Origin of the sequence: Paraburkholderia sp. MM5477-R1 (assembly GCF_050436385.1) — a bacterium.
Taxonomy (GTDB): Bacteria; Pseudomonadota; Gammaproteobacteria; order Burkholderiales; family Burkholderiaceae; genus Paraburkholderia; species Paraburkholderia tuberum.
Genome location: NZ_JBNDMC010000004.1, coordinates 346,030 through 403,700 on the forward strand (window position 1 = coordinate 346,030; position 57,671 = coordinate 403,700).

The following is a 57,671-nucleotide window of genomic DNA, read 5'->3' on the forward strand; positions in this document are numbered from 1 at the left end:
CCACCACCGAGGTCTTCCCGACCCCTCAGGCCCCAGCGGCTTCCGTTGAGCACGCCACTGGAAAGGTTGTAGAGGCGCTCGCCACCTGCGTTGCTGTTATAGTTGACACCCTCATCGATGATTCCGTAGAGCGTTACGTTGCTCTGGGAAAAAGCGGCACAACTAAACATGCTACCGGCCGCAAGTGCGAACAACTGCTTCTTCATCGTCTGTCTCCAATCTTGTATTAAATATTAAAGGGATGGCATCCCGGGACTGAGCATGTGCGTCCTGTGTCCGGACAGGGGCGAAGCGGGTCATCTATGGTCACTTTCCCGGCCGGACACCACGCGTTTCAGAATCTATCGGCCTTTAAAAAGGTCGTCAAATTTACAGAATCGATTCCGATCAGTGAAACTATGAACGTATGGGAGTTCTTGAATTTCTGACGGAAGACCGTGCAACAAGGTCCTGAGTTAGCCCCCTGTTAGTCCCTGCGATGACAGGGTCTGGGCTACGGTAGTGGTGATGGGTGCGCGCAATCGCACGTGCCTGGATTGCAAACCTGATGTCGCAGGTTATTCGCCGGATCGGCAGGCGTTGGCATAAATGGCTGAAGCGGTGTTCGCGAGAACGTTGCTGACCCTGGCCGCTTCCGGTCGGAGCATGGCTGTTTTTGAACTTCCAGTTCCTCGGATCAGATAGCCCTGTGCTGCGTTGTGAGCGAATCTGTGCGATGACAAACCGGATGCGCGAATCGCGCCCGTCCGGTTCTACAAGGAGCGTGGGGGTATTCCTCGTTTACTCGGAGGTAAACGACTGGGGCTTTTAACCGGGGACTACGGCGCTACACCGGCGGCTGTAGCTTCGTCCAGCCACGAGAGGGCGCGAGCGACGTCGCAGGCAACGAGAGTTATTCCGAGTCCCACCATGATGATCGCCCGCAGTGCGTCTTTGGTCACGCCTTGCTCCATCGCGCGACGCGCGTGGATCTTGAATGGAAATTCGTGTCCCAGGACGGCGAACTGGGTTGTCAGCACGATTTCGCGAAGGCTCCCTTCGACAAAGGTTGACGCCGAGACCGCGACGCGCATTCTTTCATAGTGCTGCATGGCTTCCGGATTCGCGTCTGCCAATCGCTGGGATGATGGGATTCGAGGTTTCGTGTTCATAAAAGAAGCCGTAGGCAATGGTTCCTCGGGATAAAAAAGCTTCCGATTCGAGCAGGCGAGTATTGTCATGCACTGGTCAGCTGGGGGTACAGCGAAAGCGGCGTGTCCTCCGCCGACATTTTTGGTGGATCGCCAAGGCGAACCGAAGACATCATGGCAGAGACAAATTATTCCTGCTCCGCATCGGAGGCAAGCAGGTGAGCGGCGTTTCGGTGACCGAAACCAGGAATTCTGTGAACGAGTGAATCGACGGTAGGATGCGATGGTTTGAGGTTTGCCTACTTTTGATCAGACGCAGCGTTTGCGTTTGCAACCGGCTTGGCCATGCTCGTATATATCGCCCGGACTTTGCACGGGCCGACGAGAAATTCTCTGTCACAGGTCCGTCCCCGACCATGCTGAGACCGGTTTCGTTACCGTGCAGGAGGGAGAGCCGGGCTCATGCATTTTCCTGAGCTCAGTGATCCATTATTGGTCGAGGGGGAGTTGCCTTTTCCGGCTGACAGGTTGAAAACCGGCTCAATTCGACACGACTGGCGAGCGTATTAATTGGCTTCGTAAGCGCCGTCGGGACCCGTAATCGGCACAGGAAAACTAAACGGTTCGGTTCATGCGGGGCGGATGTCAGTCGCGACACGCTATTGATTCGTTTCGCCGAGAAACGTTTCCCGGTTAAAAGGAGCGGGGCTGTCGGAGGCAATGAACCCGCTGGAATCGTGAGAATACGGCAGGTGCCAGGTGCCATCTGGGTCGGAGTGAGCGATACCCATTTGGCGTGCGCGGTGGGGGCGGACGCGCCAGGCCCCAGCGGGTAGCGCAATCATCGTGACTATACGGGCGAGCCGGTCGCGCACCACGCTTGACCAACAGCGGACAGCGAGTGTCGGATAGCCCCGCATGTCGCGCCAGAAACTCGAACTGGCGCAGAAGAGGATGCAGTCATGGGAGGCGGCCAGCTGGCGATGATGAGCGTCGCTGCGCTGTTGATAGCGAGGCTGGGCTGGTGGTTTTCAGAGGCGTCGAAGAGCGCAGGGCGCAGGTGTTAGCGGCGGTGTAAAAGCGCCACCAGATGGCGGCGCAAGGTTGAATAAATGCGCCAACAACAGGGGGCGGTTACGGCCCGCTGTTGTTGGGTGATGGTCGTCAGAATGGATCATCGATGTCGCGAGGATGAGGATTGTCGGGAGGCGCGCGCTGTTCGTGCAGCAGTTCATTGAGCGGAATCTGGTAGTGCGCGGCGATACGCTCGCGCAGATCGTCGATGAGTTCGACGACGGCCAGCGCCTGATCGGCGGACCAGTTGTCCGGGATCAGGAAGTCGAGCCCGTGAGTGATGCCCGAAGGCAGGTGAAGGCGCTTCATGACTTCTTCTTCTCCATGCGTGCCGCGCTGCGTTTCTTTGTGCGCTGCTCGGCCCGTTCACGTGCCTCCTTCACCCGGTAGGACTCGCCTTCGATTGCGACGACTTCGGCGCGATGCACCAGCCGGTCAACCAGCGAGACGACGCAGGCAGCGTTCGGAAACACCTCCGACCATTCTGCGAACGGCCGGTTTGTGGTGACCACGGTGCTCGCTGCGCCATACCTGCGGCTGATCAGTTCGAACAGCAGGTCGGCGTGGCGGTTCGAGTAGGACAGGTATCCGACCTCGTCAATTACAAGCACGTCGGGCGTGGCGTACCGGTGCAGCCGCCGGCGTAACGCCGAGTCACTGTCAAGCGCGGCGAGCTCGCCGAGCATCTGGCCAGCGGTTGTGAACAGCGCGGTGTGCCCGTTGACGAGCGCCTGGTAGGCGAGGTTCAGCGCCAGGGTCGACTTGCCCACGCCGTTCGGGCCGATCAGTACGACGTTGGCGGTGTCCCTGACGAACTCGAGCGACATCAGTTCTTCAACGGTGGCCCGGTCGCAGCGCGTGGGCCAGGCCCAGTCGAAGTCGCACAGCGGTTTGAAGCTACCCAGATGGGCATCCCGGATGCGTCGCTCGAGCGAACGGCGGGCACGCTCGTCTTCTTCCCACTGCAGCAGCGGCGCAACCCAGCCGGCGTCCGTGAGATCCGGCCAGTGTGCCAGCAGCCCGTACAGGCGCAGGGCGTTCGCGCGCTCCTGCAGGTTCTCAGGCGAGCTCATCAGCACCTCCCGTTATCTGGTCGTAGATGTCGAGCCGGTGAGGGGTCACCAGCGTGTCCTTGCTACGCACGTGCTCGGGCAGGTTCACCGTCACCGGCGGCGGTATCTGCCGCGACTCGCGCCGACGCTCCAGCGCCAGACGCACCGGATTCTGGTGAGGCGCGGCATCGCTGGCGAGCGTTTCCTCGATCGCTGCCTGCAGTTCGGCTGCACCATAACGGTCGAGCAGCCGCAGCAGGTGGGCGGTGATATTGCCCAGATTGGCGCCGCGTTCCGCCGCGCGCAGCATGAGCGTGTGACTGGCCGGCGCCGCGCGGGCGAGATGGTCGAGGCCGCGATGGTGACGGGCTTCGCGTTTGCGTGCAACGAGGGCGTCGATGTGCGCGACAATCTCGATCTGCGCGCCGCGATCGTAACTGCGCACATGAGTTGCAAGCAGATCGGCGCCGTCGAGAATGCGCACCTGCCGGGGATCGGCCCGGACCGTGAGTACGCGCCGCACGTGGGTATGCGGGATCGTGTAATCGTTCAGATCGAAGCGCACATACGGCTGCTTGCCGACCTTCACGGCCAGTTGCAGCTCGCACGGGTACGGATTCGCCGGCAACGCAAGCAGGCTGGGCTGTTCGCGGGCGAAGGCTTCGCGCACCGTGATCGTGGGCTCTTCCCGGCAGGGACGATCGGCGGCGGGACCGGCGCACCAGAGCGCGGCCTGGGCATTCAGGTCGTCGAGGTCAACGAACTTGCGCGCGGCAAAGAAATTCTCACGTACATACCTGATAGCTCTTTCGACGCGTCCCTTCTCGTTGCCTCTGGCCACTGCCACTGGACGGGGCTCGAAGCGATGATGAGCGGCGAACGCAAGAAGCGTCGGGTTGAAGCGGATCGCATCACCCTGACGCTCGAGCACAGCGCTCCTGAGATTGTCGTAGAGGAGGATCCTTGGCAATCCGGACCACGCCGCGAACGCGCCGGCGTGGCCCGCCAGGAAGCTGTCCATGCGGGCATCGAGGAAGAAGCGCAGATAGATCTGCCGCGACCACGACAGCACCATGACGAAGGCCATGAGCGGCCGGCGCGCGCGCCCGATCTGCAGATGATCGAAATGGGCCCAGTCAACCTGGCCCTGCTCTCCAGGCAAGGTGCGCAGCCGCAGATAAGCCTCTGGTGTAGGACGCGGACGGTGTACCGCGATCAGGTGCCGGAAATGATGAGGGTTGCCACGGTAGCCGCGCTCGGTGACCATCGCATACAGCCGGCTGGCCGTGAGCGACGGAAACCTCTTGAGCGTGTCATGGATAAACGGCAGGTAGGCATCGATCTGCGAAGGTCTGAGCATCCCGCCGACGCGGGGCAGACCGGCCTGCGCCAGCACGCGCTGGACCGTGCCACGGTGCACGTGCAACTGCCGTGCGATGGTGCCGCAGCGCCACTTCTCGACGTGGTAGTAGCGCAGGATCTGCGCCTCGAGTTCAACTCCAATGGTCATGGGTCACTTCCTGTGTAGTAGGTAGTAGTACGAACATCACGGAAGACCCGACGGCGTAGTGGCCCGAGGCGCACGGAGTCCGGACAGACGCAGTGGCAGAAATGGCAACGCTCAGGCACAGCTGGGGCGGTGGCGGACACCGCTGCTGTTGCCGCCGACGTCGTCGAAGTCGGTGCCAGTAGAGCATCGGCGGCAGGTACAGCGGAACCCTGATGCGTCACTTTATTCTGGCGGTTGCGATAGCGGCGCATCCGTTCGGCATGCGCGAAGCGGCCGTGACGACTGCGCTGATAGCGCTGGCCGGCCACGCGCATGCTGGCCTGGCGTGCGACCTCAGAACAGTCACCGTCGCAGTAGATCTGGCCGCGGTCGCAACGGCGGCAAACGACGACCTGCGCCCGGCAACGGGCGCACACGAACAGACGGCCTGTGTCCGGCATCGGCAATCCCCGTCAATGCCGAAACGGTATCGACGGGAATAATGGGTCGTGCCATACTGGCCCGGCACCCGTGCCCCGTGCGCGTGTGGGGCTCGACATCGGAGTGAACTTGGCGGTTTGAGCCGGTGTCGAGCCTGTTTCTTCGGCGGTAAGCCTTCTTCTACCGCATCCCGACTTCAGCGTCACCTCTTCCTGAAGCAAGCCGAACCGGCTGCGTCTGCACGCGCCCTACGGGCTCCTTCCGACGCAGCCGGTGCCGCCTCCTGCACTTCACACAAACCATTACCAAACCGCTCAGCAGACCTGGACCATTCGGTATCTCTGATCGATGCCGCCGTCTAGTGTCGGTTTCTCACAGCCGTTCACAGCAGGGCTGAAGCGAAGCTTGCGATAGCGTGTCGCTTGTCGCAAGCATGGAATGAGCGTTGCCCGCAGCTCGTTTTTGAGCCTGACTCAATGCCCCATGCAACGCGCGACCATTGGCGGGTGACTGCCCGGCGTTTAAGCTCCATAGAGCTTGATGCGACGGCCGGCCATTTGCAGGCCAACTGGACAGCCTCCTGAATCCGGACCGCTCGTTATCTTGAGATCGATTATCGGGAGATTTAAATGCAATATGTCAACCTGGGTCGGACCGGCCTGAAGGTTTCACGCCTCTGTCTCGGCTGCATGAGTTATGGGGAGCCGGGCCGTTTGCCACAGCCATGGTCGCTGGATGAGGAAGCGTCTCGCCCGTTTTTCCGCGCCGCGCTGGAGTCCGGGATCAACTTCTTCGACACCGCGAACATCTATTCCGGGGGAAGTTCTGAGGAGATTACTGGTCGGGCGCTCAGTGATATGGCACGACGTGACGAAATTGTCGTCGCTACAAAGGCGTTTTTTCCGTGGAAGAATTCGCCGAACTTGGGCTTTCTCTCCCGCAAGGCACTGCTTCAGTCAATCGACGATAGCCTGCGCCGGCTCGGCATGGAGTATGTCGACCTATACCAGATCCATCGCTTCGATCACGATACGCCGGTCGAGGAAACGATGGAGGCACTGCATGATATCGTTAAAGCAGGGAAAGCACGCTACATTGGCGCTTCCTCGATGGAAGCCTGGCGTTTCGCCAAGATGCAGCATGTCGCCGAACGTAACGGCTGGACACGGTTCATTTCCATGCAACCGCAATACAATCTTCTCTATCGCGAGGAAGAGCGTGAGATGTTGCCTTTATGCATGGATCAGGGGGTAGGCGTGATTCCCTGGAGCCCAATGGCACGAGGCAGACTAACACGTGATTGGAGCGAAAGCAGCAATCGCACGCAGAACGATGCGTTTGCCCGTCAGATGTACCTCAACGCTGAAGAGCAGGATCGAAAAGTGGTCGAAGTGGTCGCGCGGATAGCGGAAAACCATGGTGTTCCTCGCGCGCACGTCGCGCTGGCCTGGTTGCTTGCCAAGCCCGCAGTGACGGCTCCAATCATTGGGGCGACGAAGCTCGCGCATCTCGCTACGGCAATCGACGCGCTTGACTTTTCTTTGTCGGTCGAGGAGATCGCGGTTCTCGAGGCGCCATACGTGCCTCATCCCGTTGACGGAGTTGTTCCACCGCTTTCCGCTGAGCCGTTGACCATTACCCCTCCTCGGAACTGAGCAGCGGCGGCCTTCCGCGATATCGCCCCGGCCGCTCGCACCTCGAGCGTCCCGGCCAGTTTGTTGCAGAGTTCGAGCCGACCTTGTCCGGCATTCGTTCTCCGGGTGTCGTCAGGTCCGGCCCGTTTCGTCGGGATATAATCGTCCGCATTGGGAAAGGCTCAGGACATGCAGATCAATCGGGCTGACGTCGCAGATCTAATCTATTTTCTGGCTATTGCGCGCCACAGAAGTTTCAGTCGCGCGGCGATTGAACTCGGCGTGAGTACCTCTGCGCTCAGTCACGCCCTGAAGGGCCTCGAAAATCGTCTGGGAGTTCGTCTCCTGAACCGCACGACGAAGAGCGTTACGTTGACCGGCGCAGGCGACGCGTTGGCGGCCTCTGTGGGTCAGCCTTTCGAGGCGATCGATAACGCATTGGAGACGTTGAACCGTTTTCGGGATGCGCCCGCAGGTCGCATCCGGCTCAATGTTGCAGTCGAAGCCGCGACGTTGCTCGTGGCTCCTGTGATACCGGCATTCGTCGAACGCTACCCGGACGTAGAACTCGACATAGTTGCCAGCAACCGCATGGTGAACGTGACGGAGGGAGGCTTCGACGCGGGCATTCGCTATGGTGGCACCGTCCCCGAAGATATGATCGCGCAGCGTCTTTCCGCGAACATTCGATGGGTCGTCGCTGCAGCACCCACCTATCTCGACAGGTTTGGGATCCCGGCTCATCCTGACGATCTTCTTCAGCATCGCTGTGTCAGCAACCGTCTGGGAGATGACCGCATATATCGGTGGGAATTTGAGCGCGGAGGTGAGAAGCTGTCCGTGACAGTGCCGTCCTCCATTACGGTGGATCACGCCGATACCGGACTCGTTTCCGTGCTCGGTGGTGCGGGCCTTATGTACTTTCCCGAGCCGCTGGTCGCGCCACACGTCGAAACCGGGCTGCTGCGGCTCGTGCTAACCGACTGGGCGCCATCCGGACCGGGTTTTCACATTTACTATTCGAGCCGGCGTCAAATGCCCACCGGTTTGCGTCTGCTGATCGATCTGGTGCGAGAGATTCAGCCGCTTGGTTTTTAAAGGCGCGAAGCCGACAGTCGCTCTAGCGACTTGGGGTCAAAACTACATGCGAGCACACGGTTAGCCGCGATCAGAGCGGGTCGGCGAGCATCAGACACGCGTAGCGATCAGCGCGATGTCCGGCAGGAGTGAAGCCGGATCGCGATCGGGACGGCACAAAGTGCGAGGACCGCTGCGACAAGGAAGATCGGGCCAAGCCCCGTCACATTGGCGACCAGTCCAAGAGCGGGCGCAAATACGCCGAGCGCGAGATCGATAAACGCAGTGTAGACGCCCATCGCGAGACCTCGTGCATCCGCCGGCGCACGCGCCACCGCCTCCATACCGAAGCCCGGATACACAAGCGCGTAACCGAAGCCTGCCAGGGTCGCTCCCGCGAAGGCTAGCGGTGCAAAGGGCGAAAGGTAGATGAGAGCCATGCCTGCACTGTGAATGAGCACAAAGATCGCCGCGGTTCGAGCGCCACCGAGACGGTCAGGCAATGGACCGAAGAATACGCGTGCGATTATCAAACCGGCCGCAAATGCGGAGAACGATAACCACGCTGGCTGCCAGCCGCGCTGGATAAAAAGAAGTACGGCGAACGCAGTCATCATGCCGTAACCGAGGCTCGCGAAGGCCATCCCCAATCCGGGTATCCAGACGGCGGCCAGAACCTTGGCGAGGACCCTGTCGCTGCGGGGATTCGTTCGGACGGCGGGGATGGGCAGGATCAGGACGAGAGTGGCCACTGCGCCGACGACCGTAGCCAATCCAATCGAGGCAAAACCAAAGTGTTCGAACAGGTAACTGCCGAGTGGTGAGCCCAGAGCTAGTGCCACGAACATCGACGTTCCGATCCATGCAATCATTTTCCCGACACTGCCAGGTCTGGCGAGGGCCAGGCACCAGCTTTGAGATCCCGTCATGATGAAGCTTTCGGCCCCGCCCAGCAGCGCGCGGCCGAGCAACAATATCGCTATCGAAAGGTATGGCTTGCCGGTGGCGAGCAAGGAAGCGAGGTAGAGCAATCCGGCGAGCACTGCCATCACGAGGCCCGTCGAAACAGCGTATTTTGGTCCTTTGCGATCGGAGATTGTGCCGGACCAGAGACGGGAGATCAGCGACGCGGCGAACTGGGCACCAGACACAAGGCCGACGGTGAAGGTTCCGAATTTCAGGTCGTCGTGGACGTGTAGCGGAAGAACGGGTAATGCTGCGCCCGTGACCAGAAACACCGTGAAGACAGATGCCATCACGGACAGTAGGGATCGGGTGCTCGGCGCTGTGGACCGTTGGGGCATCACGAACATAGATTGCTCCTTGCGCCGCGCGCGGTCAAAGGCCCGAGAGCCGGAGCATCGCGTCGGGGTATCGCGCCCCCTCGATCTTCATTGCCATTGCGCCTGCCCTGATTTCTTGAAGATCGTCGCTCGATAGCGCCAGAGTCAGCGATCCGATGTTCTCCACGAATCGGTCCAGCCGGCGTGTGCCGAATAGCGGAACGATCCATGGTTTCTGCGCCAGCAGCCAGGCAAGTGCGACTTGAGCTGGCGTGGCGCCGTGACGCGCTGCCACTGCACGAAGCAAATCGACCAGTGCCTGATTGATCTCACGCGCCTCCGGGGTAAAACGCGGGATCTGACCGCGAAAGTCGCGGCTGCTGAAACTCGTACGCGTGTCGATCGTGCCCGTGAGGAACCCCTTGCCAAGCGGACTGAACGGGACGAAGCCAATGCCAAGTTCTTCCAGCGTGGGAACGACCCCCGTTTCGGGTTCGAGGGTCCAAAGGGAGTATTCGCTTTGTAGCGCCGTCACGGGCTGGATCGCGTGCGCAAGCCGGATCGATTCAGGTCCAGCCTCCGACAGGCCGAAATGCAGCACCTTGCCTTCGGTGATCAGGTCTTTCACGACACCAGCGACGTCTTCCATGGGTACTTCCCGGTCGACGCGATGCTGATAGAGCAGATCGATGTAGTCGGTACGGAGTCGTTTCAGACTACCTTCGACCGCCCGACGAATTTGGTGTGGCTTGCTGTTGACGCCACCACGGTGCTCGCCCGTGTCCTGATCGATGTCCCAGCCGAATTTGGTAGCGATCTTGACCTGATGTCGCATGCCCGCGAAGGCGTCCGCCACCATTTCCTCGTTTGTCCACGGGCCGTAGACCTCCGCCGTATCGAAGAAGTCCATGCCGAGAGCGACAGCTTTGCGCAGCAGTTCGAGCATCTGCGGCCGATCGGGAATATCGCGGGACATACCGTAGCCCATGCAGCCCAACGAGAGTGCCGAGACCTCGAAGCCCTGGCCAAGTTTGCGTCTTTGCATATGTGCACCTCAGTCTTTTGGGGAGATCCTGACGGTCGCCGCGCGAGCGCGCTCGCCGATCATGGGCGCGAGGTAAGGACTGCTGCCGTACTTGTGCCGATAGGCCTCGTCGATCCGACCGATGAGCGAACCTGTGACCGGACTGAAGGACACGTCCCTCGAGGACCCGGCTGCCGTGATCCGTCCTGACCCGTGAAGGATGGCTGCCTGATACCAGCGTGAGGCTTTCCCGTTGTAGGCTCGAGCGTAAAGATCGCCGTCCAGGACCACCGACCAGACCCAGGTTGGAGTCCCATACGTTTTCCGATCCTCACGGAATGGGGCGACGTGCAGATCGTCTGAGGCTGCGATGCGATCCAGTTCGGTTTTCGTCCATGTACTCATGTTGGCTTCCGTCGTATGGACCCTTGCGCGAATCCGGTCGGCGATTACACGAGTGCCAATCTAAACCAGCAGCCTGGGTTACTGAACCCTGCGTTCCGTCAATGCTGCTGTGAGTTCCGTTCACAGAAGCGTTGCGATGACTGTCGCACCCGGCAAAGCTCCGCGACGGGAAAGCCAGACACTGCTGACAAGGCTGACTATTGAAGCGCCTTCACAAGTGCATTCGATGGAGACCAGCTTTCAAAAAGTGGTGCTGCGGTTAGAGTAGGTCGATATCGCATCACGTCGTCTGTCCGCACAGGCGACTCCGCTCGCAGGCTGTCGACCCATCGATCGCGACCTGGCGGTGAGAGACTTTTCGGGGCGAAACAACAGAAACAGGAATCGGGAATGCAATATGTTCATCTCGGACGTTCCGGCCTGCAGGTCAGTCGTCTATGCCTCGGAACCATGAATTTCGGCGAAGTGACGGACGAATCCACCAGCTTCCGGATCATGGACGAGGCGCTGGATTCGGGTATCAATTTCCTGGATACCGCCGATGTGTACGGTGGGCCCCAGGCTCCGCAGATGAAAAAGGGTTTCGGTATCTCCGAAGAAATCATCGGACGATGGATGGATCAAGGTAGCAGGCGTGACCAAATCGTGCTTGCCACGAAGGTCTACAAGCCGATGGGGCTCGGTCCCAACGACCGCGGCTTGTCCGCTTACCACATCATGCGCGCTTGTGAGGACAGCCTGCGTCGTCTGCGAACCGACCACATCGACCTGTACCAGATGCACCATATCGACAGGCACACGCCGTGGGAGGAAATCTGGCAAGCGATGGATGTCCTGATGCAACAGGGGAAGGTGCTCTACGTCGGTAGCTGCAATTTTGCCGGCTGGGATATTGCGACAGCACAAGCGGCTGCCCGTTCACGTCACTTCATGGGTCTTGTCGCCGAACAGAGCCTCTACAACCTGTCTGCGCGGTCTATCGAGCTGGAGGTGATCCCGGCCTGTCGACATCATGGCGTTGGACTTCTACCCTGGAGTCCGTTGGGTGGCGGACTTCTAGGAGGGGTGTTGCGAAAGGTATATGAGGGTCGCCGCGCAAATCCCGAGATGGCACGGCGAATCGCGCGGTACCAGGACCAGCTCGGAGCTTACGAGGCGCTGTGCGAGGACCTGGAAGAGCGTCCAGCGGACATTGCGTTGGCCTGGCTACTTCATCACCCGTCGATTACGGCTCCGATCATCGGCCCCCGGACGGCGGAACAACTCAGACTTGCACTACGGGCCATCGAGATTTCCCTTTCCGAAGATGCACTCCGATGCCTCGACGAAATCTGGCCCGGGCCTGGCGGAGAGGCACCGGAGGCTTACGCGTGGTGAACGCGGCGGTTTAACAGGCTGTTACGTCGACGATCGAAAGCGATACGCAGCGTTACACGAGCAAAGGGAGCAGCGATACATGGACGAACCTGGACAGCCAAATCCTACGAGACGAAATCTGCTCATTGCGGGCGCAGTCTCGACCATAGTTCCGATATTGCCTGTCGGTACGGCGACGGCGCAAGCGGCGATCGGCAGCGCACATGACGTGAAATCGCCGGGGGTACCGGGAACCATGCGGGTCACGTTCGCGGTAAACGGTAGTGGTCGAGAGATTGATGTCGACCCCCGAACGACTTTGCTTGACGCCTTACGTGAGCACCTCCATCTCACGGGTACCAAGAAGGGGTGCGATCACGGACAGTGCGGCGCGTGCACGGTCCTCGTCGACGGCGTACGCATCAACGCCTGCCTCAGTCTTGCGGTGATGCACGAGGGTGACAGGATCACGACGATCGAAGGGCTCGGCACACCGGACAGTCTTCATCCGATGCAAGCGGCCTTCATCAAGCACGACGGCTATCAGTGCGGTTACTGTACGCCTGGCCAGATCTGTTCGGCCGTTGCCGTCCTGCGCGAGATCGAGGACGGTGTGCCGAGTCATGTGACTGGTGCTCTGACTGGCCCGATCAGCGCCACGAATCCCGAAATGCGCGAACGGATGAGCGGCAATATCTGCCGCTGCGGCGCCTATTCCAATATCGCCGAGGCCATGGCGGAAGTCGCCGGGAGCCGGGCATGAAGGCATTCACTTACGAAAGGGCGAAAAGCCCAGCCGAGGCGGCGAGAATCGTGGCGCAGCGACGAGGCGCGAAATTCATCGCTGGAGGCACCAATCTGATCGATCTGATGAAGCTCGAGATCGAGACGCCGACTCATCTTGTCGACGTTCGGGGGATCGGCCTCGACAGCGTAGAGGACACGCCAGAAGGCGGGTTGCGGATCGGTACGCTAGTGACCAATACACAGCTTGCGTCCGAATTGCGAGTGCGGCACGACTACGGGCTGCTGGCACGCGCGATTGTCGCGGGTGCTTCAGGTCAGCTACGCAACAAGGCGACGACCGGCGGCAATTTGCTACAGCGCACGCGCTGCCCTTACTTCTACGACACGAATCAGGCTTGCAACAAGCGGCAGCCCGGTTCGGGGTGCGCGGGAATCGGTGGAATCAGTCGGCAACTGGCCGTGATCGGCGGAAGTCCCGACTGTATCGCAACAAACCCGGGCGACATGGCAGTGGCGTTGCGCGCGTTGGACGCATCCGTCGCAACGGTTCGCGCCGATGGGCGGACGCGGGTCATTCCGATTGCCGACTTCCATCGATTGCCTGGCAAGACGCCGGGTGTCGAGACCGCACTCGAGCCTGGTGAGCTCATAACCGCTGTCACGTTGCCTCCGCCGGTCGGCGGCCGCCACATCTATCAGAAAGTGCGTGATCGCGCGTCGTACGCGTTCGCGCTTGTGTCCGTCGCAGCAGTCATACACGACGATGGCCGCGGACGGGTCGCGGTTGGCGGCGTCGCACCGAAGCCCTGGCGCGTTGCTGCCGCCGATGCGGCGATGCCGCGCGGCGCAAAGGCGGTCGCCTATGAACTCATGAAAGGCGCCCAGCCGACCGACGAAAACGCGTTCAAATTGCCATTGGTGGAGCGGACACTCGCCTACGTAATGGCGCAAGCGAGAGGATGACCCATGAAGTTCGACACGCTCGCAGGACGCAACCCCGTCGACCGATTGAGCGTGGTCGGCCAGCCGCACGATCGCTTCGAGGCGAAGCTGAAGACCACCGGCACAGCGACCTACGCATATGAGTATCACGGCGTCGCCCCGAATATCTGCTACGGCTACATTCTGGGCGCCGGGGTTTCGAAGGGGCGGATTACGGCCATCGACACGCGGCAGGCAGAGGCCGCGCCGGGCGTGCTGACCGTCGTGACGTATCGCAACGCTGGTCCGCTTGGGGTTGGCAAATTCTACGTCCAGCGCATGCTTGCGTCGCCAGACGTGGACCACTATCACCAGCCTGTTGCCGTCGTGGTTGCCGAGACATTCGAGCAGGCGCGGGCGGCGGCGTCTCTCGTGCGCATCGATTACGCGCGTCGCGCAGGCCGATTCGATCTCGGCGCTCAACTGGCAAGAGCGCCGGTTCCACAACAGGCGGCGTTTGGCGGTCCGACCGAGACACATGTGGGGGATTTCGAACAGGCCTACTCAGATGCGGAGTTCACTGTAGACGAGACGTACACGGTTCCCGATCAGGCGCACGCAATGATGGAACCGCACGCCACGATCGCGGCATGGGATGGTGACCACGTGACCTGCTGGACAGCGATCCAGCAGATGAACTGGGGAACCCGTGACCTCGGCCTCATTCTCGGCATTCCGCGCGAGAACGTCCGGCTGATCTCCAACTTCATCGGGGGCGGATTCGGAGGGAAGGGTACGGTCCAGTCCGATCTCGTGCTTGCAGCCATCGCGGCGAAGGTAGTGCGTCGGCCAGTCAAGCTCGCGCTGCAACGTCCGATCATGTTCAACAATACGATCCATCGGCCGAAGACGATCCAACGCATCCGACTCGGTGCGACGCGAGACGGAAAGCTGACGGCCGTCGGACACGAAAGTTGGTCTGGAAATCTCGCTGGTGGCCGCACGGAGCCAACGACCTTGTCTACCCGGATGCTGTACGCCGGAGCGAACCGGATGACCCGTGTCCGTCTGGCGACCCTTGACCTCGCCGAGGGAAACGCCATGCGAGCACCCGGCGAGGCACCCGGTCTGATGGCGCTCGAGATCGCGATGGACGAAATGGCGGAGAAACTCGGCATGGATCCAGTCGAGTTCCGCATCCTGAACGATACGAAGGTCGATCCCGAGAATCCCGATCGGCCTTTTTCGTCTCGCCCGTTCGTCGAATGTTTGCGCACAGGTGCCGACCGCTTTGGGTGGAACGCAAGGAAGGCGAAGCCGGGTCAGGTCCGCGATGGCCACTGGCTTGTCGGGCTTGGGATGGCCAGTGCTATACGAGGGGCTCCTATCGCCAGGGCGGGAGCACGCGTGCGCCTCGATCGCAGCGGAGTGCTAACGGTCGAGACCGATATGACCGACATCGGCACAGGCAGCTACACCATCGTTCAACAGACGGCAGCCGAGATGATGGGAGTGCCGATCGAAAGGGTCGTGGCGAGACTGGGCGATTCGAGGTTCCCGGAGACTCCGGGTTCGGGCGGGCAGCAGGGTGCCGCATCGGTCACCGCAGGCGTTTATGCCGCTTGCATGAAGCTCAGACAGGTTGTTGCCCAGCGACTGGGATTCGATGCTGCGGAGGCCGAGTTCATTGCTGGCGAAGTCCGTTTTGGCGGCCGGAGCATGTCGCTTACTGATGTCGCTGCTGATGGAGACATCGTCGTCGAAGACAGCATGGAGTTCGGAGGCCTGTCAAGGCAATTCGCGATTCAGACTTTTGGAGCGCATTTCGCAGAGGTTGCCGTTAATGCCTTTACCGGCGAAATCCGTGTTCGCCGCATGCTTGCAGTTTGCGCCGCCGGTCGCATTCTTAACACCAAGACCGCGCGCAGTCAGGTGATCGGAGGAATGACGATGGGAGTCGGCGCGGCATTGATGGAAGAAATGTCGATCGATAAGCGTCTGGGTTTCTTCGTCAATCATGACCTCGCCGGTTATGAAGTGCCGGTGCACGCCGACATACCGCATCTCGACGCCGTCTTCATCGACGAGGTCGATCCTGCGATTTCGCCTGTGAAGGCGAAGGGAGTCGGCGAACTGGGGCTTACGGGAGTTGCACCGGCCATCGCAAATGCGGTCTATAACGCGACCGGCGTGCGCGTGCGCCAGTACCCCATCACGCTGGACAAGTTTCTCGATCGGCTGCCGGTCGTCACCTAATGTCCGACGCCATGGGCGGGACCGAGGTGTCGCCGACGCATTCGGGCGGGCACCCCTGGAACGTCCTCCATGGATGTCGGAACTTTCAAGTCAACGAACACGGAGGAAGTATCGTGGAGGTCACATTCGATTTTTCCGGGAAGGTTGCGCTGGTCACCGGTGCAGCATCCGGAATGGGGCTCGCGACGGCCAGGGCGTTCGCGCAGGCGGGGGCGTCCGTGACCCTCGCCGACGTCAATGCCGATGCCCTGCATGACGCGGTGGATTCGTTGAGAGTTCCAGGGCACCAGGTGCTGGCAGTGGCTTGCGACGTGACTGATGAAGCGCAGGTCGCTGAGATGTTAGATCGGACGGTGGCGACGTTTGGCCGGCTGGACGCGGCTTTCAACAACGCGGGGATTCAGGTGCCGCCGAGCGACGCTGCAGACGAAGCAGCAGAAAATTTCGAAAGGGTCATCGCCGTGAACCTGCGTGGCGTCTGGGCTTGTATGAAACATGAGTTGAGCCACATGAGGAAGCAGGGCAGTGGCGCGATCGTCAATTGCTCTTCCCTCGGAGGCCTGGTGGGACTTCCTGGCCGGGCGGCCTATCATGCTTCGAAACACGGCGTGATCGGGCTAACGCGAAGCGCGGCCCTCGAATACGCGCCACGCGGAATCCGCATCAACGCGATTTGCCCTGGCACCTTCGATACTCCGATGGTCTCCGAGATGCTGGAAAAACAGGCGGACGCAATGAAGGAGATCCTTCGCGAACAACCGATCGGGCGGCTTGGACGCGTTGGGGAAATCGCGGATGCGGTGCTTTGGCTTTGCAGCGTCGGCTCGACCTTCGTCATCGGTCATGCGCTCGCAATCGACGGTGGGTTTACTGCCCATTGATTACGGAGTCTTTGCACGGGATCGATAGCTGTTGCCAGGTGACGAGACCAAGGTCCGTGCTGCGACGTCGAACACGATGATACGGGTGCCATCTATGAACGCTTCGTCTGCGCGCTTCGCGTTGACCGTCGCAGTCCCGCGGACATTCCTGACAGTCGTCGCCGGAGTGTGGGCGACGGGCCTGGTGACCGCTGACACGCAGCGGAGGACTGCGTACGCCGATGTGCAACCGATTAATGGCAAGAACGTTTCGCGGATGGAGAAAGTCACCGATGAGCAATACGACGGGCGCTGAGCGTCTGAGGAAACGTGCGCAGGCTACGGCGTTGGCCGTGATCTTGAGCGTGGCAGCCACATCGAGCTTACCCTCGACAAATGAAGGATCGAAAGACATGCAGAACACAGGAACGACATCGCCAAACGCTTCTGAAAACCTGACCGACCGCCAGCAGGCGATCGTGCCGATTGCAGCGTTCGCCGCCACCGGCGATATCGCGAATCTGAATACTTCCCTCGACCATGGCCTGGATGCGGGGATAACGGTCACCGAAGCTAAAGAAATTCTGGTGCAGGTCTACGCGTACGCCGGCTTCCCAAGAAGCCTGAATGCGCTAGCGGAACTGATGAAGGTGCTGGATATGCGCAAGCAGCGCGGAATCCAGGATGCGGCCGGCCGGCTACCCGGTTCACCGATTCCTACTGGAGATGCGCTGCTTGCCGCTGGCACTGCGAATCAGACCCGATTGTCGGGCGGCCCGGTTAAAGGGGCACTGCTCGAATTCGCACCTGCAATTGACGTCTATCTCAAGACACACCTTTTTGGCGATATCTTCGAGCGCGACAACCTTGACTGGCAGAGCCGTGAACTCGCCACCGTGAGCATGCTTTCCGCCCTGTCAGGAGTGGATTCGCAGCTACAGGCCCACATGCGCATCAGCATGAACGTCGGCCTTACCGCGAACCAGTTGCGGCAGCTAGGACAGGTGTTGGCTGACCGCGTAGACGGAAACGTTGCCCGGCGCGCGCAAGAAGCGCTGGATCGACAGCTTGCGATCGCGCCAGGGCCCTGAGATCGCGGCAGCCCGAAAGCAGCTGTCGTAATGTGTCCCGGTCTGGTTGGGCATATGCATTCCCGAGAGGCAGCGGGGCCGCGATTCCGGGCGGTCTTGATCGCCGATGTCATCGAGGGGCCTGTTTTCAGGCTTTGTGGCGCGGGCGTCGGGACTTACGGACCGACGAAGATTCTTTGCGCGCCTTAAGTTGGCCTTGCAGCAGTGCCACCTGCCGGGCGAGCACGTCGCGTTCGAGCCGCAGGTCGTACGCCTCCTGCGTCACGCTGTCGAGCTGCTTCTCCTGCCGCCCGGCAAGCCGCCTGTGTTCCGCGGCGTCTGCCGATATCCGCTGCGCGTCGACGACGAGTTGCTCGTTGCGCTGGCGGATCTCGGAAAGCGCGGCCTCAGCGCGCCGCTGCGCTTCACGCGCCTCCTCGGTCTGCAACATGACGTGCTTCTGGACGGCCTCAAGTCGGGACGTCGCCTGAGTCACCTCTGTGCGCAGGGCGGCCTCATGCTCCCCGTGTGCACTTCGCGATGCCTCTAGTTCGCGGGCATGGGCGGTTTGCAGCTCGCGCAGCGCGTGTTCCGAGTGACGGCGCGCGGCGTCGCGTTCCGTGATGGCGTCCTGGGCCTGTCTGAGGGCACTGTCGCGCTCGGCCTCGGCATGCGCGCGCTCGGTCAAAGCCTCGGTGAGTCGTGGCCGCTGGTCGTCCAACTGGGCATGCAGGGCGTGAACCTGGGCCTGAAGTTGCGCATTATCGGCCTCAAGCGAGCGCGCACGGGCGCTGGCGGCAGCGGCTTCTTTTTCCATTTCTTCGCTGCGTTGGGCGAATACCTGCTCGCCTTGCCCCACTGCAATCGCCCAGACGGACAGCATCGCATTGGCGACCGCTGGCGGCAGCGCTGCCGCCAGCGCATCGTTGCGCGCCTGCTCGTCCTTCCAGAGCTTCAGTTCGTCGTTGATCGTGGTGCGGCTGCCCTGGCGGATCTCGGCGTAGATCAGGTCGACGGTGATCTCATGGGGGAGCCGGCGGCCCGAGGCGACCAGCTGCGCGGCGGCTTCTCGGGTGCGGAGGCGGGTGTCGCTGATGCGGCTCATGGGTGGGGCGTGGTTCTAGGTACATGAAGGTGTGGGATACACTGGAAATTGTAATCGTATATTTCGATATAACGTTACGTCTATAACTATATAGCTTAAAAATTTGTGATAACGCCCATAATCACAAGTTCTGATCGTGTACGCTGCGAAAAGGCCATCCGAAAACGCGTCTCACCATGAACCTGCCCGCCAGCGTCCCGGAGTCACCGCAACCGGTCCTGTCGCTCGTGCTGCCTGCCGCCCTCGACGGGCGCGATGGCACCAACCGCGCACGCGGCGGGCATCGGCAGATTGCCGCCGACCGTGATGTCGACGCCGTGCGCCTGTGGCTGGCGGAATATGCCGGCTCGCCGCACACGTTGCGCAGCTACCGCAAGGAAGCGGTGCGTCTGCTGTTGTGGGCCACCCGGGCGCTGGGCAAGCCACTGTCCAGCCTCACGCGTGAGGACTTTCTGCTATACGAGCGGTTTCTTGCCGCGCCCAGCGGCGACTGGACCGATCCGGCGCGACCGCGACGGGGCATTGCGCGGCGGCTGTTCGATGGCCCGCTGTCGGAGCGCAGCCGGCATCAGGCGCTCGGCATTGTGTCGGGTTTGCTGTCGTATCTGGTCAGTGCCGGTTATCTGGCCGGCAATCCGCTCGCGCTGCGGCGCCGGACGGGGGCTGCCGCGAGGCACTCGCCGCGGGTCGAGCGGTACCTGGATCACGCGCTGTGGGATCACGTGCTCGTCAGCGTCGAGCAGTGGCCGCGGCTGACCACACGGGATCACCAGCATTACGAGCGCAGCCGCTGGCTCATCCGCCTGCTGTACCACACGGGGCTGCGGGTCTCGGAAGCGGCGCATGCGAAGGCTGCGGACTTCTATCAGCGGCGGGGCAAATGGTGGCTACACGTGGTCGGGAAGGGCGGCACCGAAGGGGAGGTGCCGGTGAGCGCCGCGCTGATGGCGGACCTCGCGCGGTACCGGGTTTTTCATGGGCTGGCGCCGACGCCGTCGGAGAACGAGATGGCGGCCGCAATGATGAGTGTCGCGGGTGACCCGCGCCGACACCTGACGCCGGCGGCGGTCTACCTGATCGTCAAGGAGGTTTTCCGGCGTGCCGCCGATATGCTCGGACCAAGCGATCCCGCCGGCGCCGCAACGCTGCGACGTGCATCGACACACTGGCTCCGTCACAGTGCAGCTTCGCATCAGGCCGATGCCGGGACGGACCTGCGCTTCATCCAGAAAAACATGCGTCACGCATCAATTCAGACGACAGGCATTTATCTTCACGCCGAAGATGACCGGCGCCATTCGGAGACTGTGCGCGAAGATGAGAGCGCCGTCGCGCCAGACGTACAGCGCGGCCGGCGTTCCTGAAAGTACAAAGCCGGTGGGCAAGTCGGCAGCTTGAAGAGTGCTGCTTCGGCTCAAAAGAAATGTCACAGGCGTTTTCGGGCACCGTACACGAGAACCGATCTCCTGTCGCATCTTATCAAGCAACGGATTCGAGGTCCGCCTTGAAGGCGAGTCATCGGCCAAAGACGACGCTGGCGCAGCCTGGGTTCTACGTCGGCAATGTGGCGGACTGCCGACGGTGGCGGCATCGAGCAGCCGGGCGACAGTTTCGGGCATCGCGAACTCACACTCCCGACCCGGAAGAGACTTTCGCGATTTCCGATATCGGCCACTCCGAGTTCGCGTCTGATACCGCTGACGCGCTGGTTCTGGGATGCGAACGATCATCAACGCTGATGGCACGAGCACTGCCTGTGCGCATAGGTTCCGCGAACGCGCGTCTGCTTTCGGCACGGGCAAGACTCGCAAAATGATTAAAAGTTGAATCTAATCCGGAAGCCGCTATTGAAAACTGTTTGAAAAAGCCCGGCGAAGCGCTTGATCGGGAAATAGTGGTGACCTATGCTATGGAACGATGAAAGCCGTCGATTTATATGACAAAACGGATCGGATTGCCGGGTCACTAAAGTAGTGCACGCCAACCGAGGGGACTGTCATCATGCCGACTGCCGCTGCGGAACTGCCCAAGACGTGGAAGATATACGCCGCTGTCGGGCTATCATTCCTCTGCACCGGTTTTGCTGCCTATTACGGGATGCGCGGCCTTCCGAGACGTCCAGAAACTCTTGTATGCCATTGGTTCCTCAACGTCAACCCGCGCCTGTGTGATGTCCAGTCATCAGGGTCGACGCAGATTGAAGGTTATCTCCAAGCGATCTATGTTGTTTTACTGGCATGTCTGGCTTTTCTTGTTCATGCAATCAAACGGCCAACCGGAAGCCGGAGCGAAAAGATAGAGGTAAAAAGCCCGCTTGTGGATGGTCGTAAAGACCAAGCCAAAGGCTCAGAGTCACCAAGTTGGGAGAGCGAGGAGCACGGGAAACCGGTCAAGGTTTCTAATGGAGGCTGGTTTTATCGTCTCAATATGTTGATCACTGGCCCAAAATTTTGCGTGCTCGTGCTTTTGATTTTTCCGTCGATCGTCTTTATTTTTGCCACCATTTCCCATGGCGAACCGGGGCCGGCTGTGTTCGTGATGGCCTTAGTCGCGATCTATGTTGCGGCCGAGCATTATTCGTCTCTCGAACGGCAAGGAAGCATTGTTCTGCGACAGGAGATTGCAACGGACAGACTAGAGCGTCAAATGGAGAGTCTCGCCAATGCCCTCGGTACCTCATACAGTCAGCGACAAATCCTTGATGCTTATTCAAAAACAGAGGATGAGGTCGGTGATTCGGCCTCCATGCGGGGCATATATGCAATTTATAAATACCCCGACATCGACCAAGAATGGTGGACACCGAATCTACCAGATGATGTCTGGCGGGACTACTTTTCGAGCGCAAAACAAACGCTGTTCAACTCAATAAAAAGAGGCCGCAGAACCAAGATTCTCCTTGTGGTTACCGATCCTCCACCTCTAGTCATTTCGAACGACGCGAGAGATGAAAAAGCCGACAAGTTCATCAAGCTCCTTGGGATCGCGTGGTATTGCGTCTGTCTGCACGAGGCCGCAAAAGCTGTGAAAGACGCGGACTATCAGATAAAAATCGCAACGACGTCAAACTGGATGCACGTTGTTGACAATCAGGTGTTTCAGTTAATTGGAACGCCACCCGACAAACTCAGCGTGCGTGATTTGAATTTTGACATCAATGTGATTGTTACCGATTCGCAGGATAGCGATCGAGTCGCACAGGCGGCAAAGCGAAACCTTGTGAACTGGGCGATCAACGACATCGTAAGAGTCTCTGAGAGAGGAACATCGGCCGAAGAATATCTTGGCGCAATCCTGATGTCTCTGTTCATCGAACGGAAGTGGGGCGCTGATCACAGCATCGACCGTAAAGGAGTAGAAGGCCTGCTGGAAGACCTTGGGCTTGAAGCATGGGAAAATGAAGGGAAGCTTTTCAACTGTCCTGATAACCGTAAGCAGATAGCGAGAAAGTTCTTCATCGAGCTACTGTACGAATTCATTCAGCGTCGACCGCTCAAGCAGCAAGCGCCGGACGACGATTCCCGTGAAATCCGTGGGCCTACCGATATCGGGTGGGAGTTGCAATGACCAAAGCAGATCTGGATCGAAAGTTGGGCAAATTGGCGCGGACTGTCCGAGGGATCCTGCTTCCGCAGAACGGCGGGCAGGTCCGAACCTGGGAATCAGAGACACCATTTGCCGAAACGGTCAGAGCGACGGAGGGAACCCGAAATACGGAGGAACTGGTTAGATCCCTGCTTCTGACTGCCGATCTTCTTCTCAAGCTGCGACTCGATGGGAGTGTGGATGGGCGTCGGAAGCTACGAGATTGGCACGGGCAGTGGTACGCAGGAGGCGTCAGTGACCCTGCCATTTCTGAGGTGGTGATCGAGAGTCTGTATGTAAAAAGCCTGGCTGCCATCTGGCTGGGGCTGTATTTTCTGGGCGTGCCTTTCGGTCATCCATGGGAACGGGTACGCCGTTGGGAAGACGAAAAGGGCGGCGGCCTGCCGAGTGGCGCATGTGTCGCGAAGGCGATTGGAGACATCGTCCGGTCAGCCCGTAAGCGGGCAATGCATAAAACCGCGAATATGCTGGGCGAGCCCGCAGAGCAGAAAGTCGTCGAGCCCAACGACGGGGAAGACACCACGGACACGTTGGTTATTCTGTCGGGCTGGCCGATCATAATTTTCAAGGACCTTCTCGTGGACAGGTCCGGCCCCGACGGCGCTGAGGACTGCGCGAGCACCCTTGGACGGTATTATGAGCTGTTGCAGCTCATTCTGTATTGCCGTCGCGGATTGCCGATCAATTACTTCGTTTCCGAAGAGGTCGTTGCGCGGGTACTTGGCGTATGGAGTGCGAAGGAAGACGTCAAGGAGGGCACTCGTGTGCAATGGCGCGAAGCATGCGAATGGCTTCGATCGAGTGTGTTCAACGGTTGCGGCAAGGATGGACAAGCGGTCTATGTAATACATGAGCCCAAAACCCCTCCGTGCTTTATTAACCATTCCGAGGGGTTGTTTACCTACGAGCAGTTTAAGGGCGCCCATATGACGGAACTCCCGATGTCTGCCAGCTACATGCGCGAAGTACGGCGTGCGCTCTATGCTCAGACCTTTGGCGACAAGAAGGCACCTGAGCTCGAGTCGTGGCGAAATCTCCTATCGAAGGACAACGATGAAACGAGGTTGTTCGAAGGGATGTGGACGAGGTTCAATTGTCCACCAGGTTGATACTGGGCGTCGGGGACGTTTCCCGATTCGCCCTGCCACGGGGTCGCTGAGCGCCTTAATGCTGCGGCTCTGACGTCAAACGCAATTCGACCAGGCCACCTCCTGGCAAAGTCACCTGCGGGGAACCGTTTGGCATGCACGGAGTTGATGCCATGCTCTACGCAGAAAAATCGAGCCGCGAAGCAAAGCCGACTAGAGGCGTGGAAGATCATCGGTTATATGGGTGCCGAGAAGACTATCGACCGCTAAAGGCATGACACAGGAAAAAACAATGTTTCTGCGCAGTAAATTCGACAATCACTGCGCTCATCGCGGCGGTCGGCGAATTCCTCTACGACTAGCCGCAAATGAGACCGGAGGTGTGTTCGAAGCGGTCGTCGACCAGGATAGCGAGGCTATAGCCGCGCCGACGATGCGGATTGTCGACGATTCGGAATGCCCTGTCGAACGTCTCAAATTGGCCGAACCCGGAAGCTCGGCAGAGTCGGCGATCCGCTAGGCTTGTTATTTTGGGTTGGCGCTGGCTTCTGGCCCGAGCCGCCTCTCTCTAACAGTGTTAGGCATTACAGGCTCAGTGTTACAGTGGCGATCCGCCCCTTCCGGAGCAGGGCATGCCGAGCCACAAAGAAGACACAGATTTGCATCGCACAGGCTGGACCGTTCAGACCCGTCTGGGGAATCGATCGACGATCCCCGATCTCGTTATGGCATGGGCGCGCGATCGCGATACCGGCGAGCCGCGCTACATCCTCGAATTAGGCGAACATCAGCGCGGTACCCAATGCAACTGCGAGTGCGTCAGCTGTGGTGGCCAATTAATCGCGGTGAACGCCGCCCGCGATGCCTTTCGGCTGAGGCCACATTTTTGTCACGTTGACGGTACTGAAAAGCATTCCTGCCTTGTGCTGGCAGCGCGAGCTGTCCTGCTGGCGACACTCGAGAGTACGGAATACTTAAACCTCCCGAGCAGACGACGCACCGCGCGCGTTGCTGGCATCTCTGGCGAATTTCACGACGCGTGGTTCGATGCGCCGGCCGAACGTGTAAATATAGCGTCTTGCGCGTTCTCCGATGAAGCCGAGGCAACTGTTGTGAACGGCTGTGAGAAACCGACACTAGACGGCGGCATCGATCAGAGATACCGAATGGTCCAGGTCTGCTGAGCGGTTTGGTAATGGTTTGTGTGAAGTGCAGGAGGCGGCACCGGCTGCGTCGGAAGGAGCCCGTAGGGCGCGTGCAGACGCAGCCGGTTCGGCTTGCTTCAGGAAGAGGTGACGCTGAAGTCGGGATGCGGTAGAAGAAGGCTTACCGCCGAAGAAACAGGCTCGACACCGGCTCAAACCGCCAAGTTCACTCCGATGTCGAGCCCCACACGCGCACGGGGCACGGGTGCCGGGCCAGTATGGCACGACCCATTATTCCCGTCGATACCGTTTCGGCATTGACGGGGATTGCCGATGCCGGACACAGGCCGTCTGTTCGTGTGCGCCCGTTGCCGGGCGCAGGTCGTCGTTTGCCGCCGTTGCGACCGCGGCCAGATCTACTGCGACGGTGACTGTTCTGAGGTCGCACGCCAGGCCAGCATGCGCGTGGCCGGCCAGCGCTATCAGCGCAGTCGTCACGGCCGCTTCGCGCATGCCGAACGGATGCGCCGCTATCGCAACCGCCAGAATAAAGTGACGCATCAGGGTTCCGCTGTACCTGCCGCCGATGCTCTACTGGCACCGACTTCGACGACGTCGGCGGCAACAGCAGCGGTGTCCGCCACCGCCCCAGCTGTGCCTGAGCGTTGCCATTTCTGCCACTGCGTCTGTCCGGACTCCGTGCGCCTCGGGCCACTACGCCGTCGGGTCTTCCGTGATGTTCGTACTACTACCTACTACACAGGAAGTGACCCATGACCATTGGAGTTGAACTCGAGGCGCAGATCCTGCGCTACTACCACGTCGAGAAGTGGCGCTGCGGCACCATCGCACGGCAGTTGCACGTGCACCGTGGCACGGTCCAGCGCGTGCTGGCGCAGGCCGGTCTGCCCCGCGTCGGCGGGATGCTCAGACCTTCGCAGATCGATGCCTACCTGCCGTTTATCCATGACACGCTCAAGAGGTTTCCGTCGCTCACGGCCAGCCGGCTGTATGCGATGGTCACCGAGCGCGGCTACCGTGGCAACCCTCATCATTTCCGGCACCTGATCGCGGTACACCGTCCGCGTCCTACACCAGAGGCTTATCTGCGGCTGCGCACCTTGCCTGGAGAGCAGGGCCAGGTTGACTGGGCCCATTTCGATCATCTGCAGATCGGGCGCGCGCGCCGGCCGCTCATGGCCTTCGTCATGGTGCTGTCGTGGTCGCGGCAGATCTATCTGCGCTTCTTCCTCGATGCCCGCATGGACAGCTTCCTGGCGGGCCACGCCGGCGCGTTCGCGGCGTGGTCCGGATTGCCAAGGATCCTCCTCTACGACAATCTCAGGAGCGCTGTGCTCGAGCGTCAGGGTGATGCGATCCGCTTCAACCCGACGCTTCTTGCGTTCGCCGCTCATCATCGCTTCGAGCCCCGTCCAGTGGCAGTGGCCAGAGGCAACGAGAAGGGACGCGTCGAAAGAGCTATCAGGTATGTACGTGAGAATTTCTTTGCCGCGCGCAAGTTCGTTGACCTCGACGACCTGAATGCCCAGGCCGCGCTCTGGTGCGCCGGTCCCGCCGCCGATCGTCCCTGCCGGGAAGAGCCCACGATCACGGTGCGCGAAGCCTTCGCCCGCGAACAGCCCAGCCTGCTTGCGTTGCCGGCGAATCCGTACCCGTGCGAGCTGCAACTGGCCGTGAAGGTCGGCAAGCAGCCGTATGTGCGCTTCGATCTGAACGATTACACGATCCCGCATACCCACGTGCGGCGCGTACTCACGGTCCGGGCCGATCCCCGGCAGGTGCGCATTCTCGACGGCGCCGATCTGCTTGCAACTCATGTGCGCAGTTACGATCGCGGCGCGCAGATCGAGATTGTCGCGCACATCGACGCCCTCGTTGCACGCAAACGCGAAGCCCGTCACCATCGCGGCCTCGACCATCTCGCCCGCGCGGCGCCGGCCAGTCACACGCTCATGCTGCGCGCGGCGGAACGCGGCGCCAATCTGGGCAATATCACCGCCCACCTGCTGCGGCTGCTCGACCGTTATGGTGCAGCCGAACTGCAGGCAGCGATCGAGGAAACGCTCGCCAGCGATGCCGCGCCTCACCAGAATCCGGTGCGTCTGGCGCTGGAGCGTCGGCGCGAGTCGCGGCAGATACCGCCGCCGGTGACGGTGAACCTGCCCGAGCACGTGCGTAGCAAGGACACGCTGGTGACCCCTCACCGGCTCGACATCTACGACCAGATAACGGGAGGTGCTGATGAGCTCGCCTGAGAACCTGCAGGAGCGCGCGAACGCCCTGCGCCTGTACGGGCTGCTGGCACACTGGCCGGATCTCACGGACGCCGGCTGGGTTGCGCCGCTGCTGCAGTGGGAAGAAGACGAGCGTGCCCGCCGTTCGCTCGAGCGACGCATCCGGGATGCCCATCTGGGTAGCTTCAAACCGCTGTGCGACTTCGACTGGGCCTGGCCCACGCGCTGCGACCGGGCCACCGTTGAAGAACTGATGTCGCTCGAGTTCGTCAGGGACACCGCCAACGTCGTACTGATCGGCCCGAACGGCGTGGGCAAGTCGACCCTGGCGCTGAACCTCGCCTACCAGGCGCTCGTCAACGGGCACACCGCGCTGTTCACAACCGCTGGCCAGATGCTCGGCGAGCTCGCCGCGCTTGACAGTGACTCGGCGTTACGCCGGCGGCTGCACCGGTACGCCACGCCCGACGTGCTTGTAATTGACGAGGTCGGATACCTGTCCTACTCGAACCGCCACGCCGACCTGCTGTTCGAACTGATCAGCCGCAGGTATGGCGCAGCGAGCACCGTGGTCACCACAAACCGGCCGTTCGCAGAATGGTCGGAGGTGTTTCCGAACGCTGCCTGCGTCGTCTCGCTGGTTGACCGGCTGGTGCATCGCGCCGAAGTCGTCGCAATCGAAGGCGAGTCCTACCGGGTGAAGGAGGCACGTGAACGGGCCGAGCAGCGCACAAAGAAACGCAGCGCGGCACGCATGGAGAAGAAGAAGTCATGAAGCGCCTTCACCTGCCTTCGGGCATCACTCACGGGCTCGACTTCCTGATCCCGGACAACTGGTCCGCCGATCAGGCGCTGGCCGTCGTCGAACTCATCGACGATCTGCGCGAGCGTATCGCCGCGCACTACCAGATTCCGCTCAATGAACTGCTGCACGAACAGCGCGCGCCTCCCGACAATCCTCATCCTCGCGACATCGATGATCCATTCTGACGACCATCACCCAACAACAGCGGGCCGTAACCGCCCCCTGTTGTTGGCGCATTTATTCAACCTTGCGCCGCCATCTGGTGGCGCTTTTACACCGCCGCTAACAACTGTCACGCTCGAAGACGGACGCGAATTTCGGGCGATACTCGTCGGTAGCCATAGCGGTGCAGCGGACGACATGCCGCACGCTGTGATCGAAGTACTGGTCGACGATCCGGCGCTTGCCGCCATGAGCCCGGAAGAGTTGCGCGAACGCACGCGCTTGCTTGTGAGTAAGGCTCGATGGTGCGGACACTGGCAGGATCGGGAACTGAACGAGATTGCGTCTGAGGCGGCACGGGAGCAGGCCGTGTTCGCGCTCGACCTCACAGGAGAGGCTGTGGGGCTTGATGGCGCGACCCCTGAGCAAGCGCGCGAAACGCTGCTGCACCGGAAGGCCAAGGAGATCCTTGAGCGGGAAAAGCGGCTCGTTGTTCCGGAGATGATGTTGACCGAACGCGTGCAACGGCTGACCGGAAACAGCACCATCAACCGGACGATCCGCCGATCGCAAATGCTGAATCTTGAGTGCGTCGCGCTAGAGCAGCGAACAGGCCGGATCATTCCGGATGTGACTGCGACTACCGTACCCGCGCCCGATTGGCCATCCGAGACACTGCTTGTCGAAGTCACGGTCTCGAACGAGATCGACGTCGCGCGGCGCCTGCGTATCTGGGAAGAGGGCATTCCTACACTCGAGATAGACTTGTCACGGCTTGGCGGAACAGTGACCGAGGCAGAGCTCACGCGGCTGGTCGTCGATGAGCTGGTTTGCAAACGTTGGGTGTACCACCCCGCGATCGAGGCCGAACGCACCAAAATCAAAGCTGAGCTTGTGGCAGTTTACGCCGAGGCGGCGCGCCCCTTTCGACAGGCACCACAGCGGCCGACACCGGCCGCGCGATATCCCGATAACACACGCAGTGCCCGCAACACGTCACAACGCCATGTTGAACCCATATCGCCCAACCTCTGGCTCAAGGGCGAAGACCTCGAACGCTGGAAAAAAGAGAACCCGGAATCGGCGGCCGCTTGGTTCGGCACCGACGATAACGGTAGAAACTGACGGGGCATGCCGCGTCATCTGGGCCAACAGGGCACCGCTCGTTATCTCTTGCGTGCCGGCAGGCCTTCGGGCAGTCGCTGTCCGACCCCTCACCGACCTTCGGTATTCGATCTCGAAGGGGCTCTTATTGAATTACAGCAGCCGCTCATTCGCGGCTTTGCGACGGTAATCAACACGATCCGGTAGCCCCATAGCGTCTATCAGAATAGGCGGCCTGTGATTGCTAGTTCAATCGCTGAATCTGATGCAGAAATTGGACAAAGGCTCGTAACGATTGATGATCTTCCGCTGAGATAGGGTCTGGGTCAAAGTGCATTACGTCGTTTCTTATTAGTCGGACCCGATCCAGCTCCTTCTTGAAGATCACACGGTCGATTTGCAGCCCAATTCGCTGCCAACGCTCTGGATTTTCCATCAATCTTATAATTTCCCCTAGGGTCAAATCGGCGACCGAATCTACCGGTCGCCCCTCATCGGCCCCATCGCGAACCTCCCGAAGCTGCTCACCCGTGAACTTTCCATCAATCAACGATCGCACGAAATTTTCGATTTCGCCTAGCAGTAAAAAGGGCTCAGAAAGTTGCTGAAACTGCAAGTTCAGATCTGTCGATGTAACGATACCTTTGATGCGATTGTCTGCCGCTCGAACCAGTACATACGACTCGGCGGCAATCAACCGAATCACATCGAATAGGGAATCCGATTCCTTTACTTCCACTCCTTGGTCCATGCACTGTCTGACGGTGGTGGGGCGTTCCGCGTCAAACTGCAAATGCCGAGCTATCGATTCCCAACTCACAACGCCCTTAAGATCGCGCTCGTTCGTCATGACAGGAAGCTGGGAGAAGTCACGCAAGAGCATAGTGGTCACAGCTTCTGCGAGACTGCAGTCGGGACGAACGCTTAGGGAAACACTGATTTATTTGGTGCGACCGTCATCGCAGATGTGGTTGAGGGCGTTGTAGAAGAAATTCACGGGACGGACGGTCGACGATGAAGCGGCAGATCAGCTTTGCGGAAGCGGAAAGTGCGGGCAAGAAACGTGTGACGAGACGCCAGCGCTTTCTGGCCGAAATGGAGCGCGTCGTGCCTTGGCCGCGCTTGCTGGCGGCGATCGAGTCGCACTACCCGAAGGGCGGGCGAGGTCGGCCGCCGATCGGCCTGGAGCGTATGCTGCGCATCTACTTTCTGCAACAGTGGTACGGTCTGTCGGACGAAGGTCTGGAAGATGCGTTGTATGACAGCATCGCGCTGCGCGCCTTCGCCGGTATCGACCTGGCGGTCGAGAATGTGCCGGATGCGACCACCTTGCTGAAGTTCCGTCGCCTGCTGGTCGAGCATGATCTGACGCGCAAGTTGTTCGACGAGATCGGCATCTCGCTGTGCGAGCGCGGGCTGATGATGAAGGAAGGGACGCTGGTCGACGCGACGATCATCGAAGCGCCACCGTCGACCAGGAACGCCGGGAAGAGCCGCGACCCGGAGATGCATCAGACGAAGAAGGGAAACGAATGGCACTTTGGGATGAAGGCCCACATCGGTGTCGACGCCGATTCGGGGCTGGTGCATACCGTGGTTGGCACGTCGGCCAACGTGTCGGATGTGTCGCAGGCCCATGCCCTGCTGCACGGACATGAGCAAGAAGCGTTCGGCGACGCGGGCTACATCGGCGTGGACAAACGCGACGAAATGAAGGGCAAGCCGGTGAAGTGGCGCGTGGCGGCCAAGCGCGGAAAGATCAAGGCGATGCAGGACGGTCCGCTGAAGGACCTGGTGGTTGCGGTCGAGCGAAACAAGGCGCAGATTCGCGCGCGGGTCGAGCATCCGTTTCATATTGTCAAGAACCTGTTCCATCATCGCAAGGCGCGCTACAAGGGGCTGGCCAAGAACATGGCGCAACTGTTCAGTCTGTTCGCCTTGGCGAACCTGGTGATTGCGCGAAATCTATTGCAGCCGGTTCATGGGGGCAATCCGTCAAGTGTGTGAAAGATGCGATAAGTGAGGCTCGCTCCAGAGCCAAATTCACCGAAACCGATCCTCATTTACTTCGTCATCCAGAAAAATTCCGCGCCATCCCATCTGCAAGCTCGGCAGCCCGGTCAATTAATCAGCGTTTCCCTAGGTCACCTGTATCCAGATCGGTTGTCAATTTTCACTCCGGCACAGATGATTCGCGGCCTTGCTGACACTGCCGAGTTGCGCCGCCGTGACGAATGACTGGAACGCTGCCAGTGGAGGCAGGGGGCGCGTGAGGTCGGCGAGTGGGTATGCATGCGCCGCATACCCCGGTTGCGGATTTTTCGATTGTTCGGTCATCGGTGCATCGCTATCGTTCCGGTACCAGATGCCTGTTCGTTCGGACAGGCCGAGTCATCAACGAATGATCGGAGGAAGATGATGGTCTCATCATTGGAAGCACTATACACGCGGCAGATTCGTACCTACCTCCAGGCGCTGGAATGCGGCGATGTTGCCGCAATCTGCGCATTGTTCACGCCGGATGCACAGATTTTCTCGCCGTTTCTCGGCTGGATGAAACCGGCGCCATTTTTTGCGAAGGTCGATGCAGCGTCGGGCGAGAGCAAAATCACCCCAATCGACATCTGCGTCAGCGCGTCGGGGGCTCGGCGCGCGACAGGTTGCTTCATCTACGATTGGGGGCTGAAGGATGGTTCCGCTGTGCGCTTCGAGTGTGTCGACGTTTCGAGTTCGATGAACACGGACTCATCGAACGGATGATCATCGTCTACGATACTCATCCGATCCGCAGTATGGTTGGCGACAAATACGCGTAGCGGGAAAGGACGCGCTTGCGCTGGGGTTCAAACCACGAAGCGCATCGCTGGACTTGGCAAGTGGCTGTTTTCGCGACGCGTCCACGTGCGATGTCGCACGTCTGCGGTGACGGGCATAGCGTTGGATGCGGTTTAATCGACGGAATGACTGTTTGACCTGGCGGATTCAACCGGTGGATGCGACACACTGAAGACTGCGCAAGCAGTGGGAGTGTTGCAGATGAAACAGCGACGCCGGATTTACTACAGCGAGAAGCAGAAAGCGCTGATGTGGGAACGTTGGCGGAAGGGAGAGTCTCTCCAGAAGATCGCCCAGCTTTTTGACCGGAACCACTCGTCTGTACAGGGGATTCTGGCTGAGACAGGTGGAATCCAGCCACCACAAAGGCATCGATCGGGATTGGCATTGACGCTGGAGGAGCGCGAAGAGATCTCACGGGCACTTGCGGCCGACGATTCGATCCAGTCAATCGCCATGCGACTTTCGCGAGCTCCCTCCACCATCTGTTCGTGAGATCAAACGTAACAGCGGCCCGGACGGCTATCGGGCAAGCCACGCCGATCAGCTCGCGTGGGATCGCGCGCAGAGACCCAAAGCCTGTAAACTGGTTGAGCACCGGATGTTGGCGCACATCGTGGCAGCCAAGCTACAACTGCAGTGGTCACCGCAGCAGATCGCCGGATGGCTCAGACGCGCGTACCCAGACAACGAGGACTACCACGTGTCCCACGAGACAATCTATCGTTCTCTCTTCATACAGGCCCGTGGGGCCCTGAAGAAGGAGTTGCTGGAGCACCTGCGGCGCACCCGGGCCATGCGCCGTTCGCGCCATCACACGCTAAAGACGGAGGATCACGGCAGGATTCGCGACACCGTATCGATCAGCGAACGCCCGGCTAATGTTGAAGACCGCGCTGTACCGGGCCACTGGGAAGGTGATCTGCTGTGCGGTAGCGGCAGCAGCCAGATTGCGACGCTCGTCGAGCGCCAGACACGCTATGTCATGCTGGTGAAGATAGCCAGCAAGGACAGCGAAACGGTCATCAATGCGCTCATCAAACATGCCAGCAAGTTACCGCAGGAACTCTACAAGTCGCTCACCTGGGATCGGGGGACGGAGATGGCCGGCCACAAGCGCTTCACCGTCGCCACCGACATTGCCGTCTACTTCTGCGACCCGCAACATCCCTGGCAGCGTGGGTCGAATGAGAACACGAATGGACTATTGAGGCAGTACTTCCCGAAAGGTACCGATCTGTCAGTGTATTCGCAGGCCAAACTCAACGCTGTGGCAAGACGACTGAACGAGCGTCCAAGAAAGACACTGGACTACGAGACGCCCGCCGAACGATTCCAGCAAACTATTGCATCCACCGGTTGAATCCGCCCTGGTGACCGGCCATTTGCCTTCGGCAGCTTCAAGTGGCCGTTGTGGGTCGAGGCTGTGTGAAAACACACGCCGAACGCTCCCATCGAAAAACTCGACCCATCAGATCGCCCTGTGTTGGCTTGGATGCAACTCGGGAAGGGTAAAGCGACACCCGAAAACCGAGTAGTTTCGCGTTTTCACACAGCCTCGGTCGACTTGCGACGATCATCCGCTGCGGGCCGGCAAGCGGTTCTCAACTCAGCTATCGGACCGGGTTCGGCCACCAACGGCCCTTCGCAGTTCGTTGGGGAGAGTCTGCTGATGAGCGACGAACCGCCTTCCACGACGGCGAGATAGGCTTCCTGATGGGATGCGGTGCGGAAGCGAGCCCTTGGGTAGTTTTGCCCCCATATGACGGGGGCGGGGGTTTGCGTTCAGGCGGACCTGGAGATCGCCCTGCTCGTACTACATCGGTGTATCTCTGGTCTCGGCCGGCGAAAAAGCTCCGTGGAGTCGACTCACCGAGTGGGCTCGCCACTCAACGACGAAAGCGTTGTCCTAGAAAGTCGCGGTTGAGCAAGCTATCGTTATGTGAGCCACGTTGCGCGCGGCGATGGCAGGGCCGGACCAAACGTCAACTTAGGGACTTGCATTATTAGCCGGATTGCGCTGCTGACGTTCAAGATCGAGCAGTTACTGCGGAGACGATTGATATGAAGCGCTACCGTGTATTTTTGTCCTATTCCAGAAAGGACAGGTCACTTACTGACAGGCTTAAGCTGCTTCTGAACCAGCTTGGTGTAGAGGTTTGGCGCGATCTCGAAAACTTGCTCGTTGCCACTGACGTTCAAAAGGCGATCACCCAGGCGATCAAAAACGATGCCGATTTTTTTTTGGTGGCACTGTCAGATCATTCGCAGGCCGCTCCGTGGGTTAAGTACGAGGAGGAATTTGCAAAAATGATCCAGGAGTCGGGCGCCCATTTGAAGACCGTTTATATCAAAATCAGTGATACATATGTTCCAGACGAAATAAAAGGGAAGCTATACGTGGATTTATCCATGTCGATGCGCGATAAATTGTACCAAGAAAATCTCATAAAACTCGCTCAATTTTTTCTTGTTGATAACCATCCCTACAGATCATTCGGAATATACGACATATATACAAGCTACTCGGACATGGATTCACGTAGAGAGGACGGACAAGGCCGGCATGGTTGCAATGTTGACAAATATGTCGCAAGTGCGCGGCACTCGGTCATTGCAGTCGGCTTATGGTATGGCGCACTGTTCGGTCCCAATTCTGCGGCCGGCATTGAAACATTTCTAAAGGGGGGGAACGGGCGGGTCCATCTTTTTGTTCCGGACCCCGATGCCTCACCGATGGAGCACTTGCGAAAAACCCACAATTGCGGTCATGGCGTCGAGGAAAGAATTAGAGGATTTATTAGCAATTTTAAGTCGTGGGGGAAGACGCGCGGACTTTCCCGCGACCAAGCCGATAGATGTACCTTGCATCTTATTAATTTGATTCCAGTCAACAGTTTTTTGTGTTTAGATTTTGGTCAGGCGAACTGTCGCATGTTGATTGATGTTTTTGCGGCGGGAATTGTGCCGGAGGATCAATTGAAATTGGAACTCCGCTACACCAATACACCACTCTTTGAGGTCTATTCAAAATCCCTTACATTTATAATGGATTCAACCAGAACGAGCAAGACGCTCACGACGGCATACATTTGATACGCAAGCGACAATTTCCGACCCGCATCTTTAGAACTTCGTTTTCAAGAGGGGGTTACTGAATTGCTCTGGGCTTTCGGGATTATTCAGACAGCACGAATTGGTTCCAGACGCGCCCATGCGTCTTCGACAGCTTGTCCATTGCGTAAAGAATTGTCCAGCGTGAAAATGGACGGGACCGTTACTCCAGTTACGTTCGCCCTCGATCGCGCGCAGCAGAACGGCCGCTTCGAAGCTAGGGAATGACATTCACAGAAGTTCACTAAAGGGCTGGAGTGGGTGTGCGCCGTGCAAAGGCGGCGCTTTCCAGCGGGTGCAAGCCCCGCCCGGCAACCGCTCCAGCCGGAAGCAACTGGAGCAGTCATGGAGGTAACGAAATGGCTGAAGCCTTCGGATAAGCGTGTCACGAATTGGTGACAGCGCGAGTGTGCAGGCCGTAACGTGAGTGAACGCTGAGTAAGCCTCGAAAATGCCGATGCGCAGGCCGACCCGACGACCCTTTCGGGGAAGGCTGATACGACTGGATGGATGAGCGAAGCAGTGCCACCAGTCGCTGCGCCGGGGTAGTGGCGACAGCATGCACACAAGGAAAGCGTACGCAACACGGGAAGCCCCCTGGCGTGCTCAGGGATGAGCAACCGGACGCCCGCGAGGGACAGGCCGGGCGCCTTGGGGTGACGGAGAGGCTCGTAGTACCGGGGAAGCCGGTGTAATGCTGGTGGAGGGAAGGGGCCTCAGTTCAAGACAGACGCAATACGTAGTGAGGACGTGGAGATTGGGCAACCTATCAACTCCGATTCGTGTTCAGAAGCTGCAGATGGCGTTACACACGAAAGCGAAGGCAGAAGCCGGATATCGCTTCTACGCGCTGTACGACAAGATCTATCGCGAGGATGTGCTGGCGCATGCGTACGCCCAGTGCCGCTCTAACAAGGGCGCGCCGGGTGTCGATCGGCAAGACTTCGCGGAGGTCGAAGCGTATGGGGTGCAGAGGTGGCTCGGCGAACTGGCGCTTGCGCTCAGGCAGGAGAATTACCGGCCGGACCCTATCAGAAGAGTGTTTATCCCGAAGGCCAATGGCAAGCTGAGGCCACTGGGCATCTCGACCCTGCGAGACCGGGTGTGCATGACAGCAGCGATGCTGGTGCTCGAACCGATCTTCGAAGCCGACCTTCCATCCGAGCAGTACGCCTATCGGCCGGGCCGCAATGCCCAGCAAGCGGTGGTCGAGGTGGAGGAACTGCTGTTTCGCGGTCGTACGGACGTCGTTGACGCCGACCTCGCGGACTACTTCGGAAGTATTCCCCACGCCGAATTGATGTTGTCGCTCGCGCGACGCATCGTCGATCGGCGCGTGCTGCATCTGATCAGGATGTGGCTGGAATGCCCCGTTGAAGAAACCGATGACCGAGGCCGGAAGAAACGTACGACGGAGGCCAGGGACAGTAGACGCGGCATTCCCCAGGGTTCACCCATCTCACCACTGCTGGCAAATGTGTACATGCGCCGGTTTGTGCTGGCATGGAAGAAGCTCGGGCTTGAGCGAAGTCTTGGCAGTCGAATCGTGACCTACGCGGACGATCTCGTGATCCTGTGCAAGCGGGGTAAGGCTGAAGAAGCCTTGTCGCGACTGCGCGCGATCATGGGCAAGCTGAAGCTGACGGTCAACGAGGAGAAGACGCGAATCTGCAAGGTGCCGGAAGGCGAATTCGACTTCCTGGGTTTTACGTTTGGGCGGATGTACTCAGCGACGACTGGTCAGGCCCGTATGGGCATGAGGCCGTCGAAGAAGAGTATCCGGCGCATGGTCGACAAGATCCATGCGATGACCGCCCTCAAGACGGCATGGCAAGAGACCACGGCGCTGGTGGGCAAGTTGAACCGCACGTTACGCGGCTGGGCGAACTACTTCCAGGTAGGAAGCGTTAGCCGCGCCTATCGTGCGCTTGACAGCTACACCGCAACGCGGTTGCGCCGGTGGCTACGCAACAAACATAAGCTCAGGCGACGCAAGGGCGGGGGCTATCCACTCCCGCACCTTTACGGGCACTTCGGTCTCGTACGTCTGAGCGCACGTGGGGGCGTAGCCTGGCGTGTGTGAAGGTGTGATGTCTTGTCCGAGAGCCCAGTGCGGGAGATCTGCACGCTGGGTTCGATGAGCGGGATGTGAAAACGGAGCCATGGTGAGGTTATTCGGGCACCGCCAGACGAAAGAGGCGGCAACAGACAAACCCAGCCTAAAGTCACCGCGTCACATCTCGATACCGATCAAAACTATGTACGCGATGAGACATTGATGGCCGCCAACGCTACGTTGGTCGCCGCCCAAAACCGGATTGCCCTGGCTAGGGAATGGGGTGGCGGTGACGTTGCGTCCGCCGACGGAATGCGTTTCGTGGTGCCGGTGCGTACCGTCCATGCCGCACCGAATCCAAAGTATTTCAATCGAGGCCGCGGGGTCACCTGTACAACCTGATTTCGGATCAACGCACCGGCCTGAACGGCATCACGGTGCCCGGCACGTTACGCGACAGTCTGGTACTGCTGGCCGTCGTGCTCGAACAGCAAACGGAACTGCAACCTACCCGCATCATGACAGACACGGGCGCGTACAGTGACATCGTGTTCGGGCTGTTCCGGCTATTGGGCTATCGCTTCAGCCCGCGACTCGCAGACGTTGGCGGCGCACGCTTCTGGAGGATTGATCCGGGCGCTGACTACGGCGACCTCGACGATCTGGCGCGACACTATATCAAGCTGAATCGGGTCGCGCCGCATTGGGATGATGTGCTGCGGCTGACCGGCTCCCTGAAACTTGGGCTCGTGCCGGCGACCGGCATCATGCGGACGTTGCAGGTTGGTGAGCGGGCCACGCCACTGGCGCAGGCCATTGCGGAAATCGGGCGTATCGACAAGACCATCCACATGCTGATGTATCTCGATGACGAGGCACGTCGCCGCAGCACGCTGCTCCAGCTCAATCTCGGCGAAGGGCGGCATAGTCTCGCGCGCGATGTATTTCACGGCAAACGCGGTGAACTGTACCAGCGCTATCGTGAGGGGCAGGAGGACCAGCTCAGCGCGCTAGGGCTGGCGGTCAACATCATTGTTCTGTGGAACACCGTCTACATGGATGCGATTCTGACGCAACTGCGCAGCGAGGGCTTCCCTGTCAACGATGAAGACGTCGCTCGGCTTTCCCCATTCGGCCACGACCACATCAACCTGCTGGGACGCTATTCGTTTGCGGTACCGGATGCTGTCGCTCGTGGCGAACTACGGCCGCTCCGGAGCCACAACGAGCCTTAAGTCGGTTGACTGTTCCATTGCTCCCCGAACCCCATAAAGGGTTGGCGGGCTAACCGTATCAAACTGCAGGAAAAGGGCGATCACCCCGGTTCCGGCTTTCTGAGGGGCCAAAGTACGGGTTAGCCGGATTGCTGCTGTCGGATGCGTCCCGCTGCGTACTGCGCAGATGAGGGAGCGCCCAGGGCGTGACTACCGCAGAGCCACGGGAGAACGTGGTGTTCCCCGTGGAGTCGCACAAGAAGACTACGCGAACGACGAAAGATGTTGAACAGCCAGATCGCTAGACTTGTTCACGTGCTCGGCCATCAGCCACTTGGCCAACGCATAGTCGCCAGTGCTGATCGCATTGAATATTGACTCGTGCTGAGTTTGCGCCTGCTTCAGCTGTTCAGGCGTGTACGCGTATCGTGACCGGTGGGTGATGGTGACCGCCAGTACCTGTCGCGTGATCGTCGTCAATATCTGGCTGCCTGCTGCCACCAGAATTGTGTCGTGAAATTCGAGGTCCGCCTGCGCCTGTGCCAATTGCGACGATTGCGCGTCCAGAAGCTGGTACTTCGCCAAGGCTTCGCGGACTCTTTCCAGCTGACTCTGATCGTGGTTCTTGGCGGCACACTCGGCGGAAAAGCTCTCCAGAACGCCACGAAGCGAGTAGATGTTTTTGATGTCCTCACGAGAAAAATGAGCGACGCACGCGCTTCGATTGTGATTGAGCGTGACGAGCCCCTCTCCTTGCAGCACGAACAGCGCCTCCCGAACTGGCGTTCGACTTACATTCAGCTCATCGGCGAGGGCGCGCTCGCGGATCGGCGTACCCTGCTTCAACACGTCAGAAAGAATGGCCTTGCGGATGACATAGGCTAGGACTTCGCTCAACCGCTTGGCTGGAGACTCCGAACCAAGATGCTGAATCGACTCGAATTCCGCATAGAGTTGCGTGAAGTAATCGTGCTGCATAAGAGGAAAATTTTTGTCTTGACAAACGAAATAGCTTAGCACCTTCTCGGGGAGCTCACCAGCGTCAGTGGGCGCGCCGCGCGGCGAGCAGGCTCGCGCTTATAAACGGGTCTGTCGACGTGTCAGCGCCGTGAGGCTGCAGTCTGCGGCAGGCGCAAAGCATTAGGTTGCGCACGCGGCAGTCAGTCCGTCGCCCGCCGGCTTACCCGCTGTCGCCTCGCGGGCCGCTTTCGCTTCTTCGATTCGGAGGAGGGTCGGTAGCGAAACGCCGTTCTTCGCTGCGGTGACTTCTGCGAGGATCGAGATCGCGATCTCCGGCGGCGTGCGGCTGCCGATATAAATGCCCGCCGGCCCAAGAAGGCGGGCCAGTTCCATATCGCTCAAGTCGAATTCCTTCAGCCGCTCGCGCCGCGCTGCGTTGTTGCGGCGCGAGCCGAGCGCGCCCACATAGAACGCCGGCGTCTTGAGCGCCTCGATCAACGCGAGGTCGTCCAGCTTCGGGTCGTGCGTTAGTGCGACGACGGCACTGCGTCGATCCAGTTGCATTTCGATCACTGTGTCGTCCGGCATGGTGTGCACGAGTGCCACGCCTGGCACGTTCCATTCTTCCGCATACTCACCGCGTGGGTCGCAGACGGTCACCTGATAGTCGAGGCCGACCGCGATCTGGCATAGATAGCGCGAAAGCTGCCCGGCGCCGATCACCAGCATCCGGTATCGCGGACCGTGCGTGGTCATCAAGGTCTGCTGATCAAACCGCACGCCGTCGTTCATGCACGCGGCGGTCAGTCGCACGTCTCCCGTCGCCATATCCAGCGAGCGGGTGATCAGGCGACCGCGCGCGAGCTCGGCCAGCAACAGGTCGATACCGCTTCGCAGATTTAGCGGCTCGAGTACCAGTTGAAGCATACCGCCGCATGGCAAACCGAAGCGATGGGCTTCCTCGGCGGTGACTCCGTATTGGACGGTCTGTGGCCGGCTTTCCTTGATGCCGTCGTTGCGCACCCGCACAATCAGGTCGTCTTCGATGCACCCGCCGGATACGGAACCCACCACGTGCCCATCGTCGCAGATCGCGAGCATTGCACCCTCAGGACGCGGCGACGAGCCCCATGTCTTCACGACTGTGACCAGAAGCACGCGTCGACCCCCCGCGATCCAGCGCGCGCTTGTTTTCAGTACTTCGAGATCGGCACTATCCATGAAAATTTCTGTCTGGTTGCGCGGCACGGTTTCCGGCACCGCATCAGCGCGGCCAACGCGCCCCCCCAGCCGGCGACCGCGCGCGTTGCGTGGTTCCGGCACGGTAGGACATCTGACGAGGGAATGTCGCCGAGCCCGCTTATGGAGGCACGCGTCGACGCGCAACGGGCGTACTCAGGTGGCACGCGAGGCTTTTTCGACTCCGAGTTCTCCAACGGCAAGAGACTTGTATACCGCGACGCCCGGCTCGTGGCTCGCCGATCCGATATCGTCGCCGTGACAGTTGATGCCCCAGTGAGACACATCGAGGCCGACGACTTCCATGTCATGAGACACACGCAGCTTGCCCGACATTTCAAACATACGGCAAAGGATCAGCGCGGGAATGCCGGATACGGCCATGGTGGCCACTACGCCTGCCAGTTGCCACCATGGCGTGATCTGGGCATGCCCGACGGCATATTGGCCGGCGAGACCCGGAAAGCCGCCGGTCGCCGTGCCCCAATGGGTGAAGCCGACAAGCACGGCGCCCACGACACCCGGACCCAAAGCCAGCGGAACCACCTTCGGTTCGTCGATGCCCAGACGATGGACCAGTTTCGCCGTTGCGAGCGCTACGACCGGACCCAGGACGCCGAAGATCAAGCTCTCGATCGGCGTGCCGATGTCAAAGAGCGTGCTGCCGATCACCGTGCCGGCGATGGGACCGAGGAATACCCAGCGGGGATCCCGCAGACGATAGGTGATGAATGCGCCGCTGATGCCGCCACCCAGCAACGCGCTAAAGAGGTTGAGCAGAATCAGTCCAAGACCGGTTCGCGTGAGCGATATGCCGTACACCCCATCGCCAGGAAGAATGAAGGTCGATCCGAACGCGATGAAGGGCAGCGCGAATACGATAAGCAGTACGCCGGCTGCGACAAAGCCTTGATTGCTCGGCACCGGCCGCACGCCCTCGGGATCCTTCGCGAACACCCCACGGCGCGGCCCAAGGCGCCATGCGAGCACGAGGGACCATGTACCCGCAAAGATATACAGCGGAAACGCACCCTCGAAATCATGCACTCCGCGGTTCGTCAGCGGAGAGAGCGGCCCCCAGCACAGGTAGCCGACCAGCGGCGAAAGCACCAGTCCCACGACGAAGGCCATCGTGTACAAAGCCTTGCTCCTGATCCGCTCGATCGCGCTGCTGTGAATCAACGCCATCGTCGCCATCGAAAACGTGACGAAGAAAACCGCGAAGACCTGCAGCACGTCTGCCCCCGGGATGTTTTCCGGATTGATGAAAACGGACGGCGTGGTTGCAGCGCTGCCCCCAATCCACCAGGTCTTCAGCGCGGTCATCACGGGGTTAGCCGTCTGGAAGGCCTGTTCGAACTGCAGATCCCAGATCGCGTATCCGAAAAGCAATGTGCCAATACCTCCGATCATCGCGGCGGTGAACTTTTGGACCCAGGTATCCAGCACGTTGCGCGCCCTCACCAGGCCAGTGTCGATAAACCCGAGCCCAAGAACCACAAGAATGACGCAAAGGGCTGAGACGGTATAGAGGAACGTCAGCAGTATCTCGTTTGTTGATACCTGATCATGAAATAGTGGTGCCACGACTTGCTCCTTAGGTTGATTGGTGCCACGCAGTGATGTCCCCGGTGCAGTAGTGCTCTGAGATGAAGTGCAAAAGCGGCCTGTTTGCACCGGGGTAGTGCCAAGAAAATCCACGCCAAAGTATTGCCGCACACCTCCGCAAGGCTCGAATACAGTTTCTCATGTGGTATACCATTTCGACGTTTCGCTTGCTGCGGACTCAAGCTGCTCAGTTTCGTGGCAAGCGTTAGCGCAAGTGGCATGCCAATTGCGCTAACGCTGGATGAGTGTCGGTGTTCGTCTATTCCCCATATTTTCGCGGAATATCGATGCAGAACCGCGAAAAATTATGGAGCCCGGATGATCTGCGACGAATCGTACATGGAAATAAATCGACGCCAAGTAAGGGAAAGTACGAATCGCTGTATGTTACAAACGGTATACCATACGACTGCCTATCATAAAGGCAGGCCCGGTGTATCAGAGGCGTGCCGCTGATGAGTCTCACGACGTGTCGGCGTCGAAGTACATAGCAGCAGAGTCAGGGTCGGATGACCCCAACCCGTTTTTATTGACAGAGAAGAGGCGGTTGCATGATCGAAACAGATGCGCAGCGTTCCTCCGGGGCAAAACGGCAGTTCCTTAGCCCGTTCGCGGTCCCCACGCCGGAAGATGCCGAAGGCTGGCAGGAAATGTATCCCTATTACGCTCTGCTGAGCCCGGAGCGGCGGGCGATGGAAGAGGGCAAGCTTTGGTATTTCGACGGGATGCACAATCCGGAGCCGTTGTACCCGTTCGACACCATCATGACGGAAAACTGGTGGGTGGCCGCCAGCCAGATGACCACACGTGTCTGGCCTATTCCACTGGCGCTCGGAATCGACCAACGGGTCATCAACGGATATCTGTATGTGAGCCCGAACTCCATTGACGATCCGGACGAAATCGCGAGGCGCGCCGAGCAGTTCAGCATTCGCGCGGGCCACTATTACGAGAACTGGGATGAGATCTACGCCCAATGGATCACGAAGGCGAAGGACTGCATCGAGCGCCTGAAGGCAATCAGGTTCGAGCCGCTGCCGAAGATGGAGCCCGAGGAAAAGGTCTTCGCCCATCGCGGCACATATTCGTCCCACGAGTTGCTCAGCTCCTATAGCCGGCTCATCGAAAATCTCTTCGAGATGGGTTCGTATCATTTTGAAATGCTGAACCTCGGATACGGCGCGTATCTGACGTTTCGTGAGTTTTGCCAGGCAGCGTTCCCCGGCATTAGCGATCAGACGATCACCAACATGGTGTCGGGTATCGACATCCTGCTGTTCCGGCCCGACGACGAGCTGCGCCGTCTTGCGGAACTCGCGACCGAACTGGATCTCGGCGAGATGATTCTCGCAAGCGAGAATCCGCAAAAGGCACTGGCCGCGCTGGCCGCTGCGCCAAACGGCAGCCGCTGGCTCGAAGCGTACGAAAAAGCCAAGGACCCGTGGTTCTGGTTTTCGACGGGTATCGGCTACACCCATTCGGATCCCGTATGGATCAGCGATCCGCGCTTCCCGTTCGTCGCAATCTGCGGCTACATCAAGGCGTTGCTTCGTGGCGAGGACATTCGCCGTCCGCTCGACGGCATCCTGGAGACCCGCACGAAGGTGACGGCGGAATACCGCGAACTGCTGCCGACCGATGCCGACCGCGAAGCATTCGATGGTCTCGTCGAACTCGCGCGCAAGGTGTATCCCTACGTGGAAGATCACAATTTCTACGTCGAGCACTGGCACCATTCGCTTTTCTGGTCGAAGGTGCGCGAGCTGGGCGACGTGTTCGTCGCGCATAACTTCTTCGACGATCGGGAAGACATCTTCTATCTGCATCGCAATGAGATCTATGACGCGCTGTACGACCTGCTGATCGGTTGGGCGGTCGCCACGCCGGCTCGCGGTGAAATCTACTGGCGGCCGATCATCGCGAAGCGCAAGCGGATTCGCGATGCGCTCTGCAAGTGGTCTCCGCCGCCGGCACTCGGCGTGCCGCCGGAGTCGATCACGGAGCCGCTGACGATCATGCTCTGGGGCATTACAGAGGAAACGATTCAGGAGTGGTTGGGCGTCGACGCAGGCACGCTCGGCAATGAGCTGCGCGGCGTCGCGGCGTCGGCAGGGAAGGTGACGGCGCGCGCGCGCGTCATCACTGAATCGTCGCATCTCTACGACGTCCAGGACGGCGAAATCCTGGTTTGCCGGATCACCGCGCCGAGCTGGGCGCCGGTGTTTCAGCGTGTCGCCGCAGCCGTGTCGGACGTCGGCGGCATGATGGCCCACACCGCGATCATCTCGCGCGAGTACGGGCTTCCCGCCGTCGTCGGCACTGGCTTCGCGACCGTCAGCATCCGCACTGGCGACTTGATCGAAGTGGACGGTTACAAAGGCATCGTGCGCATCATCGAAAAGGGCAGCGACCATGAATAAAGCGCCATTCATTCTCTGGCTGGACGATAAGGCTGCTTCGGGCAGTCCGCTCCTCGGCGGTAAGTTCGCCAGTCTCGCTGAGATGACCACGGCAGGGTTCTCCGTGCCGCCCGGCTTTGGGGTGACGACGGCTGCGTATCGGCATTTCATGGCGGAAAACGGTCTCACCGACGAAGCGCGCCGGATCAGCGAGTCATGCTCGTCACTGCAGCTATCGGAAATCAAGGGCGAGACGGCGCACCTGCTGGAGCGTATTGCCAACGCACCGATGCCGGCGGATCTTGAGGCGCAGATCAGGCAAAGCTACGCCGAACTGGAAGAAAGAACTGGCGTGCCGACGCTGCCGGTCGCGGTGCGTTCGAGCGGCGAATCAGAAGACCTGGCGGGTGCGAGCTTCGCCGGCCAGTACGACACGTTCCTCTGGATCTGCGGTGCAGATGCCGTGCTCGAACACATCCGCGCATGTTGGGCCGGCATGTTCGGCGAGGCGGTGCTGTCGTATCGGGTCGACGGGCAGACCGTCATCGCCACGGGTGACTACGGCATGTGCGTCGGCATTCAGCAGATGGTGCAGGCGCGGGCCGCGGGTGTGATGTTCACGCTCAATCCGCTGAACGGCGACCGGTCCAAAGTGGTAATGGAAGCGGTGTGGGGGCTCGGCGAGGGCGTGGTCAAGGGCGATATCACACCGGCCCAGTTCGTCGTCGACAAGGTGACGATGGAAGTCGTGGGTCGAAAGTGGACGGGACAGACGGAAGAGTATCGCTTCGTTGCCGAACTGAGCACCGTCGATCTGGTCCCCATCGCTTCGACGCGGATCAACGTCGTTTGCCTGGAAGACGACCAGGTGCGCCAGCTCGCGATGCTGGCGAAGCATATCGAGCGGGTCCGTGGCGCCCCCCAGGACATCGAGTGGGCGTTGAACGAACGAGGCGATCTGCGCGTGCTGCAGGTGCGTCCCGAAACCGTATGGAGCCGCAGGGAAGTATCGCGTCTGGTCACCACGGCGCGCTCCCCGGTCGGCCATGTGCTGGCCCGCCTGAGCGGCACGCGCGTGACCAGGCAGGCCGCCGGCGGCGAGGAAGGCAAACCGTGAAGGCGGCCGATTTCGTCTACATCCGGGCGACTTCGGTCGCCGAGGCAGTGAACCACCTCAGCGAGTACGGCGGCGAGTCTCGCATCATCGCGGGCGGCCAAAGCCTCATGCCGATGCTCAACATGCGCCTGTGGCGCCTGTCGGCGCTCATCGACGTCAATCGTGTGCCAGGACTGGACCGGCTGGAGGCGAGCGGCGAAGAGACCGTGGCCGGCGCGATGCTGCGTCACGCGGCACTCGAGCGCTCGTCGCTCGCGGCCGAGCGGCTGCCGCTGCTCGCCACGATGATCGGATTCGTCGGCGACCGCCAGGTGCGCAATCGCGGCACCATCGGCGGAAGTCTTGTGCAGGGCGACCCGACCGGTGAGATGCCGCTCGGCTGCCTCGTGCTCGGCGCGCGAGTCAGGGCGCACGGACCGGACGGCGCGCGCGAGATTCCCATCGAGTCGTTTTACGAAGGCTCGTACGCAACCGCGCTGCAGTTCGACGAGATGCTGACGGAGATCGTTTTCCCGAAGCATCCGCAGCACTTCGCATTCGCCGAGTTCTCGCGCCGTCACGGTGATTTCTGCGTTCTCTCCGTTGCCGCCACCGGCAACCGTTCATCCGACGGCCGCTGGCAAGGCGTGCGGCTGGGACTCGGTGGCGTCAACGATACGCCAGTGCTCGCAGGCGAAGCCGCAGCGCGGCTCGAAGGCAGCCTGCTCACCGACGACGACATCGCGGCGGCCGCGCAGGCGGCGCTGGAGGTCGTGGACCCTGCAAGCGACATACGCGCGAGTGCCGAATACCGCACGCATCTCGTGCCGGTGTATGTCCGGCGAACCTTGCAGAAACTGCGCGCGCACCCGCAATTAGACCGCAAGACAGGAAGGAGCGACAGGTGAAATACGAGCAGGAATTTCGCGTGGCGGAAGACGTCGCGAAAGTATGGCGGTTTTTCGAGCAGTTCGAACGGGTGGCGCAATGCATGCCTGGCCTGCAGAAGGTCGAGGTCATCGACCCGGACAACGTCACGGTCTTGCTGACGCAGCGGCTCGGACCGATGGCCGCGACGTTCGAGGCCAAGGTGCAGATCACCGAGCGCATCGAGCGGCAGAAGATCGGCTTCGCTTCGACCGGCAAGGCCGTGCGCGGCGCGATCGGCAACTTCCGTAGCACGAACACCGTGTCGCTCACCGGCGAAGGCGAATACACGCGCGTGTTCGTGGTGGGCGATGTCGCGCTTGGCGGCGCGCTCGGTAGCGTGGGGCAGAAGGTCATCGCGAAGCAGGCCGAGAAGGTGACGACCGAGTTCTCGAAGAATCTCGAGCGGATCCTGTCGGGCGCACAGGCCGCGTCCGCCGACGAAAGCGGGCCGCGCGCCGCTGCGTCAACTGCCTCCGCTACTGCTGGCGCAGCCACTGTCTCGGCACCCGAAGCAGATTGCGGAACACGCCACGATGTTGCGCCGGCAGCCCGTGCGGCCATCGACCCATGGTCGAGGATTTCGGCCGCGCTGAGCGGCGCCGCGCTGATCACGAGCCTGATCGTGCTGTGGCACGTGGCCTGAGGACTCACCGACACCGAGCGTTTGCCGCCGCCTGGCGCCGACCGCGGACAGAACAACGAGGACATTACATTGAACATGAACGAGATAGAAATCAGCGTGTGTGTGAACGGTGAGGCCGTCCGGTCGTCGGTGCCATGCCGCATGCACGCTGCCGACTTCCTGCGCCAGCGGCTCGGTCGCACGGGCACCCACGTCGGCTGCGAGCAGGGCAAGTGCGGCATGTGCACAGTTCAGGTCGACGGTGAGGCAGTGAAGTCCTGCCTGATGCTCGCCGCCCAACTCGATGGCGCCGATGTGCGGACCGTGGAATCGCTCGCCGTGAACGATGAGCTCAACGAACTGCAGCAAGCGTTCAAGCGGCATCACGCGTTGCAATGCGGTTTCTGCACGCCGGGCTTCCTGATGGTAGCGACCAGCCTCGCCCAACGGGGCGTTGTGTTGTCGCGCGAGGAGATTCGCAGCGAGATCAGTGGCGTGCTATGCCGTTGCACCGGCTACGAAGGTATCGTGCGCGCGATCGACGAATACCTTCGGACGCTCGCGGGCGCGGCTGGCCATGAGTTGGCCCTGAGCGAGGCAGCGCTATGAACGGCAGGGTGGACAAGCCCGTTGTGGCAGAAATGCTGAACCGCGAAGAGAACGAGGGGGTTGAAGCAGCCACGTCGTATCGCCTGATCGGTAAGAGCGTGCCGCGCAAGGAGGATGATCGCCTTCTGCGCGGCGACGGCCGCTTCACCGACGATGTGCAACTCGCGCATCAACTGGAGATGGCGGTGGGCCGCTGCCCCTTTCCGCATGCGCGCATCAGGTCCATCGACGTCTCAGGTGCGCTCGAACTCGAAGGCGTGAAGCATGTTCTGACGGGGCAGCAGGTTAAGGCGCTGAGCGATCCGCTCACGGTATTGCGCCCCGTCCCGGGCGCGCCGAAGCTTCCCTATTACGCCCTGGCACAGGAAGTCGCGACCTACGAGGGCCAGCCCGTCGTGAGCGTGGTGGCGACGAGCCGCGCGATCGCCGAGGACGCACTCGAACTGATCGACATCGACTACGAACCGCTTCCCCACCTCAGCGATGCGCTGGACGCGCTGTTGCCGGAAGCGCCCGTGCTGCATCCGGCTGTGATGACGTCGAACCTCATGACGGTCAACGAGAACCGCGCCGGCTGTCCCGAAGAGCGATTGGAAAGTGCAGATATCGTCATCGAGGGGCGCATGCGTATTGGCCGGGTTACTGCGCTGCCCATGGAGCCGAGAGGGATCGTTGCGGTCTGGCGACCGGGCGCTCGCGAGCTCACCGTGCATACGTCCACCCAGGTTCCGCACCTCGTGCGCAAGCAGCTCGCCGAGTCGCTGCGAATCGATGAGGGATGCATTCGGGTATCGGCCTCCGACGTGGGCGGTGGCTTCGGCCTGAAACTGGGTACCTACCCGGAAGACGTGCTGGCCTGCCTGCACGCAATGGCGTTGCGCCGGCCAGTGAAATGGATCGAAGACCGAATGGAACACTTCCGTGCCAGCACACACGGCAGGGAATCCGTCCACGACTATCGTCTGGCTGCAGACGAGGCCGGCCGCTTTGTCGCCATGATCAACGATTACGCGACCGATATCGGCGGCTGGAACTCGCCGTTCGGTTCCGCCCAGCTCTCCAGTGTCGTGTTCACGGGCCCCTACAAGGTCGCCGACGCGGTGGTGACGCGTCGTGTCGCCTTGACCAACAAGACACCGGTCGGCGCCTATCGCGGCTACGGCCAGCCGGAGGTCAACTTCGCGCTCGAGGTGCTGGTCGATCGCCTGGCCCGCAAGCTCGCAAAGGATCCGTTCGAGCTTCGCGCGATGAACATGCTGCGGCCGGAGGACTTGCCGTGGACGACGCCAAGTGGCGCCGTGTACGACAGCGGCGATTATCTGAAGACGCTGCACATGGCCGCCGATGCCGTGAACTATGAAGCGCATCGCGCGTCGCCACGAGGCACGCGGAACGACGGCCGGGTGGTCGGGATCGGCTTCGCGTCGTTCGTAGAACGGACGGGCTACGCGAGCGCACGTTTTCTCGCCAATCGCGGTTCGCAGTTCGGCGCCCACGAGAGCGTCACGCTGCGCGCCAACCGCTCGGGAACCGTCGACGTCTATACCGGCGTCTCCTCGATCGGGCAGAGCAGCGAGACTGCGTTCGCGCAGTTGTGCGCGGAGGTGCTGGGCGTCGACTACGAGGTGGTGCGCACTCATACGGGCGACACGGCGTCGTCGCCGTTGAACACCGGTTCGTTTGCGTCGCGCACGCTGATCGCAGCAGCGGGCGCACTGCGCGAAGCAGCGATTCCATTCCGCGACAAGACGCTGCGGATCGGCGCGTCGGCGCTGGGAATCTCGCCAGACGACGCGGTCATCGACGGAACGCGGGTGCGCCATCGCACCGATGCAGACAGGAGCATATCGCTCGCCCAGGTGTTTACTCGCGCAATTTACGGCCAGGGCATTCCGCCCGAGGAAACGCCCGGCCTCGAGACCACATCTTTCTTCGAGCCCGCCGACGCGGCGTTCTCGTTCGGCACGGCAGCCGCGGTGGTTGCCGTCGATCCCGAAACGGGCGAGTTCAAGGTGGAGCGCTTTGTCATCGTCCACGACTGCGGTGTGGCGGTGAATCCGCTCGTGGTCGAAGGGCAGGTGCGCGGCGCGCTGGTGCAGGGTCTTGGCGCCGCGCTCGGCGAGGAGTTGCGTTACGACCGGGACACCGGGCAGCTCGTGAGCGGCTCGATGCTCGACTACTTCGTGCCGATGGCGGCCGACGTGCCGCCTATCGATCTGCTGCACACCGAGGTGCCGTCGCCGATGACGACTTTCGGCGTTAGAGGTGTGGGTGAAGTCGGGACCATTCCGCCGGGCGCGGCCATCGCCAACGCGATCTGCGATGCGCTCGCGGACTACGGCGTCGAGCTTTCGGAATTGCCCATCACGCCGGAATCGGTATGGAGGGCGCTGCAAGCGGGCGGGCGGCGCTGATGCCCAAACCCAATGACCCGTCAACGCCGTACACAGAACGAAGAGGAACCCATGACACCTTGCATCGAGGGACGCTACGCGGACCCGACATTCAGCGACCTTGAACTATCGGCGACCGCGTGGCTAGACGGCTTCTACCAGCTCGAGCACCTGTTCAACACGCGTATGTGGGCGATTGAACTTTCAATGGGCGCGGCTTCGCCGCAACTGCGCTTCGCAGCGCTCACGCACGATGCCGAACGCTTCTTCCCGGGAGGCCCGACGGACACGCCCGAAAACGGCTTCGACAACCCCGACTATCTGTTCGCCCACTCTATCCGTTCGGCCGACATTGTCGAGCGTTGGTTGCGCGAGCAACCGCTGGCGGTTGACGAAGGGTTCATCAGGCGCGTGCGCGCGCTGATCTTACGGCACGAAATAGGCGGCGGCGCGGAGGCCGACGTCCTGCAGGCCGCCGATTCCCTGTCGTTTCTCGAGATCTTCGACTGGTTGACCGTCGACTGGGTCCGGCGAGGAACCTACACCACCGAAAAGGCGCGTGAAAAGCTGCGGTATAGCCTCGAGCGCATTCGTCCGCCGCTCGCCGTCAAGAAGGCGCTGCCATTGTACGAAAGCGCCGTAAAGACGCTCGACATGGTCGATCAACTAGACATCGACTTGAAATGGCGCCGCAAGGTCGCCAGCGACCGGCGCTTCCAGTTGGGTCATGCATGAACCGGTTCCTGCGAATCCCATTGACAGTCGTGGAGAAACATTCGTGACAAGCAACTTCCTATATGGTGCCAACGTTCACGCGAACGGCATCCGCCAGCACTATCTGCGTTACGGCGGCCGCGGGCCGGCGATGATCCTCATTCCGGGCATCACCAGCCCCGCAGTCACGTGGGGCTTCGTCACCGAGCGGCTCGCGACGCGCTTCGACGTCTACGTACTCGACGTGCGCGGCCGCGGACTGTCGGAGACGGGCGATGCGCTCGACTACGGCATCGATACCTGCGTCGCGGATATCGCAGGCCTGGCCGCAGCCTTGAAGCTCGAGCGCTACGTTCTCGCCGGCCATTCGATGGGTGCGCGCTTCGCGATCCGGTTGGCCGCGCGGGATTCGCGCCATATCGAGAAGCTGGTGCTGATCGACCCGCCCGTGTCCGGGCCCGGCCGCCGCGCTTACCCGAGCAACCTCGCCTGGTACGTTGAATCGATGCGCGAGTGCCGCGAGGGAGCGGACGTCGAGACCATGCGCAAGTACTGCCCGACATGGACTGACGAGCAGTTGCGCCTGCGCGCGGAGTGGCTGCATACCTGCAACGAAAAGGCGGTGATCGACACGTTCAATGGCTTTCACGAAGACGACATCCACACGGACCTGCCAAAGCTCGACGTGCCCACGCTGCTGATTGCTGCGGGCAAGGGCGATGTCATCCTCCCGGAGGACGAAGCGGAGATACGGCACCTGAATCCGTCCATCGACATTGCCCGCGTCAATGGCGCGGGTCACATGATCCCGTGGGACGACTACGAAGGCTTCTTCGCGGCATTCGGCACGTTCCTCGGATCGCGCCTCCAAGACAAGACAACGGCGGCGCTTGCGACGCAGCGCGTAAAACAACTTCAGGGAGCTTAGATGACCCAGACTCACTTCCGCATCGGCCAGATCGTGCCTAGTTCCAACACTACCATGGAGACCGAGATCCCGGCCATGCTTCGTGCCCGCGAAGCGATCCGGCCCGAGCGGTTCACTTTCCATTCGAGCCGCATGCGCATGCATAAGGTCGTGCGCGAAGAGCTCGAGGCGATGAACCGCCAGGGCCTGCGCTGTGCCGCCGAACTGGCCGACGCACGCGTGGATGTCATGAGCACCGCGTGCCTCGTCGCGATCATGGCGATGGGCCCGGGTTATCACCGGGAGGTCGAACGCGAATTGCAGGCCATCGCGCTCGAGAATCACTGCGACGCCCACGTGATGACATCCGCCGGTGCGCTGATCGAAGGGCTTCAGATCATCGGAGCGAGGCGTATCGCGCTGCTCGCGCCGTACATGCGGCCGCTTACCGATCTGGTGGTGCAGTACATCGAGCACGAAGGCATCGAGGTCGTCGATTCGCGCTGCTTCGAGATTGCGGACAACCTCGAAGTCGGGCGCCGCGATCCGATGCAGCTCGCCGACGACGTCCGCGAGCTCAATACGTCTGGCGTCGATGCGGTGCTGCTCTCGGCGTGTGTGCAGATGCCGTCGTTTCCCGCCATCCAGCTGGTCGAGGACCGCATCGGCATTCCGGTCGTGTCGACCGCCGTGTGTACGACGCGCCGCATGCTCGATCATCTCGGCCTCGAGCCCGTGGTTCCGAATGCGGGTGCGCTGCTGAGCGGCCGCTATCCGCTGCCGGCGGGCAAGGGGACCGTGGCGGCTCTCTAGTCTTTTCATTGCGGCGGCGAGCGTTCCGCGCTCGCGTCGATTACCCGGGAAAACAACACATGTCACAGGATGCCGCAACCAACTACGCGGGCGTTTGGGATACACGCATCGGCTTCGGCCGGAAGTCGGCGCTCTTGCTCATCGATTTTATGAAGGGCTACACGACCGGAGGCGCGCCGCTCTACGCGCGGGGCGTGGTATCGGCTGTCGCACACGCGCAGGAGATTCTCGCCGCCGCGCGGGAGGCAAAGATCCCGTTGATCCATACCAATATCCGGTATGCCGTCGATTTTCTCGATGGCGGTATCTGGATCAAGAAAGCGCCGGTTATGAAGGCGATGATCGAAGGGCACCCGCACGCCGAGTTCTGCGATGAAGTGACGCCTTTGCCCGGCGAACTCGTCATCAGCAAGCAGTATCCGAGCGCTTTTTTCGGTACAACGCTCGCGACCACGCTGCACACGCAGGGTGTCGACACGGTCGTCCTCGTCGGCTGCTCGACGAGCGGATGCATCCGCGCCACGGCGGTTGACGCGGTTCAGCACGGCTTTCGCGTGATGGTTGTGCGCGAGGCGGTGGGCGATCGTCACGCGGCGCCTCACGAGGCCAACCTGTTCGACATCGACAGCAAGTACGGCGACGTCATCTCCAAGGGCGAATTCATCAGGCATCTGGCGCGCTGAGCGCTGCCGGTTCGAGCGCACAACCACGGCGCCGCGTTCGCGGCCCCCTCTTTAGAAAAGGATTGGAGCAATGCCAGTTAGCGATATGGAACTCACTCAGATGTTCGAGCACGTGCTGAAACTTTCGAAGGTTGATGAGACGCAGAGTGTGGCGGTGCTCAAAAGCCACTATTCGAATCAGCGCATCGTGAGCGCAGCGATGGATGCGGCGCAGCGTCTTGGCGCACGGGTCTATGGCATCGAGTTGCCGGCGAGTCACGACACGCGCGCAGCGAGCAACGATCTCACGGCAATCGTGGGCAAGACGCCGCTCACCGGCAATGTCGCCGCGAAGGAGGCCCTCATGGCTGCGGACCTCGTCGTCGACACCATGATGCTGCTGCATTCGCCGGAACAAAGTGACATTCTCGCTTCCGGCACGCGCATGCTGCTCGCCGTCGAACCGCCTGAAATGCTCGCGCGGATGCTGCCGACTGAAGAGGACAAGGTGCGAATCAATGCGGCGGCGGAAGTGTTCAAGGCCGCGTCGAGCATCCGCGTCACGTCGGCGGCCGGCACCGATTTCATTGCGAAGCTTGGACAATATCCGGTGATGACCGAGTACGGTTTCGCCGATGAACCCGGCCGATGGGACCACTGGCCGAGCGGCTTTCTCTTCTCGTGGCCCAACGAGGGAGCGGCCGAGGGCACGATCGTGCTCGACGTCGGCGATATTCTTCTTCCGTTCAAGACCTATGTGCAGTCGCCCGTTACGCTCGAAATTCGTGAAGGGTACATCCGCAAGATTCACGGCGGCTTCGACGCGGACTACCTCGAGAGTTATATGACGCAGTTCAAGGATCCCGAGGTGTACGCGCTGTCCCATCTTGGCTGGGGATTACAGCCGCGCGCGCAGTGGGCGGCCATCGGCTTGAACAACAAGGACGATTCCATCGGCATGGATGCGCGGGCGTTCGAGGGTAACTTCCTTTTTTCGACGGGTTCAAACACCGAAGTCGGCGGACCTCGCAACACGCCGTGCCATATGGACATTCCCATGCGTCGCTGCACGGTGACGCTTGATGAGTTGCCCGTTGTGATCGAGGGCCGAGTTGTCGCGCCAGAGCATTCAGTTGGGTAAACGTCGAACGCGGCCTGGGCGCCACGCGGCGTATCGCCAGCACTGCAAATAGAGCAATTGACTTGACAATCCTCCCCATTTACGGAGCTTGAAAATATGAAGAAGCCTTTAATCGCGATTGCGCTCTCGGGCGCATTCGCTGTCTCCGCACAAGCGCAGAGCAGTGTAACGCTCTACGGTCTTATCGATACGGGGCTGGTCTACACGAACAATCAGGCCGGGCATAGTAACTGGCAGGCAGCGAGCAGCTCGACGCAGAACACGGTCTTTGGTCTCAAGGGCTCGGAGGATCTCGGCGGTGGCTTGCACGCGATTTTCAAACTGGAGCAAGGTTTCCTTCTGAACAACGGTGCCCAGGCCTTCGCGGGTAGCGCGTTCGGTTCGCAGGCGTGGGTGGGTCTGCAAAGCGATCCGTACGGCACGTTGACGTTCGGTCGCCAGTTCGACGTGGTGAACGACCTCGTCGGACCGCTCACGGCCGGGTTCAACACGTGGGGCGGCAGCATCGCCGCGCATCCGTTCGAGAACGACAACCTGGCTGCGAATTCGGTCGTCATCAACAATTCGGTCAAATACGCGAGCCCGGACTACCACGGCGTCACCTTCGAAACGATGTACTCGTTCAGCAACAAGGCGGGCGACTTCGCGAATAACCGCTCATATGGCTTCGGACTGTCGTATGCGCAGGGCCCGCTGAATCTCGCCGCGGGCTACCTGCAACTGAACAATGCGGGCAACGGCACCGGCGCGGTCACCGCGAGCGATACGAGCGCGAACTTCCTCGCGGAACGCCAGCGTATCTGGTCGCTCGGCGGCAACTACACCTTCGGGCCGGCCACCGTCGGGCTGGTCTGGAGCCATACTCAGATCGACAACGCGTCGGGCGTGTTCTCGTTCGGCACGGGCAGCTACCTCGGCGCGAACGACAGCGCTGCCGGCACCCTCGCCGGTTCGCTGCGCCTCGACAACTACGAAGTGAACGCGAAGTACGCGCTCACGCCGGCGTTGAGCGTATCGGGCGCGTACACGTTCACGCATGGCGCGTATAACGGCTCGTCGCCGGGTTGGAATACGGCAATGCTGCAAACCGACTATGCGCTCAGCAAGCGCACGGACTTCTATCTTGAAGGCGTCTATCAGAACGTGCATGGCGCGCCTGCAGACTCTGTGCTCTCGCATGCCATGATCAACACGCTTTCGCCGTCGTCGACGAATACCCAGGTGGCCGTCACAGTGGGTATGCGTCACCAGTTCTGATTGATCTGTCGGGTAGCCGTACCGCATTGCTGCGGCACGGCCCCCAGTGGCCTGAGTTAGAAATTCGCATACAACGTATGCGTCATGTTGTCCATCGACACGTCGTCGAGATAATCCTCCGCGGATCGCGCGAAGTGATCGAATTTTCGGTGGCACAAACTGCGCGATGGCGATTGCAGCAAGCCGGTCGCGCTCGCCGCGCAGCCACGCGCGCAGATTGATGACCAGCTTGATGACATCAAGCCGGTCGGTCTTCGCGCGGCGCCTGTGGCGTTCGACCGGAATGCTCGCCGGATCGACGACGTAGCACTCGATCCCGTGCGCCTGCAGCGCGCGGCAGATCCAGAACGCGTCCTGGCCAGCCTCGTAGCTCACCACGACCCGTGTACCCGCCCGCAGCGACCACTTCAGCTTCTGCTGTTCGATCACGTCCAGCACGGCCTGCAGCCGGGCTGCGGCCTGCGGCTGCGCGACCGTGTGCACGGCCGGCTTCTCACGCCGGCCGTCGTGCAGCGCGATCTTCCATTTAGCGGCAGCAAGCTCGAGTGACACTGCCAGCACCGGTTCCTCACCACCCGTCGTGAACATCTGATCGGTGCGCATGATGCTCTCCTTTGAACAGGACTCGACACGCTGATTTTACGTATCAGTTCGTCGACGACCCCTGCTCATAGGATCTAAACAACAAGGGTCGCTAGTCGCTTCTGGAGCAAAGCCGAAACGACGGCAAATTATGCGCGACGCATACCGGGCAAGTTGGCCAAAAAGGCGACATTGAGGAGCATCCCGGTAACGGCAACAAGGCCCGAGCCTTCCGATATGCACCCGTCGGGGCGTCGGGCGTGACGCGCGGCTCCGCCGATTGCGGCTTTGTGAATCGGTGCTTCGTCGGCGTTCGCTTCTACATCGTTTGCTGCAATGCACGCTCGGGTTTGCCCGGTTGTCGAGGACTGTCGCGAAGCATAGCCTTCGTAATGATTTGGTAGGAAATACTCGCAGGTCACTGCGTAAGCCGAACTATCGTCATTCGAGGAAACGGCGCTTCGTGGACCGTGATCGCAACCCAAACACATCTCGGTGCTGGGGAATAAGAGCGGATGTTGCGGACGACGCCTAAGCTGCCGTCGCAGACGTCCGGCCTTCGCGTGCTTCGCTGCACGGCAGCATAGATAGCCGACAGATGGCGCGGTGCGGGGTGCGTGGGCGCAGGTTTTGCTCAGCGGCCGCAATGCGGTCGGCCGACGACGCCGACCGTCCCACGGGTCGCGCTATCGTATCGAACGACGGCCTTGTTGACGACCGAAACGACTGGTGGGGATTCAAATGGCTGCGCGCAAACCGCTTTACAAGTCACTCTATTTCCAAGTGATTGTCGCCATCGTCATCGGTGTCCTGCTCGGCTTTTTCGCGCCGCACTGGGGCGAGGCGATGAAGCCGCTCGGCGATGCCTTCATCAAACTGATCAAGATGATCATCGCTCCCATCATCTTCTGTACCGTCGTCATCGGCATTGCCGGCATGGAAGATATGAAGAAGGTGGGCAAGACCGGCGGCCTGGCATTGCTCTATTTCGAAATCGTCAGCGGCATTGCCTTGCTCGTCGGATTGTTGATAGTCAACCTTGCGCAGCCTGGCGCCGGCATGAACGTGGATCCCGCGACGTTGGACGCAAAGGCAGTGTCTATGGTCACCGGCGCGCACAAGATGGAGAGCACTACCGAGTTCCTGATGAACATCATTCCCTCTACCGTGGTCGACGCGTTCGCAAGGGGAGAGATACTACAGGTACTGCTGTTCGCGCTCTTGTTCGGCTTCGCCTTGCACTCATTCGGCGGCAGAGGCACGTTGATATTCGACTTTGTCGAGAAAATCTCCCATGTATTTTTCGGCATTGTCGGCATCATCATGAAGGTGGCGCCGATCGGGGCGTTTGGCGCAATGGCCTTCACCATTGGTAAATACGGCATCGGCAGCATGCTCTCGCTTGGCAAGCTTATGGCCACGTTCTACGTC

At 60.6% G+C, this 57,671-nt stretch carries 47 protein-coding genes and 5 pseudogenes (2 of these 52 only partly in view); 36 read left to right on the forward strand and 16 right to left on the reverse strand.

All coding sequences use genetic code 11. The features are described 5' to 3' along the window. From OKW35_RS12020 to istA (OKW35_RS12040), 5 genes are all read right to left on the reverse strand, one after another. Positions 1-206: the beginning of a porin gene (locus OKW35_RS12020; RefSeq protein ID WP_429552095.1), read on the reverse strand. 976 nt of this gene lie to the left of the window's left edge; only the first 206 of its 1,182 coding nucleotides appear in the window; the start codon lies at positions 204-206; its stop codon lies beyond the left edge, outside the window. 612 nt (positions 207-818) lie between these two features. Beyond that, a complete protein-coding gene (locus OKW35_RS12025; protein ID WP_429552096.1) occupies positions 819-1,151 on the reverse strand; it encodes a carboxymuconolactone decarboxylase family protein in 333 nt (110 codons plus the stop codon). 1,143 nt (positions 1,152-2,294) lie between these two features. Beyond that, complete coding sequence (locus OKW35_RS12030; protein WP_065851699.1) at positions 2,295-2,513, reverse strand: hypothetical protein; 219 nt, start codon at positions 2,511-2,513, stop codon at positions 2,295-2,297. Further along, entirely contained in the window at positions 2,510-3,277 is a 768-nt protein-coding gene (istB, locus tag OKW35_RS12035; protein ID WP_429551082.1) for an IS21-like element helper ATPase IstB, read from the reverse strand. Before istB (OKW35_RS12035) ends, OKW35_RS12030 begins: the two co-directional genes overlap by 4 nt. Further along, positions 3,264-4,766: an IS21 family transposase gene (gene istA / locus OKW35_RS12040; RefSeq protein WP_184069230.1), complete on the reverse strand. Its 1,503-nt coding sequence runs from the start codon at positions 4,764-4,766 to the stop codon at positions 3,264-3,266. The genes istB (OKW35_RS12035) and istA (OKW35_RS12040) overlap by 14 nt, the downstream gene beginning before the upstream one ends. Positions 4,767-4,978: 212 nt before the next feature. Here istA (OKW35_RS12040) and OKW35_RS12045 point away from each other — a divergent pair, with 212 nt between their 5' ends. From OKW35_RS12045 to OKW35_RS12055, 3 genes are all read left to right on the forward strand, one after another. Next, positions 4,979-5,248 (forward strand): hypothetical protein, encoded by a 270-nt coding sequence (locus tag OKW35_RS12045; RefSeq protein WP_065851693.1) that lies wholly within the window; start codon positions 4,979-4,981, stop codon positions 5,246-5,248. A 567-nt stretch (positions 5,249-5,815) separates the two neighbouring features. Then, a complete protein-coding gene (locus tag OKW35_RS12050; protein ID WP_429552097.1) occupies positions 5,816-6,841 on the forward strand; it encodes an aldo/keto reductase in 1,026 nt (341 codons plus the stop codon). A gap of 168 nt (positions 6,842-7,009) precedes the next feature. Then, a complete protein-coding gene (locus OKW35_RS12055) occupies positions 7,010-7,918 on the forward strand; it encodes a LysR family transcriptional regulator (RefSeq protein ID WP_429552098.1) in 909 nt (302 codons plus the stop codon). A gap of 107 nt (positions 7,919-8,025) precedes the next feature. On the opposite strand, the gene OKW35_RS12060 is transcribed toward OKW35_RS12055, so the two are convergent. The 3 genes from OKW35_RS12060 to OKW35_RS12070 are packed head-to-tail and all read right to left on the reverse strand — an operon-like array spanning position 8,026 to position 10,609. Next, positions 8,026-9,210 carry an arabinose transporter gene (locus OKW35_RS12060; protein ID WP_429552099.1) on the reverse strand — a complete coding sequence of 395 codons (1,185 nt, stop codon included), beginning with the start codon at positions 9,208-9,210 and terminating at the stop codon, positions 8,026-8,028. Between the two features lie 25 nt (positions 9,211-9,235). Beyond that, positions 9,236-10,225, reverse strand: coding sequence for an aldo/keto reductase (locus OKW35_RS12065; protein ID WP_429552100.1), 990 nt, complete (start codon positions 10,223-10,225; stop codon positions 9,236-9,238). A 9-nt stretch (positions 10,226-10,234) separates the two neighbouring features. Continuing rightward, the gene (locus OKW35_RS12070; RefSeq protein WP_429552101.1) at positions 10,235-10,609 is read right to left on the reverse strand and encodes a DUF2255 family protein; all 375 of its coding nucleotides are present in this window, start codon (positions 10,607-10,609) and stop codon (positions 10,235-10,237) included. A gap of 390 nt (positions 10,610-10,999) precedes the next feature. On the opposite strand from OKW35_RS12070, the gene OKW35_RS12075 reads away from it, so the two are divergent. From OKW35_RS12075 to OKW35_RS12100, 6 genes are all read left to right on the forward strand, one after another. Further along, positions 11,000-11,986: an aldo/keto reductase gene (locus tag OKW35_RS12075; RefSeq protein WP_429552102.1), complete on the forward strand. Its 987-nt coding sequence runs from the start codon at positions 11,000-11,002 to the stop codon at positions 11,984-11,986. A 79-nt stretch (positions 11,987-12,065) separates the two neighbouring features. Further along, positions 12,066-12,728 carry an aldehyde dehydrogenase iron-sulfur subunit PaoA gene (gene paoA, locus OKW35_RS12080; RefSeq protein ID WP_429552103.1) on the forward strand — a complete coding sequence of 221 codons (663 nt, stop codon included), beginning with the start codon at positions 12,066-12,068 and terminating at the stop codon, positions 12,726-12,728. After that, positions 12,725-13,675, forward strand: a complete 951-nt coding sequence (locus OKW35_RS12085) for an FAD binding domain-containing protein (RefSeq protein WP_429552104.1) — start codon at positions 12,725-12,727, stop codon at positions 13,673-13,675. The genes paoA and OKW35_RS12085 overlap by 4 nt, the downstream gene beginning before the upstream one ends. Before the next feature lie 3 nt (positions 13,676-13,678). After that, positions 13,679-15,889, forward strand: a complete 2,211-nt coding sequence (paoC, locus tag OKW35_RS12090) for an aldehyde oxidoreductase molybdenum-binding subunit PaoC (protein ID WP_429552105.1) — start codon at positions 13,679-13,681, stop codon at positions 15,887-15,889. Between the two features lie 113 nt (positions 15,890-16,002). Then, on the forward strand, positions 16,003-16,770 hold the full coding sequence (locus OKW35_RS12095; protein ID WP_429552106.1) for a glucose 1-dehydrogenase: 768 nt from the start codon (positions 16,003-16,005) through the stop codon (positions 16,768-16,770). Between the two features lie 272 nt (positions 16,771-17,042). Further along, positions 17,043-17,840, forward strand: a complete 798-nt coding sequence (locus tag OKW35_RS12100; RefSeq protein ID WP_429552107.1) for a carboxymuconolactone decarboxylase family protein — start codon at positions 17,043-17,045, stop codon at positions 17,838-17,840. 127 nt (positions 17,841-17,967) lie between these two features. Here the strand turns inward: OKW35_RS12100 and OKW35_RS12105 are convergent, their stop codons facing one another. Then, positions 17,968-18,924: a DNA-binding protein gene (locus OKW35_RS12105; RefSeq protein ID WP_429552108.1), complete on the reverse strand. Its 957-nt coding sequence runs from the start codon at positions 18,922-18,924 to the stop codon at positions 17,968-17,970. A 176-nt stretch (positions 18,925-19,100) separates the two neighbouring features. On the opposite strand from OKW35_RS12105, the gene OKW35_RS12110 reads away from it, so the two are divergent. The 4 genes from OKW35_RS12110 (at position 19,101) to OKW35_RS12125 (ending at position 24,802) form a co-directional block, all read left to right on the forward strand. Then, a complete protein-coding gene (locus OKW35_RS12110) occupies positions 19,101-20,288 on the forward strand; it encodes a tyrosine-type recombinase/integrase (protein WP_429552109.1) in 1,188 nt (395 codons plus the stop codon). A gap of 637 nt (positions 20,289-20,925) precedes the next feature. After that, entirely contained in the window at positions 20,926-22,491 is a 1,566-nt protein-coding gene (locus OKW35_RS12115; RefSeq protein WP_429552110.1) for a hypothetical protein, read from the forward strand. Next, complete coding sequence (locus tag OKW35_RS12120) at positions 22,488-23,639, forward strand: hypothetical protein (protein ID WP_429552111.1); 1,152 nt, start codon at positions 22,488-22,490, stop codon at positions 23,637-23,639. Before OKW35_RS12115 ends, OKW35_RS12120 begins: the two co-directional genes overlap by 4 nt. 611 nt (positions 23,640-24,250) lie before the next feature. After that, on the forward strand, positions 24,251-24,802 hold the full coding sequence (locus OKW35_RS12125; RefSeq protein WP_429552112.1) for a hypothetical protein: 552 nt from the start codon (positions 24,251-24,253) through the stop codon (positions 24,800-24,802). A 252-nt stretch (positions 24,803-25,054) separates the two neighbouring features. On the opposite strand, the gene OKW35_RS12130 is transcribed toward OKW35_RS12125, so the two are convergent. Beyond that, the gene (locus OKW35_RS12130) at positions 25,055-25,324 is read right to left on the reverse strand and encodes a hypothetical protein (RefSeq protein WP_065851693.1); all 270 of its coding nucleotides are present in this window, start codon (positions 25,322-25,324) and stop codon (positions 25,055-25,057) included. A gap of 212 nt (positions 25,325-25,536) precedes the next feature. On the opposite strand from OKW35_RS12130, the gene istA (OKW35_RS12135) reads away from it, so the two are divergent. The 4 genes from istA (OKW35_RS12135) to OKW35_RS12150 are packed head-to-tail and all read left to right on the forward strand — an operon-like array spanning position 25,537 to position 29,110. Further along, positions 25,537-27,039, forward strand: a complete 1,503-nt coding sequence (gene istA / locus OKW35_RS12135; protein WP_184069230.1) for an IS21 family transposase — start codon at positions 25,537-25,539, stop codon at positions 27,037-27,039. Continuing rightward, the gene (gene istB / locus OKW35_RS12140; protein WP_429551082.1) at positions 27,026-27,793 is read left to right on the forward strand and encodes an IS21-like element helper ATPase IstB; all 768 of its coding nucleotides are present in this window, start codon (positions 27,026-27,028) and stop codon (positions 27,791-27,793) included. The genes istA (OKW35_RS12135) and istB (OKW35_RS12140) overlap by 14 nt, the downstream gene beginning before the upstream one ends. Next, complete coding sequence (locus OKW35_RS12145; RefSeq protein ID WP_065851699.1) at positions 27,790-28,008, forward strand: hypothetical protein; 219 nt, start codon at positions 27,790-27,792, stop codon at positions 28,006-28,008. Before istB (OKW35_RS12140) ends, OKW35_RS12145 begins: the two co-directional genes overlap by 4 nt. Next, entirely contained in the window at positions 27,995-29,110 is a 1,116-nt protein-coding gene (locus OKW35_RS12150) for a hypothetical protein (RefSeq protein WP_429552113.1), read from the forward strand. The genes OKW35_RS12145 and OKW35_RS12150 overlap by 14 nt, the downstream gene beginning before the upstream one ends. Positions 29,111-29,333: 223 nt before the next feature. Here OKW35_RS12150 and OKW35_RS12155 read toward each other — a convergent pair whose 3' ends face one another. Beyond that, the gene (locus tag OKW35_RS12155) at positions 29,334-30,029 is read right to left on the reverse strand and encodes a CBS domain-containing protein (protein WP_429552150.1); all 696 of its coding nucleotides are present in this window, start codon (positions 30,027-30,029) and stop codon (positions 29,334-29,336) included. A 74-nt stretch (positions 30,030-30,103) separates the two neighbouring features. Between OKW35_RS12155 and OKW35_RS12160 the strand changes: the two genes are divergently transcribed. After that, positions 30,104-31,096: an IS5 family transposase gene (locus OKW35_RS12160; protein ID WP_429552114.1), complete on the forward strand. Its 993-nt coding sequence runs from the start codon at positions 30,104-30,106 to the stop codon at positions 31,094-31,096. A 165-nt stretch (positions 31,097-31,261) separates the two neighbouring features. Here the strand turns inward: OKW35_RS12160 and OKW35_RS12165 are convergent. Continuing rightward, positions 31,262-31,426 (reverse strand): annotated as a pseudogene (locus OKW35_RS12165) (LysR substrate-binding domain-containing protein); the annotation flags it as partial. A gap of 81 nt (positions 31,427-31,507) precedes the next feature. On the opposite strand from OKW35_RS12165, the pseudogene OKW35_RS12170 reads away from it, so the two are divergent. The 5 genes and pseudogenes from OKW35_RS12170 (at position 31,508) to OKW35_RS12190 (ending at position 38,329) form a co-directional block, all read left to right on the forward strand. Next, positions 31,508-31,905, forward strand: a pseudogene (locus tag OKW35_RS12170) (nuclear transport factor 2 family protein). Between the two features lie 220 nt (positions 31,906-32,125). After that, positions 32,126-33,287, forward strand: a pseudogene (locus OKW35_RS12175) (IS30 family transposase). A gap of 701 nt (positions 33,288-33,988) precedes the next feature. Then, on the forward strand, positions 33,989-35,020 hold the full coding sequence (locus tag OKW35_RS12180) for a toll/interleukin-1 receptor domain-containing protein (RefSeq protein WP_429552115.1): 1,032 nt from the start codon (positions 33,989-33,991) through the stop codon (positions 35,018-35,020). A 712-nt stretch (positions 35,021-35,732) separates the two neighbouring features. Further along, positions 35,733-37,121: a group II intron reverse transcriptase/maturase gene (ltrA, locus tag OKW35_RS12185; protein ID WP_429552116.1), complete on the forward strand. Its 1,389-nt coding sequence runs from the start codon at positions 35,733-35,735 to the stop codon at positions 37,119-37,121. A 195-nt stretch (positions 37,122-37,316) separates the two neighbouring features. Then, positions 37,317-38,329, forward strand: a pseudogene (locus tag OKW35_RS12190) (transposase). Between the two features lie 243 nt (positions 38,330-38,572). Here the strand turns inward: OKW35_RS12190 and OKW35_RS12195 are convergent. The 3 genes from OKW35_RS12195 to OKW35_RS12205 form a co-directional block, all read right to left on the reverse strand. Further along, a complete protein-coding gene (locus tag OKW35_RS12195; protein WP_429552117.1) occupies positions 38,573-39,286 on the reverse strand; it encodes a GntR family transcriptional regulator in 714 nt (237 codons plus the stop codon). 162 nt (positions 39,287-39,448) lie between these two features. Next, complete coding sequence (locus OKW35_RS12200) at positions 39,449-40,489, reverse strand: XdhC family protein (protein ID WP_429552118.1); 1,041 nt, start codon at positions 40,487-40,489, stop codon at positions 39,449-39,451. Between the two features lie 174 nt (positions 40,490-40,663). Next, positions 40,664-42,208 (reverse strand): hypothetical protein, encoded by a 1,545-nt coding sequence (locus OKW35_RS12205; protein WP_429552119.1) that lies wholly within the window; start codon positions 42,206-42,208, stop codon positions 40,664-40,666. Positions 42,209-42,666: 458 nt separating this feature from the next. Here OKW35_RS12205 and OKW35_RS12210 point away from each other — a divergent pair, with 458 nt between their 5' ends. The 12 genes from OKW35_RS12210 to OKW35_RS12265 all read left to right on the forward strand — a co-directional run bounded on the left by OKW35_RS12210 (position 42,667) and on the right by OKW35_RS12265 (position 55,658). Further along, complete coding sequence (locus OKW35_RS12210) at positions 42,667-44,535, forward strand: PEP-utilizing enzyme (RefSeq protein ID WP_429552120.1); 1,869 nt, start codon at positions 42,667-42,669, stop codon at positions 44,533-44,535. Beyond that, positions 44,528-45,631, forward strand: a complete 1,104-nt coding sequence (locus OKW35_RS12215) for a PEP/pyruvate-binding domain-containing protein (protein WP_429552121.1) — start codon at positions 44,528-44,530, stop codon at positions 45,629-45,631. The genes OKW35_RS12210 and OKW35_RS12215 overlap by 8 nt, the downstream gene beginning before the upstream one ends. Beyond that, positions 45,628-46,518 carry an FAD binding domain-containing protein gene (locus OKW35_RS12220; RefSeq protein ID WP_429552122.1) on the forward strand — a complete coding sequence of 297 codons (891 nt, stop codon included), beginning with the start codon at positions 45,628-45,630 and terminating at the stop codon, positions 46,516-46,518. The genes OKW35_RS12215 and OKW35_RS12220 overlap by 4 nt, the downstream gene beginning before the upstream one ends. Beyond that, the gene (locus OKW35_RS12225; protein ID WP_429552123.1) at positions 46,515-47,183 is read left to right on the forward strand and encodes a CoxG family protein; all 669 of its coding nucleotides are present in this window, start codon (positions 46,515-46,517) and stop codon (positions 47,181-47,183) included. Before OKW35_RS12220 ends, OKW35_RS12225 begins: the two co-directional genes overlap by 4 nt. A gap of 75 nt (positions 47,184-47,258) precedes the next feature. Then, the gene (locus OKW35_RS12230; RefSeq protein WP_429552124.1) at positions 47,259-47,771 is read left to right on the forward strand and encodes a (2Fe-2S)-binding protein; all 513 of its coding nucleotides are present in this window, start codon (positions 47,259-47,261) and stop codon (positions 47,769-47,771) included. Continuing rightward, complete coding sequence (locus OKW35_RS12235) at positions 47,768-50,185, forward strand: xanthine dehydrogenase family protein molybdopterin-binding subunit (protein WP_429552125.1); 2,418 nt, start codon at positions 47,768-47,770, stop codon at positions 50,183-50,185. The genes OKW35_RS12230 and OKW35_RS12235 overlap by 4 nt, the downstream gene beginning before the upstream one ends. Before the next feature lie 51 nt (positions 50,186-50,236). After that, positions 50,237-50,899: a hypothetical protein gene (locus OKW35_RS12240; RefSeq protein WP_429552126.1), complete on the forward strand. Its 663-nt coding sequence runs from the start codon at positions 50,237-50,239 to the stop codon at positions 50,897-50,899. Between the two features lie 43 nt (positions 50,900-50,942). Beyond that, on the forward strand, positions 50,943-51,806 hold the full coding sequence (locus tag OKW35_RS12245; RefSeq protein WP_429552127.1) for an alpha/beta fold hydrolase: 864 nt from the start codon (positions 50,943-50,945) through the stop codon (positions 51,804-51,806). Continuing rightward, complete coding sequence (locus tag OKW35_RS12250) at positions 51,807-52,598, forward strand: maleate cis-trans isomerase family protein (RefSeq protein WP_429552128.1); 792 nt, start codon at positions 51,807-51,809, stop codon at positions 52,596-52,598. It begins immediately after the preceding gene. Positions 52,599-52,657: 59 nt separating this feature from the next. Continuing rightward, a complete protein-coding gene (locus tag OKW35_RS12255) occupies positions 52,658-53,281 on the forward strand; it encodes an N-carbamoylsarcosine amidohydrolase (RefSeq protein WP_429552129.1) in 624 nt (207 codons plus the stop codon). 70 nt (positions 53,282-53,351) lie between these two features. After that, entirely contained in the window at positions 53,352-54,401 is a 1,050-nt protein-coding gene (locus OKW35_RS12260) for a 2,5-dihydroxypyridine 5,6-dioxygenase (RefSeq protein ID WP_429552130.1), read from the forward strand. A gap of 96 nt (positions 54,402-54,497) precedes the next feature. After that, positions 54,498-55,658 carry a porin gene (locus tag OKW35_RS12265; RefSeq protein WP_429552131.1) on the forward strand — a complete coding sequence of 387 codons (1,161 nt, stop codon included), beginning with the start codon at positions 54,498-54,500 and terminating at the stop codon, positions 55,656-55,658. A 105-nt stretch (positions 55,659-55,763) separates the two neighbouring features. Here OKW35_RS12265 and OKW35_RS12270 read toward each other — a convergent pair. After that, a pseudogene (locus OKW35_RS12270) lies at positions 55,764-56,261 on the reverse strand (IS110 family transposase); the annotation flags it as partial. Between the two features lie 720 nt (positions 56,262-56,981). Here OKW35_RS12270 and OKW35_RS12275 point away from each other — a divergent pair. Then, a protein-coding gene (locus tag OKW35_RS12275; RefSeq protein ID WP_429552132.1) for a dicarboxylate/amino acid:cation symporter crosses the window boundary here: on the forward strand, positions 56,982-57,671 show its 5' portion. The gene runs 657 nt beyond the window's last position; 690 of the gene's 1,347 nt are visible here — the first part of the coding sequence; it begins with the start codon at positions 56,982-56,984; the stop codon falls past the right edge of the window.

What these genes read in the sequence shown, in the direction of transcription:
- OKW35_RS12025 (WP_429552096.1), bottom strand. Translation starts at nt 1,151, where the DNA reads ATGAACACGAAACCTCGAATCCCATCATCCCAGCGATTGGCAGACGCG.
- OKW35_RS12260 (WP_429552130.1), top strand. Translation starts at nt 53,352, where the DNA reads ATGCCAGTTAGCGATATGGAACTCACTCAGATGTTCGAGCACGTGCTG.
- OKW35_RS12125 (WP_429552112.1), top strand. Translation starts at nt 24,251, where the DNA reads ATGCCGAGCCACAAAGAAGACACAGATTTGCATCGCACAGGCTGGACC.
- OKW35_RS12045 (WP_065851693.1), top strand. Translation starts at nt 4,979, where the DNA reads ATGCGTCACTTTATTCTGGCGGTTGCGATAGCGGCGCATCCGTTCGGC.
- istB (WP_429551082.1), bottom strand. Translation starts at nt 3,277, where the DNA reads ATGAGCTCGCCTGAGAACCTGCAGGAGCGCGCGAACGCCCTGCGCCTG.
- OKW35_RS12130 (WP_065851693.1), bottom strand. Translation starts at nt 25,324, where the DNA reads ATGCGTCACTTTATTCTGGCGGTTGCGATAGCGGCGCATCCGTTCGGC.
- OKW35_RS12195 (WP_429552117.1), bottom strand. Translation starts at nt 39,286, where the DNA reads ATGCAGCACGATTACTTCACGCAACTCTATGCGGAATTCGAGTCGATT.
- OKW35_RS12235 (WP_429552125.1), top strand. Translation starts at nt 47,768, where the DNA reads ATGAACGGCAGGGTGGACAAGCCCGTTGTGGCAGAAATGCTGAACCGC.
- OKW35_RS12150 (WP_429552113.1), top strand. Translation starts at nt 27,995, where the DNA reads ATGATCCATTCTGACGACCATCACCCAACAACAGCGGGCCGTAACCGC.
- paoA (WP_429552103.1), top strand. Translation starts at nt 12,066, where the DNA reads ATGGACGAACCTGGACAGCCAAATCCTACGAGACGAAATCTGCTCATT.
- OKW35_RS12230 (WP_429552124.1), top strand. Translation starts at nt 47,259, where the DNA reads ATGAACGAGATAGAAATCAGCGTGTGTGTGAACGGTGAGGCCGTCCGG.
- OKW35_RS12065 (WP_429552100.1), bottom strand. Translation starts at nt 10,225, where the DNA reads ATGCAAAGACGCAAACTTGGCCAGGGCTTCGAGGTCTCGGCACTCTCG.
- OKW35_RS12240 (WP_429552126.1), top strand. Translation starts at nt 50,237, where the DNA reads ATGACACCTTGCATCGAGGGACGCTACGCGGACCCGACATTCAGCGAC.
- OKW35_RS12265 (WP_429552131.1), top strand. Translation starts at nt 54,498, where the DNA reads ATGAAGAAGCCTTTAATCGCGATTGCGCTCTCGGGCGCATTCGCTGTC.
- OKW35_RS12075 (WP_429552102.1), top strand. Translation starts at nt 11,000, where the DNA reads ATGCAATATGTTCATCTCGGACGTTCCGGCCTGCAGGTCAGTCGTCTA.
- OKW35_RS12105 (WP_429552108.1), bottom strand. Translation starts at nt 18,924, where the DNA reads ATGAGCCGCATCAGCGACACCCGCCTCCGCACCCGAGAAGCCGCCGCG.
- OKW35_RS12145 (WP_065851699.1), top strand. Translation starts at nt 27,790, where the DNA reads ATGAAGCGCCTTCACCTGCCTTCGGGCATCACTCACGGGCTCGACTTC.
- OKW35_RS12100 (WP_429552107.1), top strand. Translation starts at nt 17,043, where the DNA reads ATGAGCAATACGACGGGCGCTGAGCGTCTGAGGAAACGTGCGCAGGCT.
- paoC (WP_429552105.1), top strand. Translation starts at nt 13,679, where the DNA reads ATGAAGTTCGACACGCTCGCAGGACGCAACCCCGTCGACCGATTGAGC.
- OKW35_RS12200 (WP_429552118.1), bottom strand. Translation starts at nt 40,489, where the DNA reads ATGGATAGTGCCGATCTCGAAGTACTGAAAACAAGCGCGCGCTGGATC.
- OKW35_RS12120 (WP_429552111.1), top strand. Translation starts at nt 22,488, where the DNA reads ATGACCAAAGCAGATCTGGATCGAAAGTTGGGCAAATTGGCGCGGACT.
- OKW35_RS12050 (WP_429552097.1), top strand. Translation starts at nt 5,816, where the DNA reads ATGCAATATGTCAACCTGGGTCGGACCGGCCTGAAGGTTTCACGCCTC.
- OKW35_RS12030 (WP_065851699.1), bottom strand. Translation starts at nt 2,513, where the DNA reads ATGAAGCGCCTTCACCTGCCTTCGGGCATCACTCACGGGCTCGACTTC.
- OKW35_RS12115 (WP_429552110.1), top strand. Translation starts at nt 20,926, where the DNA reads ATGCCGACTGCCGCTGCGGAACTGCCCAAGACGTGGAAGATATACGCC.
- OKW35_RS12070 (WP_429552101.1), bottom strand. Translation starts at nt 10,609, where the DNA reads ATGAGTACATGGACGAAAACCGAACTGGATCGCATCGCAGCCTCAGAC.
- istA (WP_184069230.1), bottom strand. Translation starts at nt 4,766, where the DNA reads ATGACCATTGGAGTTGAACTCGAGGCGCAGATCCTGCGCTACTACCAC.
- OKW35_RS12255 (WP_429552129.1), top strand. Translation starts at nt 52,658, where the DNA reads ATGTCACAGGATGCCGCAACCAACTACGCGGGCGTTTGGGATACACGC.
- OKW35_RS12060 (WP_429552099.1), bottom strand. Translation starts at nt 9,210, where the DNA reads ATGTTCGTGATGCCCCAACGGTCCACAGCGCCGAGCACCCGATCCCTA.
- OKW35_RS12215 (WP_429552121.1), top strand. Translation starts at nt 44,528, where the DNA reads ATGAATAAAGCGCCATTCATTCTCTGGCTGGACGATAAGGCTGCTTCG.
- OKW35_RS12180 (WP_429552115.1), top strand. Translation starts at nt 33,989, where the DNA reads ATGAAGCGCTACCGTGTATTTTTGTCCTATTCCAGAAAGGACAGGTCA.
- OKW35_RS12085 (WP_429552104.1), top strand. Translation starts at nt 12,725, where the DNA reads ATGAAGGCATTCACTTACGAAAGGGCGAAAAGCCCAGCCGAGGCGGCG.
- OKW35_RS12110 (WP_429552109.1), top strand. Translation starts at nt 19,101, where the DNA reads ATGAACCTGCCCGCCAGCGTCCCGGAGTCACCGCAACCGGTCCTGTCG.
- OKW35_RS12160 (WP_429552114.1), top strand. Translation starts at nt 30,104, where the DNA reads ATGAAGCGGCAGATCAGCTTTGCGGAAGCGGAAAGTGCGGGCAAGAAA.
- OKW35_RS12250 (WP_429552128.1), top strand. Translation starts at nt 51,807, where the DNA reads ATGACCCAGACTCACTTCCGCATCGGCCAGATCGTGCCTAGTTCCAAC.
- OKW35_RS12055 (WP_429552098.1), top strand. Translation starts at nt 7,010, where the DNA reads ATGCAGATCAATCGGGCTGACGTCGCAGATCTAATCTATTTTCTGGCT.
- istA (WP_184069230.1), top strand. Translation starts at nt 25,537, where the DNA reads ATGACCATTGGAGTTGAACTCGAGGCGCAGATCCTGCGCTACTACCAC.
- OKW35_RS12210 (WP_429552120.1), top strand. Translation starts at nt 42,667, where the DNA reads ATGATCGAAACAGATGCGCAGCGTTCCTCCGGGGCAAAACGGCAGTTC.
- istB (WP_429551082.1), top strand. Translation starts at nt 27,026, where the DNA reads ATGAGCTCGCCTGAGAACCTGCAGGAGCGCGCGAACGCCCTGCGCCTG.
- ltrA (WP_429552116.1), top strand. Translation starts at nt 35,733, where the DNA reads ATGCTGGTGGAGGGAAGGGGCCTCAGTTCAAGACAGACGCAATACGTA.